At 37.0% G+C, this 57,671-nt stretch carries 46 protein-coding genes and 1 pseudogene (1 of these 47 running past the window's edge); 25 read left to right on the forward strand and 22 right to left on the reverse strand.

Features of this window, described 5'->3' with window-relative positions; all coding sequences use genetic code 11:
• The 9 genes from AAKU52_RS04630 to AAKU52_RS04670 form a co-directional block, all read left to right on the forward strand.
• Positions 1-429: IS66 family transposase (locus AAKU52_RS04630; RefSeq protein WP_354330744.1), on the forward strand; the 429-nt coding region annotated here is incomplete at its 5' end.
• A gap of 144 nt (positions 430-573) precedes the next feature.
• Positions 574-1,134, forward strand: coding sequence for an RNA polymerase sigma-70 factor (locus AAKU52_RS04635; RefSeq protein ID WP_354330746.1), 561 nt, complete (start codon positions 574-576; stop codon positions 1,132-1,134).
• Positions 1,135-1,214: 80 nt separating this feature from the next.
• Positions 1,215-2,369: a FecR family protein gene (locus AAKU52_RS04640; RefSeq protein WP_354330748.1), complete on the forward strand. Its 1,155-nt coding sequence runs from the start codon at positions 1,215-1,217 to the stop codon at positions 2,367-2,369.
• 96 nt (positions 2,370-2,465) lie between these two features.
• Positions 2,466-5,870, forward strand: a complete 3,405-nt coding sequence (locus AAKU52_RS04645; protein ID WP_354330750.1) for a TonB-dependent receptor — start codon at positions 2,466-2,468, stop codon at positions 5,868-5,870.
• An 18-nt stretch (positions 5,871-5,888) separates the two neighbouring features.
• Entirely contained in the window at positions 5,889-7,556 is a 1,668-nt protein-coding gene (locus AAKU52_RS04650) for a RagB/SusD family nutrient uptake outer membrane protein (RefSeq protein WP_354330753.1), read from the forward strand.
• 9 nt (positions 7,557-7,565) lie between these two features.
• Entirely contained in the window at positions 7,566-8,591 is a 1,026-nt protein-coding gene (locus tag AAKU52_RS04655; protein WP_354330755.1) for a Gfo/Idh/MocA family protein, read from the forward strand.
• A 30-nt stretch (positions 8,592-8,621) separates the two neighbouring features.
• The gene (locus tag AAKU52_RS04660; protein ID WP_354330757.1) at positions 8,622-11,705 is read left to right on the forward strand and encodes a PQQ-dependent sugar dehydrogenase; all 3,084 of its coding nucleotides are present in this window, start codon (positions 8,622-8,624) and stop codon (positions 11,703-11,705) included.
• A 40-nt stretch (positions 11,706-11,745) separates the two neighbouring features.
• The gene (locus AAKU52_RS04665; protein ID WP_354330759.1) at positions 11,746-12,960 is read left to right on the forward strand and encodes a nucleoside permease; all 1,215 of its coding nucleotides are present in this window, start codon (positions 11,746-11,748) and stop codon (positions 12,958-12,960) included.
• A 42-nt stretch (positions 12,961-13,002) separates the two neighbouring features.
• Positions 13,003-14,082, forward strand: coding sequence for a Gfo/Idh/MocA family protein (locus AAKU52_RS04670; RefSeq protein ID WP_354330761.1), 1,080 nt, complete (start codon positions 13,003-13,005; stop codon positions 14,080-14,082).
• 125 nt (positions 14,083-14,207) lie between these two features.
• Here the strand turns inward: AAKU52_RS04670 and AAKU52_RS04675 are convergent, their stop codons facing one another.
• The gene (locus AAKU52_RS04675) at positions 14,208-14,915 is read right to left on the reverse strand and encodes an LOG family protein (RefSeq protein WP_354330763.1); all 708 of its coding nucleotides are present in this window, start codon (positions 14,913-14,915) and stop codon (positions 14,208-14,210) included.
• Positions 14,916-14,933: 18 nt separating this feature from the next.
• Positions 14,934-16,412, reverse strand: a complete 1,479-nt coding sequence (locus AAKU52_RS04680; protein WP_354330765.1) for a sodium:solute symporter — start codon at positions 16,410-16,412, stop codon at positions 14,934-14,936.
• Between the two features lie 86 nt (positions 16,413-16,498).
• Between AAKU52_RS04680 and recR the strand changes: the two genes are divergently transcribed.
• From recR to trpA, 6 genes are all read left to right on the forward strand, one after another.
• Positions 16,499-17,116, forward strand: coding sequence for a recombination mediator RecR (recR, locus tag AAKU52_RS04685; RefSeq protein WP_354330767.1), 618 nt, complete (start codon positions 16,499-16,501; stop codon positions 17,114-17,116).
• Positions 17,117-17,122: 6 nt separating this feature from the next.
• Complete coding sequence (locus AAKU52_RS04690) at positions 17,123-17,938, forward strand: SDR family oxidoreductase (RefSeq protein WP_354330769.1); 816 nt, start codon at positions 17,123-17,125, stop codon at positions 17,936-17,938.
• 188 nt (positions 17,939-18,126) lie between these two features.
• Positions 18,127-19,137, forward strand: a complete 1,011-nt coding sequence (gene trpD, locus AAKU52_RS04695; RefSeq protein WP_354330772.1) for an anthranilate phosphoribosyltransferase — start codon at positions 18,127-18,129, stop codon at positions 19,135-19,137.
• A 14-nt stretch (positions 19,138-19,151) separates the two neighbouring features.
• Complete coding sequence (locus AAKU52_RS04700; RefSeq protein WP_354330774.1) at positions 19,152-19,814, forward strand: phosphoribosylanthranilate isomerase; 663 nt, start codon at positions 19,152-19,154, stop codon at positions 19,812-19,814.
• Between the two features lie 7 nt (positions 19,815-19,821).
• On the forward strand, positions 19,822-21,003 hold the full coding sequence (gene trpB / locus AAKU52_RS04705) for a tryptophan synthase subunit beta (RefSeq protein WP_354330776.1): 1,182 nt from the start codon (positions 19,822-19,824) through the stop codon (positions 21,001-21,003).
• 10 nt (positions 21,004-21,013) lie between these two features.
• Entirely contained in the window at positions 21,014-21,784 is a 771-nt protein-coding gene (gene trpA / locus AAKU52_RS04710) for a tryptophan synthase subunit alpha (protein ID WP_354330778.1), read from the forward strand.
• Positions 21,785-21,813: 29 nt separating this feature from the next.
• Here the strand turns inward: trpA and AAKU52_RS04715 are convergent, their stop codons facing one another.
• Complete coding sequence (locus AAKU52_RS04715; RefSeq protein ID WP_354330780.1) at positions 21,814-22,434, reverse strand: L-threonylcarbamoyladenylate synthase; 621 nt, start codon at positions 22,432-22,434, stop codon at positions 21,814-21,816.
• A 76-nt stretch (positions 22,435-22,510) separates the two neighbouring features.
• Here AAKU52_RS04715 and AAKU52_RS04720 point away from each other — a divergent pair, with 76 nt between their 5' ends.
• Positions 22,511-24,178 carry an FMN-binding glutamate synthase family protein gene (locus tag AAKU52_RS04720; RefSeq protein WP_354330783.1) on the forward strand — a complete coding sequence of 556 codons (1,668 nt, stop codon included), beginning with the start codon at positions 22,511-22,513 and terminating at the stop codon, positions 24,176-24,178.
• A gap of 116 nt (positions 24,179-24,294) precedes the next feature.
• Here AAKU52_RS04720 and asnS read toward each other — a convergent pair whose 3' ends face one another.
• The 7 genes and pseudogenes from asnS to sucC form a co-directional block, all read right to left on the reverse strand.
• Complete coding sequence (gene asnS / locus AAKU52_RS04725; RefSeq protein WP_354330785.1) at positions 24,295-25,743, reverse strand: asparagine--tRNA ligase; 1,449 nt, start codon at positions 25,741-25,743, stop codon at positions 24,295-24,297.
• Positions 25,744-26,348: 605 nt separating this feature from the next.
• A complete protein-coding gene (locus AAKU52_RS04730) occupies positions 26,349-26,840 on the reverse strand; it encodes a hypothetical protein (protein ID WP_354330787.1) in 492 nt (163 codons plus the stop codon).
• A gap of 10 nt (positions 26,841-26,850) precedes the next feature.
• Positions 26,851-28,218, reverse strand: coding sequence for a hypothetical protein (locus AAKU52_RS04735; protein WP_354330789.1), 1,368 nt, complete (start codon positions 28,216-28,218; stop codon positions 26,851-26,853).
• A 78-nt stretch (positions 28,219-28,296) separates the two neighbouring features.
• Positions 28,297-28,544, reverse strand: a pseudogene (locus AAKU52_RS04740) (integrase core domain-containing protein); the annotation flags it as partial.
• 120 nt (positions 28,545-28,664) lie between these two features.
• On the reverse strand, positions 28,665-29,114 hold the full coding sequence (locus AAKU52_RS04745; RefSeq protein WP_354330791.1) for an integrase core domain-containing protein: 450 nt from the start codon (positions 29,112-29,114) through the stop codon (positions 28,665-28,667).
• 180 nt (positions 29,115-29,294) lie between these two features.
• On the reverse strand, positions 29,295-29,576 hold the full coding sequence (locus AAKU52_RS04750; protein ID WP_354330793.1) for a transposase: 282 nt from the start codon (positions 29,574-29,576) through the stop codon (positions 29,295-29,297).
• Between the two features lie 250 nt (positions 29,577-29,826).
• A complete protein-coding gene (gene sucC / locus AAKU52_RS04755) occupies positions 29,827-31,017 on the reverse strand; it encodes an ADP-forming succinate--CoA ligase subunit beta (protein WP_354330796.1) in 1,191 nt (396 codons plus the stop codon).
• 81 nt (positions 31,018-31,098) lie between these two features.
• On the opposite strand from sucC, the gene AAKU52_RS04760 reads away from it, so the two are divergent.
• From AAKU52_RS04760 to AAKU52_RS04775, 4 genes are all read left to right on the forward strand, one after another.
• Positions 31,099-31,749, forward strand: a complete 651-nt coding sequence (locus tag AAKU52_RS04760; protein ID WP_354330798.1) for an ABC transporter ATP-binding protein — start codon at positions 31,099-31,101, stop codon at positions 31,747-31,749.
• A gap of 3 nt (positions 31,750-31,752) precedes the next feature.
• Positions 31,753-32,256 carry an ATP-grasp domain-containing protein gene (locus tag AAKU52_RS04765; RefSeq protein ID WP_354330800.1) on the forward strand — a complete coding sequence of 168 codons (504 nt, stop codon included), beginning with the start codon at positions 31,753-31,755 and terminating at the stop codon, positions 32,254-32,256.
• Positions 32,256-32,870 carry an HAD family hydrolase gene (locus AAKU52_RS04770; RefSeq protein ID WP_354330802.1) on the forward strand — a complete coding sequence of 205 codons (615 nt, stop codon included), beginning with the start codon at positions 32,256-32,258 and terminating at the stop codon, positions 32,868-32,870. The genes AAKU52_RS04765 and AAKU52_RS04770 overlap by 1 nt, the downstream gene beginning before the upstream one ends.
• Positions 32,871-32,937: 67 nt before the next feature.
• Positions 32,938-34,596, forward strand: a complete 1,659-nt coding sequence (locus AAKU52_RS04775) for a S41 family peptidase (protein WP_354330804.1) — start codon at positions 32,938-32,940, stop codon at positions 34,594-34,596.
• Between the two features lie 13 nt (positions 34,597-34,609).
• Here the strand turns inward: AAKU52_RS04775 and AAKU52_RS04780 are convergent, their stop codons facing one another.
• The 4 genes from AAKU52_RS04780 to lpdA all read right to left on the reverse strand — a co-directional run bounded on the left by AAKU52_RS04780 (position 34,610) and on the right by lpdA (position 39,489).
• On the reverse strand, positions 34,610-35,554 hold the full coding sequence (locus AAKU52_RS04780) for a M28 family peptidase (RefSeq protein ID WP_354330806.1): 945 nt from the start codon (positions 35,552-35,554) through the stop codon (positions 34,610-34,612).
• 440 nt (positions 35,555-35,994) lie between these two features.
• Complete coding sequence (locus AAKU52_RS04785; RefSeq protein WP_196860249.1) at positions 35,995-36,855, reverse strand: sigma-70 family RNA polymerase sigma factor; 861 nt, start codon at positions 36,853-36,855, stop codon at positions 35,995-35,997.
• 319 nt (positions 36,856-37,174) lie between these two features.
• Complete coding sequence (locus tag AAKU52_RS04790; RefSeq protein WP_354330808.1) at positions 37,175-38,014, reverse strand: MBL fold metallo-hydrolase; 840 nt, start codon at positions 38,012-38,014, stop codon at positions 37,175-37,177.
• An 86-nt stretch (positions 38,015-38,100) separates the two neighbouring features.
• A complete protein-coding gene (gene lpdA, locus AAKU52_RS04795) occupies positions 38,101-39,489 on the reverse strand; it encodes a dihydrolipoyl dehydrogenase (protein WP_354330810.1) in 1,389 nt (462 codons plus the stop codon).
• Positions 39,490-39,722: 233 nt separating this feature from the next.
• Here lpdA and AAKU52_RS04800 point away from each other — a divergent pair, with 233 nt between their 5' ends.
• Positions 39,723-43,040, forward strand: coding sequence for a TonB-dependent receptor (locus tag AAKU52_RS04800; protein WP_354330812.1), 3,318 nt, complete (start codon positions 39,723-39,725; stop codon positions 43,038-43,040).
• 77 nt (positions 43,041-43,117) lie between these two features.
• Here the strand turns inward: AAKU52_RS04800 and AAKU52_RS04805 are convergent, their stop codons facing one another.
• Both AAKU52_RS04805 and AAKU52_RS04810 read right to left on the reverse strand, forming a co-directional pair.
• Positions 43,118-44,299 carry an AIR synthase related protein gene (locus AAKU52_RS04805; RefSeq protein WP_354330814.1) on the reverse strand — a complete coding sequence of 394 codons (1,182 nt, stop codon included), beginning with the start codon at positions 44,297-44,299 and terminating at the stop codon, positions 43,118-43,120.
• Positions 44,300-44,378: 79 nt separating this feature from the next.
• The gene (locus AAKU52_RS04810) at positions 44,379-46,565 is read right to left on the reverse strand and encodes a glutamine synthetase III family protein (RefSeq protein WP_354330816.1); all 2,187 of its coding nucleotides are present in this window, start codon (positions 46,563-46,565) and stop codon (positions 44,379-44,381) included.
• A 282-nt stretch (positions 46,566-46,847) separates the two neighbouring features.
• Between AAKU52_RS04810 and gloA2 the strand changes: the two genes are divergently transcribed.
• From gloA2 to fbp, 4 genes are read left to right on the forward strand one after another with little or no spacing between them, the layout of a single operon-like run.
• Entirely contained in the window at positions 46,848-47,231 is a 384-nt protein-coding gene (gene gloA2, locus AAKU52_RS04815; protein ID WP_354330818.1) for an SMU1112c/YaeR family gloxylase I-like metalloprotein, read from the forward strand.
• A gap of 6 nt (positions 47,232-47,237) precedes the next feature.
• Entirely contained in the window at positions 47,238-47,942 is a 705-nt protein-coding gene (locus AAKU52_RS04820; RefSeq protein WP_354330820.1) for a tRNA1(Val) (adenine(37)-N6)-methyltransferase, read from the forward strand.
• A 10-nt stretch (positions 47,943-47,952) separates the two neighbouring features.
• Complete coding sequence (locus AAKU52_RS04825; protein ID WP_354330822.1) at positions 47,953-48,444, forward strand: metallophosphoesterase family protein; 492 nt, start codon at positions 47,953-47,955, stop codon at positions 48,442-48,444.
• Positions 48,445-48,464: 20 nt separating this feature from the next.
• Positions 48,465-49,556: a class 1 fructose-bisphosphatase gene (gene fbp / locus AAKU52_RS04830; protein WP_354330824.1), complete on the forward strand. Its 1,092-nt coding sequence runs from the start codon at positions 48,465-48,467 to the stop codon at positions 49,554-49,556.
• Here fbp and rnhA read toward each other — a convergent pair.
• The 6 genes from rnhA to AAKU52_RS04860 form a co-directional block, all read right to left on the reverse strand.
• Positions 49,543-50,016 (reverse strand): ribonuclease HI, encoded by a 474-nt coding sequence (gene rnhA, locus AAKU52_RS04835; RefSeq protein ID WP_354330826.1) that lies wholly within the window; start codon positions 50,014-50,016, stop codon positions 49,543-49,545. The genes fbp and rnhA overlap by 14 nt on opposite strands.
• Before the next feature lie 96 nt (positions 50,017-50,112).
• Positions 50,113-51,774 (reverse strand): RagB/SusD family nutrient uptake outer membrane protein, encoded by a 1,662-nt coding sequence (locus tag AAKU52_RS04840; protein WP_354330829.1) that lies wholly within the window; start codon positions 51,772-51,774, stop codon positions 50,113-50,115.
• A gap of 18 nt (positions 51,775-51,792) precedes the next feature.
• Entirely contained in the window at positions 51,793-54,906 is a 3,114-nt protein-coding gene (locus AAKU52_RS04845) for a SusC/RagA family TonB-linked outer membrane protein (RefSeq protein WP_354330831.1), read from the reverse strand.
• A 94-nt stretch (positions 54,907-55,000) separates the two neighbouring features.
• Positions 55,001-55,876 carry a FecR family protein gene (locus tag AAKU52_RS04850; RefSeq protein ID WP_354330833.1) on the reverse strand — a complete coding sequence of 292 codons (876 nt, stop codon included), beginning with the start codon at positions 55,874-55,876 and terminating at the stop codon, positions 55,001-55,003.
• A gap of 209 nt (positions 55,877-56,085) precedes the next feature.
• Positions 56,086-56,631, reverse strand: coding sequence for an RNA polymerase sigma factor (locus AAKU52_RS04855; RefSeq protein ID WP_354330835.1), 546 nt, complete (start codon positions 56,629-56,631; stop codon positions 56,086-56,088).
• A 671-nt stretch (positions 56,632-57,302) separates the two neighbouring features.
• Positions 57,303-57,671, reverse strand: the end of a protein-coding gene (locus tag AAKU52_RS04860) for a Fic family protein (RefSeq protein ID WP_354330837.1). It continues 729 nt past the right edge of the window; the window shows 369 of its 1,098 coding nt (coding positions 730-1,098); the start codon falls outside the window, past its right edge; its stop codon occupies positions 57,303-57,305.

Below are 57,671 nucleotides of genomic sequence, written 5' to 3' on the forward strand. Positions count from 1 at the left end.
GAAAAATACAAATGCCCATGGGCAGCGCAATTTAGCCAAATGATCATGCAGGCAATTGAGCTCAAAAAAATAATCATGCCTGGTGATTATGGAAATCCAATACAAGAAAGAGCCAGGATTGAAGCCTTGCTTGATGAGCTAACCAGACAAAAAGTAAGCCCCGGCCACGTGGAAGTAATCACCTTTCAAAAAAGAATCCTTAAACATAGAGCCTATTTACTGACATTTCTTTACCATCCCGAGGTTCCCTCACACAACAATAATTCTGAACAGGCGATCAGAAATATTAAGGTCAAACTTAAAGTGTCAGGAATGTTCAAATCTTCTAAAGGCGCACAGAACTATGCAATCATGCGTTCTATTACCGACACCTGCAAGAAAAATGAGCAGGCCATCTTAAATGCTTTCTTGACTATTGCTTCATCATAGAGGTACCTGAGTAGTTACATATTTTTAAAATTTAAATTCATTTTTCTTTATATTTTTAATCCGAAGTGTTAAATAAGAACTAACCAGCAATAGTTTTTGATAATTATATTAGTATTATTGTATACCTAATAATTATTTTTCGATGTGAAAAAAGACTTTACCGATCAAAACTCGATACAAGGTATCACAGCCGAAACTCTGTTTAAGAGTTATTTTGGTCGTCTAAGTTACTTTGCGTTTCAATTTGTGAATGATAAAGATATTGCTAATGATCTTGTTCAGGATGCATTTGTTGCCTATTGGGACTGTAAAAACGATATTTCTAATCATCCTAATGCTATCAAAGGTTTCTTATATAAAACAGTTAAAAATTTTGCGCTTAATTACATAAAAAGACAAAAAGTTCAGGAACGCTATTTTTTTTTGAGGGAAGAAGAGAAATTTGAAAAAGAAAAGGCTCTTGATAAAATAATTGAAGCTGAGGTGGTGGCTAATTTACATAAAGCTCTTATGCAACTGCCCAAAAGCTGCAGAAATGTTTTTTTATTGGCTTTTTATGAAGGCCTAACTAATCCTCAGATTTCAGAAAAATTGAATATAAGTGTAAATACGGTAAGAAACCATAAGCAAAATGGTTTAAAACTGTTGCGCTCCAAACTCAATTTAGAATCATTTCTAGTTCTAATTGCGTTACTATCCAAGTAAATTCCACTTTAAAAATTATATTTCAATTTCACCTAGTCTTTTTCTGCTATTAGGTTTTCTTAATAGAGAAATAAGTCGAAATGAATATAAGTCCATACAAATTATCAGCATTAATATCTAAGTATATTCAACAGGACCTATCTGAGAGCGAAAGATTGCTTTTGGATGAATGGGTGAGCTTGAGCAACGATAATAAACAATTGTTTGATCATTTAATTCAAGTTAAACAAGTAAAAAGAGGCTTGGATTACTTAGAATCTTTAGATATTGATTTGGAATGGAAAAAAGCTAAAAGAAAGAGAACAATAAAAAAGTTAAAAGTGGTTACTCCTTATTTAGGATATGCAGCAACTATAATTGGTGTCTTATTTACCCTATTTCTATTTTTAGCTAAAGAAAACGTTGAAAAATTACCTGCGCATCAAGCGCTTGTCTCCAACAAAAAAGATCTTTTGCCTGGAGCAATTAGGGCTACTTTAAAATTATCAAATGGAGAAGTGATTCATCTTGATGAAAAGTTCATCTCTATCCCAGAAAATAAAAGTTTTGTCATTACTTCCAAAAGTGGTGAACTCAATTATCCAAAATCAAAAGTATTAAGTGATCTATTGGGGTTCCACACACTATCTGTTCCAAAAACCGGAACCTATCGGGTTGTTTTATCAGATGGCACAAAAGTGTGGTTAAACTCCATGTCTGAGCTCAAGTTTCCATTAAATTTTTCATTGTCAAACCGGAAAGTTCAATTAACTGGTGAAGCCTATTTTGAGGTAGCTAAGGATACTTCAAGACCTTTTATTCTTGAAGTAAATAATAACACAATTGAGGTATTAGGAACACATTTTAATGTCAACTCTTATAATTCAAATTTTAATACAACTTTATTGGAGGGAAGTGTGAAAGTAGCAAATATGCAAGGTTACAAAATATTAGTTCCAGGCCAGGAAGCTAACATTATTGGCAGTGAAATAAGAGTGAAAAAAGGAAATATTAAGAAGGCTCTCGCCTGGAGAAATAATGAGTTTTATTTTGAAAATGAATCTATGCATCAAATTTTAGTAGAAGTATCCAATTGGTATGGTTTTGAAATAAATGATGACCGAATCTCTGATAGGAGACGGTTCTCGGGGAATTTCAATAGAAATCTAAAATTATCTGAAGTGTTGAAAATTTTAAATTCATTAAGTGGTTATTCGTTCCATTTTGATGAAGGAGAAGTAACTGTAAATAATTAACGTGAATTAAAAACCTAAATCAACTTATGGAGTAAAAAAAATAAAAAATTTAAAAAGAACTATCAACTAACCAATTAACTATTAACCCCAAAATTTATGAATTCTTTATATCGTATTATAAAGTTAAATATACTTTTCATGCTGCTTTTAACACTTACAGCCTATGCAAATAGTGTAGCTCAAGGTATTACTGTTTCAGTAAATAATGAAAGTCTAGAAGTTGTTTTATCTAAAATTTCTAAACAAACTAATTATAAGTTCATTTATGACGATGAACTTATTTCAAGGATGTCTAAGGTTTCAATAAAAATGACAAACAGTTCCATTTCTGAAGTGATGAACCAAGCTTTAGGTAAAACAGATTTGAATTTTGAAATTATTTCCGGAACAGTAGTTATAAACCGTAAGGCTGAACCAATAAAAATGAGCCCGAAAGAAAATAACCAACAAAAAAAATTAAATGGCAGAGTTCAGGATAGAGAAGGACTTCCTTTGCCTGGAGCAACACTTTCTGTTAAAAATAAGCCTGGAACAAAGGCTATTACTGATAAAAATGGAAACTTTTCTATTATAGTTAATGCCAATGATGTTATTCAGATTTCATTTATTGGTTATCAAACGAAAGATTTGGTTGTAACTGATGATTTGTCTGATGTTGTTGTTGTATTGGAAAGTGCTGATGCTCAGCTAGGAGAGGTGGTAGTTGTAGGTTACGGAACTATGAAAAAGCGTGACGTTACTGGGGCAGTAAGCCAGATAAAGGGTGATGATTTAAAAAATATGCCTGTTAGAAGTGCTACAGAAGCCTTACAAGGTAAAACATCTGGTGTTGTGGTAACATCAAACGGTGGAAGTCCAGGTACCCCTCCTTCTGTAAGGATCCGTGGTATTGGCACAGTTAATAACAATAATCCACTGTATGTTGTAGATGGCTTGCCTCAAGCAGATATTGGGTGGTTAAATCCAAATGATATTCAATCAATTGAAGTTTTAAAGGATGCTTCAGCATCAGCAATTTATGGAACTCGTGCTGCTAATGGTGTAGTAATGGTTACAACTAAACGTGGAAAGCAAATTGGAGATGTATTAAAAAGCACGGTTGCATTTGATTCCTATTTTGGTTTCCAAAATCCAATTAAAACTTACGAAATGATGAATGCTTCGCAGTTTATGGATTATAAAAATTTGGCAAATACAAATGCTGGTTTACCCGCTTACTTTTCTCCGACACAAAAAACGGAAGTGTTAGATTTTCTTAAAACTAATTTTGGGAGTGATGAAGGTACGAATTGGTGGAATGAAATCAATCGAAAAGATGCACCAGTTCAAAATTATAATATCACAATTTCTGGTGGTATGAAAGATCTGGCCTATAATACAAGTATAGGTTATATGGATCAAAAAGGGATAATCAATGGATCTGATTATGACCGATTAACCTGGCGAACTAATTTTGATCATAATTTGAAAGACTGGTTTAAACTTTCTGGAAATATTGGACTTATCCATGAAAGTAGAAGGAATGTTTTAGAAAGTAGTCCTGGTTTTAATACTGCTTTTATTGCTTTTGTTGCTGATCCTATATCTCCAGTTTTTCGTACAGGCTTAAATAATATTCCTGAATTTTTAAAAAGTTCTTTCTTTTTAGGGGAAATAGACCAAAATAATCCTTATTCATTCTATAGTCCAATCTTAATGACGAATAAAGAAAACCCTGCTTCTCAGGTAAATATATATAAAGATAATGTGTGGAAGGGAATTCAGTTAAAAGGTGGGCTTGCTGCTGATGTTAAAATTACAGACTTCTTGAAATATAGAGGAAGTTTTGGTTTGGATTTAAGTCGTGGTGGATCTGATGGCTTCAGTCCTAAGTATCGTTTAGATAATGAACAATATGTAACAGATGCAACAGTGAGTAAGCTTATTACTCAAAGTGACTACTGGGTTTTAGAAAACACCCTAACCTTTGAAAAGAAATTTGAGGAGCATAATATAAGTTTTATGGTTGGTACTTCTGCTGAGGAAACCAAATATGAGCAGACTGGTGCTTCAAAACAAGGCTTAGTTACGAATGATAAAAGTCAATGGATTATTGATGCAGGAACAATAAATCCAGGAGCCTCCGGATATAAATCGGAAAGTGCTTTGGGATCTTATTTTAGTAGGGCTTTTTATTCTTTTAAAGACAAGTATTTATTTACAGCTAATTTTAGAAGAGATGGTTCTTCTAACTTTGGTAATGGGCAGAAATGGGGTAATTTCCCTTCCTTTTCTGCAGGATGGATTTTTTCTGAGGAAGATTTCCTGAAAAATCTGTCTTGGCTTTCCAGTGGTAAATTAAGAGGAAGCTGGGGCCAAATTGGTAACCAGGCAATTGGTGGAGGTGCTTATAGGAATACATATTCTGGAAATTTAGGGTATTATTTATTTGGTGATTATACCCCATATTTAAGAGGTGGAAGTAACTATATGGGTAATTCCGATGTACATTGGGAAACAACTGCACAAACAGATATTGGCCTTGAATTGTCTTTATTCGAGGGCAAAATTAACATCGTTGCAGATTGGTTTCAGAAAACTACAGATGGTATGTTATTGAATGTTCCATTACCTAATTATTTAGGATTCCCTAATTATCCCTGGACGAATGCAGGCAAGGTAGAAAATAAAGGTTTTGAGTTAGAGCTTGCCTATAATAACAATAAAGGAGCATTTAAATATTCAATCTCCGGTAACCTATTTACCTTTAAGAATAAGGTAATCAGTTTGGGTGGTGGTGAGCCTATTTTAGGTGGCGGCTGGATTAATTATACAACAACTAAAACAGAAGAAGGAATGCCTATCGGATACTTCTATGGTTTAAAAACTGATGGGATTTTTCAAAATCAGGGAGATGTTGACGGCTATTTTCAAGAGGGAGCTCGTCCCGGAGATTTGAAATTTGTAGATGTAAATGGTGATAAGAAAATTGATAACCAGGATAGGACTAACATAGGTGATCCATTTCCAGATTTGTCTTATGGCTTAAATCTTAATTCATCGTATAAGAACTTCGATTTTCTCATTTCTATGCAGGGAACGGTTGGAAACAAAATCATGAATATCAAAAAGATTGATATGAATTCTGGTGTTGGCTGGTACAATGGGCCAAAAGACTTAATGGAAAAAGCTTGGTCGCCAACTAACCCAAGTAATGAACAATTTGCAATAAATGCAACAAACACTAATAATCTTCAAATTTCAGATTGGCTAATTGAAGATGGCAGTTATTTGAGGGTAAAAAATATTCAGGTAGGCTATTCTTTGCCATCACCAGTTTTGAAGAAGGCTGGACTTAAACGCGTTCGTCTTTGGGTAGGAGCCTATAATATATTCACGATTACTAATTATTCCGGCTTAGATCCAGAAATTGGAAATTCATCTCCTTTGAGTAGTGGTGTAGACCAAGGGTATTACCCTGTGGCTAAATCATATATGTTCGGTGTAAACGCAACTTTTTAAACGATTAAAGAAATTAAGATGAAAAATTATAAATTTTTATTAGGAGTTGGCATCCTCATAGTTGCATTAAGCGCTTGTACTAAATCTTTTCTTGAGAGAGAGCCAAAAGGTGCATTAAGCGAGAAAGATTACTTTCAAACTGACAATGCGGCGATGAAACTTGTTGCAAATTGCTATGGTCCTATGCTTGATGGATGGGGATATACTGTAAATAAAGTTGCTCTGGGTGATGAATCGGTCGATAATGCAGATGGGGGTGGTTCTGATCCTGGAGATAGACCACAAACAATTGAAGTAGGTAGGGGCCGCCCATTAGCTTCAAACTCGTTATTGCAAGAAATGTGGAATAATCGTTATTCAGGAATAGGGAAATGTAATTTGGCAATTGAAAACATTTTAAGTAATTGGGAAAATTTAATTGCAGGTGGCGGCAAAGTCTCTGAAGAAACTAAAGCAAGATATATTGCAGAAGTTAAATTCTTAAGAGCCTGGTATTATTTTGATTTAATTTGGGTGTTTAAGGAAGTTCCTTTAGTCGTAAGTACTTTGAAACCTGATATTCGTTTACCAAAAAGTACAGTTGAAGAGTTAAGGACTCAAATTTACAAGGATTTAGACGAAGCAATAAATACGGCTTCTTTTCCCAGAAGTTCAACGCTGCCTAAAGCTGAAAAAGGTAGAGCCAATAAAGATGCTGCTTATGCATTAAAAGCACGGGCAGCTTTATTCTTCGCCGGACTAATGGAAAGCAGTAAAATGACTGGCAATTCAGGTGAGGAATATGGTATCGCTAAAACTTCAGCAGAGCAAGTGGTTAAAACCGGAAATCTTAGCCTGCTTCCTGATTTCCAAGATTTGTATAGAGGAGATTATAAAGTCGGTCCTTATTCACAGGAGTCTATTTTCTCAGTTTTAAGAGCTTATATTCCCGCTATTGGTTTTGGTGGCGATGCTTTTGCTATAATGAATGTTGGAAGAAATAATGTTGGAGGATACGGTGGAAATACACCCACTAGAGATTTAGCCTTAGCTTTCGAAAATCGAGACCCAAGGAAAATGTTTACCATAATTAGCGATGGTGATGTTTTTTCAACTTCAAGCGGAGGACAAGAAGTACATAATTATCGAGGTTATTATAATGATTTTAACTTACAGCATAGTCGAAAGGCTTTTGTGCCACAACAATATAGAATACAGAATGATCTGTCAAGAAGTAACTGGGGACCTTATTGGATACGATATTCTGAAGTTTTATTGGTCTACGCTGAAGCGCTGTTAAAAACTAACGCTAGTAATGTAGATGTTGTTAAATATATTAATGAAGTGAGAAAAAGAGCTTTTGTAACTACCTCTAAAATAGATCAGCCAGCAATATCTAGAAAATTCGGTCAGGGTTTAGCTGCTGTTAGTGAAGCTGAATTTAACGCTACTTTAGCTGTAAAAATTACTGATAACCTTTTAAAAGCAATTAAGCAGGAGCGAAGAGTAGAATTAGCTTTGGAAGGATTTCGTTTATACGATTTAGTAAGATGGAATGAATATGCGTCAACCATGAGCACTTTCTATACAAAATATGGTTTTGCTGATAAAGGCGTAAATGCAGGTGAAAACAGTTGGCCTTTTCCTATTCCACAAACTGAAATTGATCGGTCAAACGGGGTTTTAGTTCAAAATTCTAATTATTAAATACTTGACATGAATAAAAATAAATCATATAACCGAAGGTCTTTTTTAAGACTTTCGGCTATTGCTGGTGCGGGTGTTAGTATAATTCCATTTACAACTTTTGATTCTTTTTCTGCTGATAAAAGTATATCTACTAAGTCTAATATTTCTGAATTGGCTGTTGGTAAACGAATTGGTATCATTGGTCTTGACACCTCACATAGTGAGGTGTTTACGAAGATGATTAATTCAGGTGAAGTAAAAGGCGGATACAAAGTTGTAGCTGCTTATCCTCATGGAAGCCCAGATATACCTGCTGCATTAAAAATGAAGCCCGGTATTATTGAAGCAGTAAAAGGGATGGATGTAGAAATTGTCGATTCTATTGAAGCGCTTTTAAACAAGGTTGATGTGGTGTTATTAGAGACTATTGATGGAAGACCTCACTATGAACAAGCACTTCCCGTTATCAAAGCTGGAAAACGAATGTTTATCGATAAACCAATTGCAGCAAATTTAGAAGATGTTAAAAGACTTTTCGCTGCCTCAAGAAAATATAAAAGTCCTATTTTTTCTAGCTCAGCGCTCCGATTTGATCCTACAGTTCAAAATGTTGCCAATGGGTCAATTGGAAAAGTAACAGGTGCCGACGTTTATACGCCAGCAGAGATAGATCCTCATCACATCGATTTAGCTTGGTATGGTATTCATGGTGTTGAAATGCTATTTACCGTTATGGGCCCCGGTTGTAAACAAGTAAGCCGGGTTTATCAGGAAGGAACTGATTTGGTTACAGGAGTTTGGAATGATGGTCGTATTGGTACAGTTAGAGGAATAAGAGCTGGTTCGGCTAACATTGCAGGAACAGCTTTCGGAGAAAAGGGCATCGCCCCATTAGGTCCATTCAGTTCTTATGTTCCTTTGGTAGATAAAATAATTGCCTTTTTTGATACAGGTGTTCCACCTGTATCTGAATCTGAAACTTTAGAAATATTTACTTTTATGAATGCCGCAGATTTAAGTAGAAGTGAAAACGGAAAAAGTATCAGTATATAATAAAATAACCCTAATATTTATTATTTATCAATGAAACGAGATTATTATTTTATATTAATGCTATGCAGTTTTTTTGTAATTAGCTGTAAACCATCTAGAAATAAAGTTAGTATTCTTTATTTTTCAACTCAGAATGAGCAATCAGGAAACTTAAAGAAGTTTTCAGCAAGTAAAGGGTGGAAGAATATCAATTCAGAAGATCCTTCCGTATTTGCTGCTGATTCACTAAAGAATATTAGTGCAATTGTACTCAATGTAAGTGACATCAATAAGTTGGACCATCGTGAACTTCCAAAACTGAAAAGGTATCTTGAAGCGGGTGGTGGTGGAATTATTGCCATCCGAGATACTTTATTGGCAGAAAAAGGCTGGCCCTGGCTGCAATCCTGGTTTGAAAGGGAGGATGGTGCCCTGTTCAAACAGGATGAAGGAAGTTTATCTATCATTGGTGCCGATTTTTCACCAGATAAGTTAACTGCTGCATTCGATTTTGTCATCGGTGGCAATAATTTACCGGATTATTCAAAAACTATAACCTTAAATGTTCCAGATAGTAGTCGATATACTCGTGAGGTATTGGTAGAAAGTTTGGATGAACCTTTGCAGATGGCCATCCTTCCCAATAGAGATGTACTGTTCATAGAAAGGAAAGGCGGGGTAAAGCTTTATGAAAATATAACAGGTGAAACTAAAACCGTTGCCAACCTGAATATTTTTAGTGGTATTGAAGATGGGTTATTGGGTGTAGCGGCAGATCCTGGTTTTGCAGAAAACCACTGGGTCTATTTCTATTTTGCTGTTGGAGGCGAAAAAGCAGTAAATCATTTATCAAGGTTTGAATTGTATGGAGACAGTTTAGTGCTGGGATCTGAAAAAGTTATCCTCGAAATACCTACACAACGCATCTATTGCTGTCACTCAGCTGGATATATTGCATTTGATAAGAATGGTTTATTGTATTTGTCAACTGGCGACAATACAAATGCTGAAGAAACAGAGGGGTACACCCCTATTGATGAAAGACCAGGTCGTTCTTTGGCAGATGATCAGGCTACAGCAGCCAATACCAACGACCTTAGGGGAAAAATTCTTCGCATCAAACCTCTACCTGATGGTAGCTATAAAATTCCGAAAGGTAATTTGTTTCCTGCAGATGGAAAGGTTGGCCGACCTGAGATTTATGTGATGGGATCGCGCAATCCTTTTCGTTTTAGTGTGGACCCAAAAAATAATTATTTGTATTGGGGGGATGTTGGGCCAGATACAAAAGTCAAAGCCTCTACCGGAGAATTTATGAGTTTTGATGAAGTCAATCAGGCGAGGGAGCCGGGGTTTTTTGGATGGCCATATTTTTTGGGAAACAATGAGATATTCCCCAAATATAATTATGCAACAAAAAAAGAAGATCAGGGTAAAGACCCATTAAAACCAATCAATAATTCTCCAAATAATACTGGTTTACAGGAATTGCCACCGGCAAAACCTGCGATGATTTGGTATGGCAAAAGTAATTCAAAAAAGTTTCCTTTGGTAGGGAATGGGGGAGCAAGCATCATGGCTGGGCCAGTTTTTTATAGTTCCGAATATGCAGATAAACCTTATAAATTAGCTGAGTATTATGATGGCAAACTATTTATTTTTGAATGGATACGTGGCTGGATTATGGCGGTAACATTAGATGAAAAAGGTAATTACCTTAGAATGGAGCCTTTCCTTGAGCACATTAAATTTGAAGCGCCAGTAGATATACAGTTTGCTAAAGATGGGTCTATCTATGTTCTGGAATACGGAACCAACTGGTTCTCAAAAAATACAAATGCCAAGCTCGTACGCATACAATATGTTGAGGGTAATAGAAATCCTAAGGCGAACATTAAAACCGATAAACAATATGGTGCTGCACCAATGGAAGTCAAGTTGTCTGGAAAAGGATCAAATGATGTTGATGGAGATCAGCTTTCTTATGATTGGGAAATTGAAAGCAATAAACTTAAAGGTGAAAATATCACGTATACTTTTAATAAACCAGGCACCTATAATGTCGTTTTATCTGTGAAAGATAATAATGGCGGAGTTGGTGAGACTACAAGTAAAATGTATGTTGGCAACACTCCACCTGAAGTTTTTATACAAACCAAAGCAAACAGGAGTTTTTATTGGGATAATTCAGTTTTGGATTATACTATTGATGTGCAGGATAAAGAAGAGAAAATCAATCCTAAACGTTTGAATATCTCTTTTGGTTATATTCCACATGGGAAAGATGCAGCAATTATTCTTACAGGAAATCAGGAGTTAAGTAATTTTAAATATTTAAAAGGAAAACAAATGGTGGCCAGCTTTGATTGTAAGTCTTGCCATTCTATGGATCAAGCATCCGCTGGCCCTTCTTATTTTGCAATTGCAGAACGCTATGCAGCTAAAAATGGGGTGCTAAAACAACTGTCTGCAAAAGTTATAAATGGCGGTAGCGGAAACTGGGGAGAGCGCTCTATGTCGCCCCATCCTGCAATTTCAAATAAGGAAGCCGAAGAAATGGTAGCCTATATTCTTTCTTTAGCAAATAAAAAGAATAGCCTTCCATTAAAAGATGTTATTAAACTTAGCGATCACCTGGACAAAGGAAATGAGGGTGTCTATTTGTTGAATGCTACCTATAAAGATCAAGGGGCTAATGGTATCGGCGAATTGCAGAGCCGTAATTATATTCTTTTAAAAAGTCCGGTTGTTCAGGCCGAAGATTTTGATGAAGGAAATGTAAGAATCTCTACCATAACAACTGCTTTTTTATCTTATTTAAGCAGTATTCAGAATGGTAAGTATATCAAATTTAATGCTATCGATTTAACTCATGTAAAAGGTTTGACTTATAATGTCCAGGCTAATGGTGCTGGTGGTATTATTGAATTGCATATAGATAGGATAGACGGTCCATTATTGAGCTCCATTACAGTTCCTGCAGGAAAAAACGACGTGAAAGGTAATGCTTGGAAACAAATTAGCACCCAAATAAAGTTTACTGAAGGTAAGCGTGATTTGTTTTTTGTTTTTAAAGGTCAGCAACAGAATCTAAATTATTTCAATATGGATTGGATACGATTTTCTGATAAATAATAGTAGTTATTATGAATAATTTAACGAGTAAGAAATTTATATGCAAAATTTAGTTCGGGTTAAGTTATCTTTTCTCATGTTTCTGGAATATTTCATTTGGGGTGCATGGTATGTAACCATGGGAACTTATCTGTTTGCTAATTTTGATGCAAGCGCGTTACAGGTTGGGTCAACTTATGCTAATTTATCGATCGCGGCAATCATTTCTCCATTTTTTGTTGGATTGATTGCCGATCGTTATTTCGCTGCACAAAAAGTAATGGGAGTGTTGCACTTGACTGGGGCTATTGTACTTTATTATTTAAGTACAGTTAAGGAGTTCAATGATTTTTGGTGGTTAGTCTTAGTTTATACATTACTTTATATGCCTACAATGGCTTTGGCCAATTCCATATCATTTCACCAAATTAAGGATGGGGGAAAAGACTTCCCCTTGATCCGGGTGTTTGGTACTGTCGGTTGGATTGCCGCAGGCTTGTTGATCGGTTTTTTGAGTTTAGAAAGTTCTTTTTTAACTTTTAGGATTGCTGCAATCGCATCATTATTTTTGGGTTTATTTAGCTTTTTCCTCCCTAATACTCCTGTAAAGGAAAATGGCGATAACAAATTGTCTTCGATTTTGGGTCTTAATGCTATGGTTCTTTTTAAAAGCCGGTCTTTTATCATCTTTTTCTTCGCTTCAATTGCAATCTGTATCCCATTGTCTTTTTATTACAGTTTTACCAATTCCTTTCTTAACGATATCGGAATGGAAAATGCTGCTAGTAAAATGACGCTTGGCCAGGTTTCTGAATTTGTGTTTATGCTGTTGATTCCACTAATGTTCCGTAGGCTTGGCGTCAAAAAAATGATCATGATAGGAATTGCGGCCTGGGTTATCAGGTATTTATTATTTGCCTATGGAAACGTTGGGTCTGATTTGTGGATGCTCTATATTGGGATTATACTCCATGGCATTTGCTATGATTTCTTTTTTGTAACGGGGCAGATTTTCACAGACAATAAAGCAGGAGAATCAATTAAGAGTGCAGCACAAGGTATTGTCACATTTGCCACTTATGGTATTGGTATGCTAATTGGATCTTATTTATCTGGTATGTTGACCGAATCTTTTGTCTCTCCTGCGGGTAGTGATTTCAGGTTTGACTGGAAAATGGTCTGGCTTGTTCCCTGCTTTATTTCCGTCGTTATTTTAATTGTTTTTGGTTTGTCCTTTAAAGATAGACCGGTAAAGGAACAAAAGTCCAATAATTAGCGTATTAGTTTACGATATCCAAATCCTTATATTTTTAAAATTATGTCAAAAAGTAATACTGTTCGAGTTTTAGTGGTAGGATGTGGTAATATGGGCAGTTCCCATGCTATGTCTTATCATACACTAGATGGTTATGAAATCTGTGGCCTTGTTTCACAGGGGAAAAGTAAAGAGGTTTTAAATGAGAAACTTGGAGGGGGTTATTCGCTGTTCGATGACTTTGAAGAAGCATTATCTTCTACAAAACCTGATGCGGTATGCATTTCTACTTACCCAGATACGCACGAGAGTTATGCTATTAAAGCATTAGAAAACGGGTGCCATGTTTTTGTAGAAAAACCTTTGGCAGATACAATTCAAGGTGCAATTAGGGTAGTGGAAGCCGCAAAAGTATTCAACAAAAAACTTGTTATCGGATATATTTTAAGGTATCATCCTTCATGGAAACGATTCATAGAGTTGAGCCATGGATTGGGCAAACCCCTGGTAATGCGGATGAATTTAAATCAGCAAAGCCACGGAAATATGTGGAATGTTCATCGTAACTTAATGGAAAGCCTCAGTCCAATTGTGGATTGTGGTGTGCATTATATAGATGTGATGTGCCAGATGACACAATCAAGGCCAGTACAGGTAGCAGCAATTGGTGCTCGTTTAACAGATGATATCCCAAAAGACAATTACAACTATGGGCAGCTTCAGATTCGTTTTGAGGATGGATCTGTTGGTTGGTATGAAGCGGGTTGGGGACCGATGATCAGTGAAACTGCATTTTTTGTGAAAGATGTATTGGGTCCAAAGGGTTCTGTATCTATTGTTGCAAAAGAAGCAAGTAAGGCCGGTAAATCAGATGCCGTAGCGTCACATACAAAAACAGAATCAATACGTTGCCATTATGCCGATTTAGATGAAAACAATGAATTTGTAAGAAAAGATCAATGGATTGATTTGGAAGACGAACCCGATCATCAGGAATTATGCAATCGGGAACAGCGTTTCTTTTATAATGCAATACAGAAAGATCTTGACCTCACAAACTCAATTGAAGACGCTATAAATAGCCTTAAAATAGCGTTTGCCTGCGACTTATCTGTGAAAACCGGAGAAGTTGTTAAATTGTAATATATTTTTTTAAGGAATTCCATAATTGAAAAAATTGAATACTATTTGTCTTTTCAAGCTTATAGTATTCAATTTTTTATGTAAAGCCTTTACTAAGGCCGTCTTTTTAAAATGGCCTAAAATCTCTAAAAGTTAGGTTTTAAAACATATTTATCATAGAACCTGAAAATATGCTCAGCAGCATCTTCGGCCGTATCTACCAGACGAAATAAATTCATGTCATCCGCATGGATGTTCATTTCTTTTTTCAACATTGTGTTGGTAATCCAGTCAACCAGACCACCCCAATATTCTTTTCCAACCAATACAATAGGGAATCTTGCTACTTTACCCGTTTGAATTAAAGTAATCGCTTCAAATAACTCATCCATGGTACCCATTCCACCGGGTAATACAATAAAACCCTGGGAATATTTCATAAACATCACTTTTCTGATAAAAAAGTAATCAAATTCTAGTAATTTGTTATGATCTATATATCTGTTGTGGAATTGTTCAAAAGGTAAGTCAATATTTAAACCTACAGATTTTCCGCCATTCATGTGTGCCCCTTTATTTCCGGCTTCCATAATACCCGGACCACCGCCTGTAATTACGCCGTAGCCACGCTCGGTTAATAACCTGCCACATTCTACAGCAATTTCGTAATAAGGATTGGTCTCTGCAGTCCTTGCAGAACCGAAAATAGAGACACAAGGACCAATCTTGGCCAGTTTCTCAAAACCATCTACAAACTCTGCCATGATTTTAAATATCTGCCAGGAATCTGTTACTTTTATTTCCTGCCAGTTCTTGTTCTCAAAAGCACTTCTTATTTTTTCTTCGCTTGTCATTCTACAAAAATATTTTACTTAAAATTTTGTTTGGGTGGTTGATTGTTTTCCTGTTACCCATAAAAGCAAAAATGTTATTAACCCATTTAATATAATCAACTCAAACCCCAATGCATAATTAAACCACGACATCGAATTACTATCAATTATAAAACATAAAACAGGCGATAACAAACAGATGTATGGCACAAGTTTGTCAATTACCGCTTTTTTTGTTAACAAACCAAAAGTAAATAGGCCAAGTAATGGGCCATAAGTATAACCAGCTGCTTTAAAGATGGCATTCACCACTGATTCATCATTAATGATTTTAAAAATCATAATTACAATTACCATAACTAAAGAGAAACCTGCATGGACTAAATGTCTTTTAGTAACTAATTTAGGGTCATTTTGATCCGCTTTCTTGTCAAAGTGCAAAAAGTCTATGCAAAAAGAAGTTGTTAACGCCGTTAAAGCCGAATCCGTTGTGGCAAAAGTTGCTGCCGTTAATCCAAGCATAAATATAATTCCAGGAATAATGTTTAAATGGTTTAAGGCAATTTCAGGATATAAATAATCAGGTGTTTTTAATGCAGCTACATCAATGCCATTTCTTTCCGCATAAAGGTATAATAGTGCGCCAACACTTAAAAAGAAAATGTTTAATACCACAAAAACAGCTGTAAATGTGAACATGTTTTTTTGCGCTTCACCAATAGTTTTCATGCTCAGGTTTTTCTGCATTAAATCCTGATCCAAACCAGTCATAGCAATGGTCACGAATATACCACCTAGAAAATGTTTCAGGAAATGGGTTTTGCTTCCCAAGAAGTCTTCCCAGAAGAAGATTTTGGAATAACTGCTATTTTTAACCGCTTCAAAAGTTCCTGCTACGTCTAAGTTTAACGACTTGGCTATGAAAAAGATAGACAACATTACAGATAGCAACAAGAAAACCGTTTGCAAAGTATCAGTGACGATGATGGTTTTTAAACCTCCCTTGTGTGTATAGGCCCAAATTAGCACCAAACAGATGACTATAGTTACCCAAAACGGCACATTCCAGGCATCAAATATAAACCTTTGCAATACAATGGCAACAAGGTATAACCTGAATGCCGAGCCAATAGTACGGGATACAAGGAAAATTACTGCGCCTGTTTTATAACTCCAAAAGCCAAAACGCCTTTCCAGATAGGTATAAATAGAAATAATGTTTAACCTATAATACAAGGGGAGCAAAACGGTAGCAATGATGATAAAGCCAACCGCATTACCGAGTATAAATTGGAAATATCCAAAATCACTATTGCCTACCGCACCCGGAACAGAAATGAAAGTTACTCCAGACAATGCGGTGCCAATCATACCAAAGGCTACCAAATACCATTTTGAATTTCTATTGGCAATAAAAAAAGCGGCGTTGTCAGAGTTTTTTCTCGAAGTAAAATAGGCAACAACAATGAGTACCAGGAAATAACCTAATAAAAAAGACAGAAGTATAGCTGGGGACATAGGGTGGATTTGTAAATAAGGGTTTAAATGTAAATAAAATGCTATTATTAAAAATAATTAACCGAAGATAAATATAAATTTGTAAAATGAATTTTTCTTCGAAATTACTGGAGGATGCTGTTAATGAATTTGCCAAATTACCTGGTATTGGAAAAAAAACTGCCCTCCGATTGGTGCTGCACTTATTAAATCAGGAAAAGGAAGAAGTAACCCAGTTTGGGAATGCTATCATCACACTGCGTCAGGAGATTAAACATTGTACAATTTGCCATAATATCGCCGATCAGGATATTTGTACCATCTGTGCTTCCAACAAGAGAGAAAAGGAAATTATTTGTGTGGTTGAAGATACCCGGGATGTGATGGCAATAGAAAATACAGCTCAATATTTTGGCGTTTACCATGTGCTGGGTGGCTTAATTTCTCCAATGGATGGCGTAGGCCCTTCTGATCTTTTTATTGATTCGCTCGTGCAGCGCGTAGCTACCACCACTGTAAAGGAAGTTATCCTCGCTTTGAGTGCAACTATGGAAGGCGATACCACACTTTTCTACTTATATAAAAGATTAAAAGACTTTCAAATCCCTATCACAACAATTGCGCGTGGCATTGCCTTCGGCGGAGAGCTGGAATATGCTGATGAGATTACTTTAGGTCGTTCTATTGTAACCAGGGTGCCTTATGAAAGTTCTATCATTAAATAATTCCCTATGGATTTTAAGAATAAAGTTATCGTAATTACCGGTGCTTCCTCGGGTATAGGTAAGGCTTGTGCAGAAGAATTTGCAAAAAGAGGTGCTAACTTAGTATTGGCGGCCAGGCAATATGTTAGTCTTTGCGAAATTACTGCTCAGCTCCAAGCCAAATATGGTATTAAAGCTATTGCCGTTCAGGTAGATGTAAGCAAAGAAGAAGATTGTCACCTGCTTATCAAGCAGGCTGTAAATACTTTCGGCAAAATTGATGTTCTCCTTAATAATGCAGGTATCTCTATGCGGGCTTTATTCTCTGAATTAGACCTTTCTGTCCTTAAAAACCTGATGGACGTTAATTTCTGGGGAACTGTATATTGCAGTAAATATGCTTTAGACGAGATCCTGAAAACTAAAGGTAGTATCATTGGGGTATCTTCTATTGCAGGTTACCGTGGTTTGCCCGGTAGAACAGGCTATTCTGCTTCAAAGTTTGCCATGAATGGTTTTATGGAATCCCTGCGAACAGAGCTTTTACATAGCGGTGTACATGTGATGGTAGCTTGCCCGGGTTTTACCGCATCTAATATTCGTGTAGCTGCATTAGCAAAAGATGGCCAGGCACATGGCGAAACCAGTATGGAAGAGGGGAAAATGATGACTGCAGAACAAGTGGCCATCACTATTGTAAATGGTATTGCTGCACGCAAAAGAACTTTGATAATGACTGGCCAGGGAAAGCTCACTGTGCTGTTGAATAAATTGTTTCCCGCACTTACCGATAAATTGGTGTTTAATCATTTTACAAAAGAAAAGAACGCTTTAATCAAATAATATTTTCAGAAAGATTTGTTGCTTTGCCAAAACAATTCGATCTTTGCTGTACGATGATTTTAACAAACGGACTTAATAACTGGTGGTGGCATAACGCGGATGCGTAAGGTAACCCTGTATTGAACGTTTTATTTTATATAAATAATTTGAGGGTTGCTATAAAAGGCAACCTTTTTTGTTTTGTAGCTATGAAGAAAATATTAAACTTTTTATTCGAGAATAAGAGCCTCAGCAGAGCTGAAGCTCAAAAGATTTTAACCTCCATCGCCATGGGAGATTACAAGCCTATACAAATTGCTGCCTTCATTACTGCCTATGGCATGCGCAATATCACGGTGCAAGAGTTACAAGGCTTTAGGGATGCGATGCTGGAATTATGTGTTAAGCTTGATTTTTCAGACTATTCACTCGTAGACCTTTGTGGTACTGGGGGTGATGGTAAAGACACCTTTAATATTTCAACTCTGGCTTCTTTTGTTGTTGCCGGCACCGGACAAACCGTCGCCAAACATGGTAACTATGGTGTTTCTTCCGGCTGCGGTTCTTCCAATGTGATGGAATACCTGGGCTATCAATTTACCAGCGATAAAGACGTGTTGAAACACAGTCTTGATACCGCAGGTATCTGCTTTATTCATGCCCCGTTATTTAACCCCGCCATGAAAATTGTTGCCCCCATTCGTAAAGAACTTGGCGTAAAGACCTTCTTTAACATGCTTGGTCCTTTATGTAATCCTTCAGAACCCCAAAATCAGTTAGTAGGGGTCTTTAGTTTGGAATTAGCAAGGTTATATGCTTATTTATACCAGGAAACAGATAAAAACTATACCATATTACATGCCCTGGATGGCTTTGATGAGATCTCTTTAACCTCTAAGGTAAAAACTTTCAGTAAAAAGGGTGAGGCCTTATGGAGTGTTGCCGATTTTGGTTTTGAGCCTATAAAAGAAGTGGAAATCATTGGTGGTGATACTGTTGCCTCTTCTGCTAAGATATTTGTAGCTGTTTTAGATGGTAGGGGTACTGATGCCCAAAATAATGTCGTTTTATGTAATGCTGCAATGGCCTTGCAAACTATTGATAACACCAAAAGCTTTGCCGATTGTTTCTATGAAGCGGAAGAGTCATTACTGGCTAAGAAAGCATTGAAGAGCTTCAGGAAATTGTTGAGTTTTAATGAAATTCGAGTTAACCCCTAAATATTTTTCATCAAATGATGTCCTTAAAATTAAAAATATGCGGAATGCGCGATCCTGAAAATATAGCTCAGGTAGTCGCTTTGCAGCCAGATTATTTAGGCTTAATTTTTTACCCTAAATCGAAAAGATTTGTGGGTAATATATCTGCTACCATGATTAATGCAATTCCAGAGCGCATACAGAAAACAGGGGTGTTTGTTAACGAGCAACTTCACCAGGTGCATGAATTTATTCTGAAATACAAGTTGTCGGCGGTACAGCTACATGGCGATGAATGCCCCAATTATTGCAAGGCTTTAAAAAACCTCCTTCCGGCGGTATCGTTGATCAAAGCTTTTGGAGTGGATGAAAGTTTTGACTTTAAAATATTAAACCCTTATCAAAAAGTAGTAGATTACTTTCTTTTTGATACACAAACCCTCGAACATGGCGGTTCAGGAAAAACCTTCAATTGGTCCTTGTTAAAAGGCTATACATTAAAGATACCCTACTTTTTAAGTGGCGGCATTGGTCCGGAAAGCCTGGAGCAACTCCAGCAGCTTAACGACAAATACTTATATGCCATAGACATCAACAGTAAATTTGAAATAGAGCCTGGTTTAAAAGACATCGCTAAATTAACCGCATTTAAAAATACACTGTTTCCGCTGCGTGTAGCGATAAACGGAATAAAATAAAGAGAACATGAATTATATAGTCAATGAAAAAGGATATTTCGGAGATTTTGGTGGAGCTTATATTCCCGAGATGCTCTATCCTAATGTAGAAGAACTGAGACAGAACTACCTAAAAATTATCAATGAAGAATCCTTTCAAAAGGAATTTCACCAATTATTGAAAGATTATGTAGGCCGGCCTTCACCCTTGTATTTAGCAAAACGTTTGTCTGCAAAATACAATGCCAATATATTCTTAAAGCGCGAAGACTTAAACCATACCGGGGCACATAAAATCAACAATACCATTGGTCAGATTTTATTGGCAGAGCGCCTTGGTAAAAAACGCATTATCGCCGAAACCGGCGCAGGGCAGCATGGCGTGGCTACGGCTACGGTTTGTGCTTTGCGTGGTTTGGAATGTGTGATTTACATGGGCGAAATTGATATCGAACGCCAGTCACCCAATGTGGCGCGAATGAAAATGCTGGGTGCAAAAGTTGTACCTGCTACTTCGGGGTCAAAAACCCTTAAAGATGCCACTAATGAGGCCATGCGCGATTGGGTGAATAATCCTGTAGATACGCATTACATCATCGGCTCTGTGGTGGGGCCGCATCCTTATCCCAACATGGTCGCCTTGTTTCAGTCCATCATTTCCGAAGAAACTAAAAAACAACTACTGGAGCAAACTGGAAATGACCAGCCTGATTATGTGATGGCCTGTGTAGGTGGTGGCAGTAACGCCATGGGGATGTTCTACCATTTTTTAGCAGATGAAAATGTTAAACTGATTGCCGTAGAGGCTGCCGGTAAAGGGGTAAATAGTGGTTTTTCTGCTGCAACAACTGCTTTAGGTAAAGAAGGGGTGTTACATGGCAGCAGAAGTATATTGATGCAAACCGATGATGGACAAGTTGTTGAACCTTTTTCCGTGTCTGCAGGTTTAGATTATCCCGGTATTGGCCCTCAGCATGCGCATTTATTTAAAACTGGCCGCGGACAATATGTTTCTGTTACTGATGATGAATCTTTACATGCCGGACTGATATGTACGCAATTGGAAGGTATCATTCCTGCTATTGAAAGTGCACATGCTTTGGCTTACCTGGAGAAAATGAACTTTAAAGGCAATGAAAATGTAGTGGTGTGTTTGTCGGGAAGAGGAGATAAAGACATGGATACTTACATGAAATATTTTGGACTATAAAAACGCTTAAATGAATAGAATTAATCAATTATTCCAGGATAAAAAAACTGATATCCTATCTATATATTATACCGCAGGCTTTCCTGGTCTTGGAGATACCCTGCTGATTGCCGAAGAGCTGGAACGTGCTGGTGCTGATATGTTGGAAATAGGTTTCCCTTATTCGGATCCTGTTGCCGACGGACCCGTAATACAAGCCAGCAGCAAGCAAGCTTTAGACAGTGGAATGGACCTGAAACTGCTCTTTCAACAATTGAAAGATTTACGCAGCAAAGTAAATATCCCTATTTTATTGATGGGCTACGTTAACCCTATGTTGCAGTTTGGTGTAGAAAATTTCTGTAAAGCTTGTGCAGCAGTAGGGGTAGATGGTTGTATAGTGCCAGATTTACCCATGGTAGAATATGAGGAATACTACCAGGAAACATTTAAAAAATATAACCTGAGTAATATCTTTTTGGTAACCCCACAAACTTCTGAAGATAGGATACGTAAAATTGATTCGCTAACTACAGGGTTTATTTACCTCGTGTCATCTGCGGCTACTACAGGTAAAAACTTGCAGCTGTCACAAAATACTGATGATTACTTTGCCAGGGTTGCCGCAATGAATTTAAAGAACCCAACAATGATTGGCTTTGGAATCAATAACAAAGAGACTTTTCAAAAGGCTTGTCAATATGCCAATGGCGCTATTATTGGAACAGCATTTGTAAAAGTACTAGCTGCAGATAAATCAAAGGAAAGCATAGAAAAATTTATGGCTGAATTTATTAGCTAAAGCAATTTAGGAAGTTTGGGTGGAGCGCATTAAAAAAGATCCTCTAAACTTCCTTTACCTTGTCTAATTACTTCAAACTCCCCTGAAGTACAATCAATAACTGTAGAAGGCTCGTTACCGCCATAACCTCCGTCAATAACTAAATCTACCCTGTCTTCATATTTTTCATGGATCAATTCTGGATCCGTAGAGTATTCTATCAGCTCATCATCGTCTTTTATAGAGGCCGAAAGAATGGGATGGCCCAATTGCCTTACAATTTCCTGAGCAATGCTATTGTCTGGAACCCTGATGCCGACCGTTTTCTTTTTAGAACTGAGCAATTTGGGTACATTATTATTCGCGTTTAAAATAAAAGTATAAGCCCCGGGAAGGGCCTTCTTCAAAATTCTGAAAGTGATGTTATCTATCGGTTTAATGTAATCTGAAATATTACTTAGATCAGCACATATAAAAGAGAAATTGGCTTTTTCTGGTTTAATGCCTCTTATCTGGCAAATTTTTTCTATAGCCTTTTGGTTAGTGATATCGCAACCCAAGCCATACACCGTATCAGTAGGATAAATGATCAGTCCGCCTTTTTTTAATACCTCTACCGCCTGTTCAATGGCTTTAGGGTTAGGGTTCTCAGGGTAAATTTTGATTAACATATGTAAAAATATGAATAATTTTCTTCTCTATTTGGATATTAGCCGTAGTATTGTCCGTTATTTAGTATATTAAAATATGAGAAAAGCTTTTATTGCAATAGCAGCCTTTTTGGTTACAGCTACGGTTATGATCGGTTTAGCATGGCATCCATTTTTTTGGGCCTTTATTTTTGTCGGTCCAATCGTTATACTCGGTGTTTACGATTTATATCAACCTAAACAAAGCATCGTTAGAAACTATCCTGTTGTTGGTCGGCTAAGGTATTTAATGGAAGATTTGAGACCAAAAGTATATCAATATTTTGTTGAAAGTGATACCAATGGAAAACCTTTTAGCCGGTTAAACCGGTCTTTGGTATACCAGCGGGCAAAGAAACAAAATGACACCATTCCATTCGGTACACAATTAGATGTGTATGAGAACGGTTATGAATGGTTAAGTCATAGTATCGCTGCCATTAGTCACCATGAGTTGAATGAAGACCCAAGGGTGCTTATTGGTGGGCCAGAATGCACTTTACCTTATTCTGCCAGTATTTTTAATATTTCTGCCATGAGTTTTGGTTCCTTGAGCCAGAACGCCATACTTGCTTTAAATGGCGGTGCAAAGATGGGCAACTTTATGCACAACACTGGCGAAGGTGGTATTAGTGATTATCACTTGCGAATGGGAGGTGATTTAGTATGGCAAATTGGAACAGGTTATTTCGGCTGTCGTAACCACGACGGTACTTTTAATTACGAAGCTTTTGCGGAAAGGGCTAAAACCGAGCAGGTGCGGATGATTGAGATTAAGCTTTCACAAGGAGCAAAACCTGGTCATGGGGGTATTCTGCCAGCTAAAAAAGTAACGCCAGAAATTTCAAAAATCCGCCTCGTTAAAGAAGGGTTTGATGTTATTTCCCCTCCAGGGCATTCTGCCTTCTCTACGCCTTTAGAAATGGTTGCTTTTGTAAAGAAACTGAGAACGCTTACTGGTGGTAAACCTGTGGGCATAAAACTCTGTATTGGTCGTAAGAGTGAGTTTTTTGCCATTTGTAAGGCTATGGTTCAAACTAAAACCTATATAGATTTCATTACTGTTGATGGGGGTGAAGGGGGTACAGGAGCTTCACCACAAGAATTTTCTAATGCCGTGGGTACGCCATTAAGAGAAAGTTTAGCTTTCGTAAACGATGTGTTAACGGGCTTTGATATCAAAAAACACATTAAAATAATTGCTTCCGGTAAAATCACTTCCGGCTTTGACCTGGTCAAGAACATTGCTTTAGGCGCTGATATTTGTAATTCGGCACGCGGAATGATGTTTGCCATTGGTTGCATCCAGGCGCTGGAATGTAACAGCAATACTTGCCCAACGGGTGTAGCTACCCAAGACCCAAGTTTAATGAAAGGTCTGGTGGTTGAAGATAAAAAAGCGCGGGTATTTAACTTTCACCGGTTAACAGTGGGTAGTGCAGTAGAATTGCTTGGCGCGGCAGGTTTACGCCATCCATATCAGTTAACCCGTGCCTATATCAACAGAAGGATTTCACCAAACATGATACAGTCTTATATTGAGTCTTTTCCTTACGTTCCTGAAGGTTGTTTATTGCAAACGCCTTACCCAATGCGGTTTGAATTGGGTATGACTTTAAGTGCGGCCGAAACTTTTGCGCCTACAGATTATAAAGTATCTTCTATTGATTATGCACAGGCTAACCCATATTTAAATAACATGACGGCAAATAATCAATTGAATTAATGAAATAAAAGTTGTATTCAGTTCATTATTGAATTGTTTATGCGACAATGAATAAAAATAAAAAGCCTGTCTCCTAAATTTAGAAGACAGGCTTTTCTGTATAGCAGCAGTTGAATTTAAAATTCAGCGTTTTTAGGGTAACGTGGAAAAGCGATCACATCTCTGATGTTGGTCATGCCACTTACAAATAAAACCAAACGTTCGAAGCCTAAGCCGAAGCCCGCGTGAGGTGCAGATCCAAAACGACGGGTATCTAAATACCACGACAACTCATCCTGAGGGATATTCATCTGTTCCATGCGTGCTGTAAGCTTGTCTAAGCGCTCTTCTCTTTGAGAACCGCCAACAATCTCCCCAATACCCGGAAAGAGGATGTCCATTGCTGCTACTGTATTTCTACCTTCTGCATCAGGTTCGTTTTGACGCATGTAGAAAGATTTAATAGCTGCAGGGTAATCGGTTAAGATTACCGGTTTTTTAAAGTGTTTTTCAACCAGGAAGCGCTCATGTTCAGATTGTAAATCTGCGCCCCATTGATCTATTGGGTATTTAAATTGTTTTTTCTGATTAGGTTTAGAGGCTCGCAATATGCTGATGGCTTCTGTATAAGTTAATCTCTCAAAATCATTCTCCAGACAGAAGTTCAGTTTGTCTAATAATGACAAGTCGCTGCGCTCATTTTGTGGTTTAGATTTTTCTTCTTCCAGTAACCTGGTGTTTAAAAATTCAAGTTCTTCCTTACAATGGTTTAGTGCATAGGCAATCACATATTTCAGCATGTCTTCTGCCAGTTGCATGTTATCTTCCAGGTCGGCGAAAGCAACCTCAGGCTCAATCATCCAAAACTCGGCCAGGTGCCTGGTGGTATTGGAATTTTCAGCCCTGAATGTTGGTCCGAAAGTGTAAATTTGTCCAAATGCCATGGCAGCCAGTTCACCTTCCAACTGACCGGAAACGGTTAAATTAGTTGCACGGCCAAAGAAATCTTCAGAAAAATCTACTTTATGGTCGGCGGTACGTGGCGTGTTGTCAAAATCTAAAGTAGTTACTTTAAACATTTCACCAGCGCCCTCTGCATCAGAGGCCGTAATGATTGGGGTATGCATGTACACAAAGCCTCTTTCATTATAAAATTGATGGATGGCGAAGGCTAATGCATGGCGAACTTTAAATACGGCGTTGAAAGTATTTGTCCTGAAACGCAGGTGTGCAATTTCACGAAGAAATTCAAGGCTATGTTTTTTAGGTTGCAAAGGAAATTTCTCCGGATCGCTGTCGCCCAATATTTCGATAGCAGTGGCTTTGATATCTAATTTCTGCCCTTTACCAAGAGATTCAACAATTGTGCCCTGCACGGCAATAGCAGCACCGGTATTGATGCGTTTTAACAATTCTTCAGGTGTATTGTTAAAATCTACTACAATTTGGATGTTACCCATACACGAGCCATCGTTTAATGCAATAAATTGGTTGTTCCGGAAAGTCCGAACCCAACCCATTACCGTTACCTCCCGATTAAAATCGGTACTTTCCAGCAGGTCTTTTATTTTTTCTCTTTTAATCATAATCTATTTTTGCAATGATGTCAAAAATAAGGATTTACTTCTATAAAAAATAAAAGGTTTATTTTTTTTGAAAACCTTTAAAATGAAGTAATTTTGTTTTATTTATATATTTTTTATTGCTTTTTGAATCTTAAAATTGAATTTTTGCCTGTTAATTTTTAATAATTACTTATTTTAGATATTTATAATGGTTTTTTATACTTTTTTTTTGTTTGTAAAATTGTGTTTTTGTCATATTGTATTGCTTTTAGTATGATTATAAGTAATTATGTAAGTTATTTTTGATTATTTGTAATAAAAAATGGGTTATTTTAAAATAAAACATATTATTTTTAATAAATCATTTGTTTTGTCGATTTTATTTGTATGTTTGTATTGCTCGTTTAATTTTATATTTGGTTCAAAAAGCTGCAGGTTTACATGCCTGCGGCTTTTTTGTTTTAGTGCGAGTGTACGCTATTTTCTTTTTGTGTACTGTTAAACAAAATCTGCTGCTGAATTTAAGTAGGTCATGTCATACCTGGTATTTATATGTCCCTTCCTGAAAAAAGTTTACAGTAGGTCTAATACGGGGAATGCTTTATAGGCTAAACACATAAGAGAATTTAATATTCTTGTAAATCCACCAAAATTTTTAAAAGATTCATATACACTAAGTCTTGCTGATTATTAAATGGAAAAAAAAGATTTGAAAAATTCTTAGGCAAGTTATCTACACGAAGTTCATTTTTATTTGGATTTCTTCGACTTCTCATAATAAATATTGAAACTGGAATTACCACGTCAATGCTTTTCTTTTTACCTATTATTGAGGAGAAATTGATGGATTTTAGATTGTTGATTTCTTTAAATAATTTATAAGCTATTGAATCTGTTACTGTTATTTTGTCAACAGTCACCTCTTTGTTATTTACACGAATTTCCAACTTAATCGCAAAACTGTAAATTGCTACGGAATCAGGAAGAGTCGTTGCGTCAAGTTGTGGAAAAAGCATGTTAGAAATTTTACCGTCAAGCTCATGCCAGTTCGGTTCTTGAGCACCAACGATATTCATCGATATAAGTATGCTCAATAATATTACAACTAATTTTTTCATATTTCTGTGTTTAAGGACATAAAGGTGTTCCAGGAGCTCCAACATATTGAGTATTATAGGCTGCAACTTTTTGGTTTATATCATCTCGAGTAAAAGTGACTCCGTCATCTGTTTTAAATGTAGTTTCTAAAGTGGAGTTCATCATTATTGCAGAGTCTGGTATTCCTGACCATGCTAATGAATATGCATCCACCTTGTCAATATTAAACTTAGAATGCAGATAGTTACCCATTGGCACTACATATTTTGTAAATAGTTCATGGCTTTGAGCTAAAAGTTCAGGATTTTTATATTTTATGTAGGCATGTACAAATTCGTGAATTAATGCCGCGCTCACTGATTCCACAGAAGTGCCCGAAAAATGTGCGGAGTTGATTCTTATAGTAGCAGAGAAGTTATTGTTATTTGGATCTCTAGTCATAGGTGTGGTCGCCGCTGGTTTTGAACGGCCATCTGAATATGTTAATGTATTATCTTGGATTACAGTTACTTTAATTCCATTGTTGAGATCGCCAAACTTTGTTAAAATATTTGACATTTCACCTTGTACATGAATGTTTGGAGCTAATGCCGCATTAATCGCGGTTTTAATACAAGGATCAGTAACATTATTTATTATTTCCATTACTGTAGCTCCTGATCCACCACCGCCACCTGGGTAGTTTGGATCAGGCCTGTCCGGTGGCATTGGATGGGTGTCCCAATCACCTCCAGAATCACAACTACCTGCGACCCACATTGGCGTGCATTGGGTTACGCCATCAACTGTGCTAATACAGGCGTCGATAAGCACCGAGGCGCAAGGGAATACTCCCATTATTGATACATTTGGTCGGATTTTAACTTTATCAGGTGTTATAGGATCCTTATCCGCAATTTTAACATAGCGCATGTCCGCAGTGAACCAGTTTTCTTCTATTAATAAGCCTGAAAATTCCTTTTGGCTTTTAGCCCCATTGCCGAAAACTATAGTAATCATTTCTATAGATGAAGTTTTAAAATCTCCATTTTTCGTCGTTATTCTCAGGTATATGTTGTCATTTAATTTAATAGCATCCCCTTGTCCAACTTGAAGTGTTATTTCTTTAGGTATAGCTACAGGTGCAAAAACGACGTCTTTATCTTTAATTTTATATGTGACAGCCCGATTCCAATCCACATGTCTTTGTTTTAATAAATCGTAGGGGATGATTGATTTCCCATTAATATCGATTTCTAATAGTCTTGATTGTTTAGTGAAATTTTGTTTTGCTAATGAAATAGGGTCAGTTACGTCAGACGTTTGATATTTCTTACAAGATTGGATAAATAGAATTTGTAATCCTAGAAGTACCAAGATTAATAATTTCTTTGGTTTAACAGGGTTATATTTGATCATTTTAGAGTTTAATTTTATAATTTTAAGCAAAAACTTTCTATTAAACAATGGAATTGCAACAATAAAGTAGACATTCAGTTAAGCTGCAATATTTTGTTTGTTTAAATTTCCCCCAAATTCTTCTGGGGACAAGTACCCCAATGCAAAATGTAGTCTTTTACGGTTATACCAAGTTTCAATATATTCAAAAACGATACGTGCTGCCTGCTCTTTGTCGGTCAACCCTGGTATACACATTCGGCTTTAAGGGTCTTAAAGAAGCTCTCTACCACTGCGTTGTCCCAGCAATTACCTTTTCTGCTCATGCTCCTGATGATCAATCGATTTTTTTCCAGTTAACATCGTGACCCTTCCTGAAAAAAGTTTACATAAGGTCTAATACGGGGAATGCTTTACAGTTTTCTGGAGGGTTATATTTATAAAATTAATAGTTTTCTTGCATCTTTTTATATTTTTTTGCATTTTTTCCAGCGTTTAATTAAGGGCTTTTCTGAAGTATGTGCTACTGCAGGAGTAAGGTAATCACAACTCATATGCGGTCTAAGATAATTATAGGATTCTATGCTCTTGTTGACCTCCAGCAATGCTTCACTTCTTGAAGAAAAAACACGTTTTAGCTTGAACTCGGTTTTAAGAATACCATTGACTCTTTCTGCAATTGGGTTCTCATAGGCCTTTCCATTCTCGGTCATACTAATTTTAATACCTGCTTTCTTTAATCTCAAAATATACTCAAAACAGCAATATTGTACACCTCGGTCTGAGTGATGAATTAAAGGATCTGCTACCGATCTTTCTTTCATGGCCATTTTCAATGCATTTACCATACCCTGTGCAGTTAAATATGGATGAAGGCAATAGCCCATAATCTTCCTGGAATAGGCATCAGTAATCAACGAGAGGTAATTAAAGTCTTAACCCACTGATATATAAGTAACAATTTACAAAGTGGGCCGACGCCCATCGCTGTAATGCGTTTCTCTTTGATCAGCTTTATTGTTTGGTACCACCCTTTTTTCGAATTGGAACTTTACTTTCCTTTTCCGCTTGGTCTATCATCGCATTAAGCCCGTAAATCAGCACGTTTGCCTTTTCCAGTGCTTTTTCAGATCCTTGATCCGACCTTTCAATACAACAGCGTCTTTAGTCTTTGGCCTTTCCATAGGAGCTAAAGTTACGGCTCCATTTTCTAATTTCTTCTTGTAGTTGTTGATCCAATTGATCAGAATGTGCGTATTGGGTAAGTCGTATTTCCTGGCGACTTGTGTAGCTGATACGTTCTTGTAAGCGACCAACTCTACCAATTTTTCTTTAAATTCTTCTGGGAATTCAAATCTTAACAATGCATGTTCTTCCATGTTTGCTTTAGGTTTTTCCAGAAAACTGTAAAGCTATAGGCGTATAAGACCATTTGCCTTCCGTATAGGGTTAACGCAATGTTAACGCAATGGTAACGCAATGGTAGCCCATTGTTAGCGCAATTGATAATTGTGTAAAATACGCGTTAACAATGTTTAAATTTTCTGCCATCATTGTTGAAGGTGAAAATCAGGGCACAAAAAAAACCGAATGTAAAAACATTCGGTTTTGAATAAATATGAAATTGGACTATGCCAATACTTTGGTCACTAAGTCGGCAGCATCTTTTAAGGCAATTGCCGAAAATACTTTCAACCCAGACTCGTCAATTAATTTTTTAGCTTCTACAGCGTTGGTACCTTGCAGGCGACAAATAATAGGTACTGGAATATCACCAATTTCTTTATAAGCATCAATTACACCTTGTGCAACACGATCACACCTTACAATACCGCCGAAAATATTGATTAAAATAGCTTTAACATTTGGATCTTGTAAGATGATGTTAAAAGCAGCTTTAACCGTTTGTGCATTTGCAGTTCCACCAACATCTAAAAAGTTTGCAGGCTCACCACCGGCAATTTTAATGATATCCATTGTGGCCATTGCTAAACCAGCACCGTTAACCATGCAACCAACGTTACCGTCTAATTTCACATAATTAAGGTTTGACTCGCTTGCCTGAACTTCAGTTGGGTCTTCTTCTAATTTATCACGCATCGCTGCATAAGCTGGATGACGGAATAAAGCATTCTCATCTAAATCAACTTTAGCATCGACAGCGATAATTTTATCATCTGATGTTTTTAAAACCGGGTTGATTTCAAACATTGCAGAATCTGTACTGTCATAAGCTTTATAAAGTGCGGTAATAAATTTCACCATTTCTTTATGTGCTGCGCCAGTTAAACCTAAGTTAAAGGCAATTTTACGTGCCTGGAAACCTTGAAGGCCAACTTTAGGATCAATGTCTTCTTTGAAGATTAAATGCGGCGTTTTTTCAGCAACTTCCTCAATGTCCATTCCACCTTCAGTAGAGTACATAATGATATTGCTGCCTCTTGCCCTATTTAACAAAACACTAACATAGAATTCTTTAGTTTCAGAAGCACCTGGATAATAAACATCCTGAGCGACCAATATTTTGTTTACTTTTTTGCCTTCTGGGCCAGTCTGTGGAGTAATTAGCTGCATACCAAGAATGGCTGTTGCTCTTTCTTTAACTTCATCCAGGTTTTTAGCCAGTTTTACACCACCGCCTTTACCTCTGCCTCCTGCATGGATTTGTGCTTTAATCACAACCCAGTCGGAATTGAAGTCAGTTTGTATTTTTTTTGCAGCCTCTACAGCTTGCTCTACCGTTTCGGCAATAATGCCTTCTTGTACGGCTACTCCAAAACTTTTAAGTATTTCTTTACCTTGATATTCGTGGATATTCATGTGCTGAAAAAATTTGCTCAAATCTACCATTTAGGATTGGTTATAAAAACTTATTCTAATCTTTATTGTAAGTTTGCATCTATGCTGAAAGCCACGGGTGTAAAAAAATCTTATGGAAGCTTGCCCATTTTAAAAGGGGTAGATTTTGAAGTTAATAAAGGAGAAATCGTAAGTATTATTGGTGCTTCCGGGGCCGGGAAGAGTACCCTGCTGCATATTCTTGGAACGCTAGATCAGCCAGATTCTGGAATTGTGGCGCTTAATGGAAAGAACGTAAGTAGTTTATCTGGCGAACAGCTTAGTGTGTTCCGCAACAAAAATATTGGCTTTGTTTTCCAGTTTCATCATTTGTTGCCAGAGTTTACCGCTTTAGAAAATATCTGTATTCCTGCTTTTATTGGTAAAAAGAGTAAAAAAGCGGCAGAAAAAAAGGCTTATGAGCTGTTGGATTTATTGGGCCTCAGAGAGCGCGCACAGCATAAACCGAATGAACTTTCAGGTGGAGAACAGCAACGGATAGCTGTTGCAAGGGCCTTAGTGAACGATCCGGCAATTATTTTAGCTGATGAGCCTTCCGGAAACCTTGATTCTGCAAATGCTTTTGCTTTACACCAATTCTTTATTACACTTCGCGATAATTTTAAACAAACCTTCGTCATTGTTACTCATAATACCGGACTTGCAGAAATCAGCGACCGGGTGGTGACTATGAAAGACGGCTTAATTATATAACAATTGAAAGTATTAATAACGGGCGGCAACTCTGCCTCCTCCTATAAAATTTTAAAGGCTTTTGAAGGATCTCAAATCCTTCTAGCTGATTATGGTGAAATTCCTGTTTTCAATGCCGGTAATTACCAGTTTATTAGTCTTGGCGAAAAAAATGACGATACCATCGCTCATCATTTGTTAAATGTTTGTTTGGATCACGGTGTTGACCTTTTTTTGCCCCTGCATGAATTCGAAATTACTGCCGTTTCAAAGGCCATCATCCTATTCGAAGAATTCAATATCCAGGTGTTACTGCCAGAACAAGCAGCATTGCCTTTGTATTTCCATAGCCAGGAGGATGTTCGCAAAGGGCACAATTGGGGCGTTTTTGTAAAAGGGGTATTAACCTTTTCTCCTGCCCCCAATGACGCATTGGTAGAAATTGGTATCGAAAAAGGCTTAAATGGGGTGTTTTTTGTATCTCCAAAACCTGAAGAATTAACGGTGATACTCTTTACCATACCTTAATGGAAATCGAAAAAATAATAAGGGACAATGATGTCTTTGTCTTCGAGCTTGATAATGTCCTGTATCCGGAGAAGGATTTCTTTTTGCAGGTTTATTATTTGTTTGGGCAGTTTGTTGAGTATGGCGAGCAAATGGATGCCACGGCAATTCTTAAATATATGCAGCATATTTACATGGAACAAGGGCATGAGGGGATTTTTGAGAAGACGGCAAGCCATTTTGGCATCCCCGAAAAATATAAACTTAATTTTGACCTCCTGCAACGAAATGTCAGGCTGCCTTTAAAATTATTGCTATTCGACCCCTGTCTGGCATTATTAAATGCCCTAGTTAAAGCTCAAAAACCTATTTTCTTACTCGTTTCAGGTAATCCGGAAGCGCAATTGAATAAAATACGGCAGGTAGACTGGCAAGGTCTGGAAAAACATTTAACAGTTTACTTTGTGGAAGAAATTGCGGCCTCAGTAAGCGATAAAGGTTTAACCTATTTGATGGAACAACACAGTTTAACAGGTAAAAAGTTGCTTCTCCTAACAGAGAAGGATACTGCAGTGCCCAATGTTGAAGGTGTAACTTTAAATATATTAACAGTCGACAAACTATTTTTACCGTAATTGCGTAAATACTAACAATATATACCTGCTAATGATTTACTTTTGTAGCTATTCAAAATAATATTTAATGATTTCAGCTGTTTATAAATTAAATAAGTCTGCGCTCTTTGTCTTTGGCATTGCGCTCGTTTTTTCCATTGCTGCTTGTAAAAAGGATGATCCTGTAGCACCTGTTGTTACTACACCATCCGTAACAGTCAACAGAGCCGAACTTACCAAAGATTCTATATTTTTATATGCCAAGCAAGTTTATTTTTGGAATGATGCTTTACCAACTTATGAAGTATTTAAACCCAGAAATTATACTACTTTAGGAACAGATTTAGATAATTATGATGCTGAACTGTTTGCCATTACGCAATTTAAAATTAATTCGGCAACTGGAAAACCTTTTGAATACAATTCCTCCGATCCAAATAGTCCGAAATATTCTTATATCACAGACATTACTACGGCAAATTCAGCACAGTCATTTGTAATAAAGAAAACAGCTGATCTGGAATTGGATGGCACTGGTTACGATCTTGGTTTTTACTCGTTTCAAGCTTATGGAAGTGAAAGTAATTTTTCTATTTATGTGAGTGGTATTTATAATAACTCGCCAGCAGCAAAAGCGGGGATTACGCGTGGGGCCATCATTAATAAAGTGAATGGTAAATTAATTGGAACCAATTTTACTAACGAACGTCCATTGGTCATTAATATCTTATTGGATGATCCTAGCTCAGTAACTATTTCTGGTTTAAAAAGTGATGGTACACCTTTTAACGACGTTGTTTTAACTAAAGTTAAATATACGGCGAGTCCGATTTTTGCTGCTAAAACCTTTACTGCCGGCAATAAGAAAATTGGTTATCTGGCCTTGGCACAGTTTTCTCATTTAGAAAATAATGCTAAAACATATCTTGATGCGGCTTTTTCTAAGTTCGTTAGCGATGGTGTAACTGATTTGATTGTCGACCTGCGTTATAATGGCGGGGGCTATGTTAATACAGCAGAATACCTGATTAATTTGATTGCGCCAGCTAGTGTTACGGGCAGTATGTTTAAAGAGTATTACAACGCAACCATGCAGGCAAACAAAGCCACTATTTTGAGCAACCAGCTTTTACTGGACGATAATGATAAAGTCCAGGATCAGAATAGGGATGGCAAAAGCGATACTTATGCGGATATTGATTTTTCTGTAGCTGAAAATACAATTGCTTTTAGTAAGAAAGGCAATTTAGCTAATGTTGCCAATGTGGTGTTCCTGGTTTCAGGTGGTACAGCATCTGCTAGTGAATTGGTGATTAACAGTCTTAAACCTCATGTAAATGTTAAAATAGTAGGTAAACAAACTTATGGTAAGCCTGTAGGTTTTTTTCCAATCAGGCTTGAAAATAAATATGATCTTTACTTATCGATGTTTGAAACGAAAAATTCAAGAGATGAGGGCGGTTATTTTGCAGGATTTACCCCTGATGTAATTGACGTAAGCACTTCTACGGTAAGAAATAGCTCCTTGTTTGATGATGCTACCCATGATTTTGGCGATCCTGCTGAAAGTTATACCAAAAGTGCACTAGGGCTATTAGCCCCAGCCACTGCGGCAACTTCTTCCAATGCGGTCATGACCATACGTGGTAAAAAGGTTGCTGTTGCCGCTTCTTTAGGTATGCTAAAAGCAACTATAGAAAAGACTCGTTTTATTGGTATGGTAGAAAACAGGTATAAAATTAAGTAGTTAGCCTTCTTTGTTACTGGGTTTTCATTTGTAACTTTTCTCTGAAAGTGTTTTTTAAAGCACTTTTCTTGTCAATGTTATCCACTATTTCAAGGATAGCATTGGCAGCATTTATAAAAAATGGCTGGTTTATGTTCTCAAATTTATCTGTTGGCTTGTGGTAATCTTTATGATCTTCTACACCAAAGTAAATAAAAGGGATATTTAAGGCAGCAAAAGCACCCTGATCGCTTTGATAAGTCCAGTCATCTACTTTCTGTTTAGGGTTGTCATGGCCGAACAAGATTCTTAAATCAGGGTTTGATTGCACAATATAATTCCTTAACTCTGGGTGTTTAAACGTGCCACTGGCAAATAACTGGCCTTTGTCATTATGACTAATCATATCCAGGTTAATGTTCAGCTTGATATGAGATAAACTTACTGGTGGTTTTTCTACAAAGGCTGCAGATCCCTTCCATCCTTGTTCCCCTGCATCAAAGGCAACAAATACGAGTGTGTGATTGGGTTTTACTTTTTCGTAAAAGGAGGCAATTTTAAACAAACAGGCTATGCCTGATGCATTGTCATCTGCACCGTTATAAATTTGATTATTGATAACTCCAAGGTGATCGTAATGACCTGAAATAACGATAACATCAGTTGTTTTTCCTGGAATATAACCGATAACGTTTTTGCCGATGACGCTTTTTCCGGTTTTGTCTATAAGGCTAAATTCCTGCTCGTAGTTTGTAAAGTTCGGGAAAGCTTTTAAACCCACTGATTTAAAGCGTTTTTTGATGTAATTTTTCGCCAATTCTACTCCCTTAGTGCCTGTTTTGCGACCCTGGTAAGTGTCAGATGATAATTCTTTCACATCTTTTAATAATTGTGGGGCATTTTGAGCATTTGCATTGAAATTCTTAACGGATCTACAACTGAAAAGTAATACCAAAGGCAGTAATATGTAAATTCTCATATTAGTAATAAAGTTAGTTTTTTTAGGTTTATCAAATGTTTATGACATTTTGATGATCTAATATATCATTTATTTATGACTCTTATACATGCGCTTGTGAAACTTAATTAATTAGAAAATGTTCCTTTAAAAGTTATTCACCTTGTAATGCTAAATAAAATAATTTATGATTTGCTACCTGCGTTTTTTATGGACGAATAATAGGCCATATTACTTATCATAACAGGCATACAGCACAACAAATTTATTGTCTTTAGCAATATTGGTAGTGCGCTAAGGTTTCGCGGCTATAGAATTCAAATAAAGGTTTGCGGAATAATACCAGTTCATTTCTATAATTTTGGGCTAGAATACCTCAAAAATAAAAAAGATTGAGTGAGTACCCAATCTTTTTTATTTTATAATTAGCGCCTTTATGTAGGCGTTGCAGTGTAAAATTTTTATCCTAAGTAAGATTTAAGGATTTTGCTTCTTGAAGTATGACGCAAACGTTGAAGTGCTTTGTCTTTAATCTGACGAACGCGTTCGCGGGTTAGGTTAAATTTCTCACCAATTTCTTCCAATGATAAAGGGTGGTTAGTACTTAAGCCAAAGAAAAGTACAATAATTTCACGCTCACGTTCGGTAAGTGTAGATAAAGAACGTTTGATCTCTTCTGAAAGTGATTCGTTAATTAAGCTACTGTCTGTATTTGGCTCATGATTTTCCAACACATCCAATAACGTGTTTTCTTCACCTTGCACAAATGGGGCATCCATAGATACGTGACGGCCAGAATTACTTAAGGTATCAGAGATTTTATCTACAGTAGTCTCCAGCATATCAGCCAACTCTTCCGGGGAAGGTTCACGCTCATATTCCTGCTCTAATTTAGAGAAGGCTTTACTGATTTTACTTAAAGAGCCAACCTGGTTTAATGGTAAACGAACAATACGACTTTGCTCAGCAATAGCCTGCAAGATTGATTGACGAATCCACCAAACTGCATAAGAGATAAATTTGAAGCCTTTAGTTTCATCAAAACGCTTTGCAGCCTTAATTAAACCAAGGTTTCCTTCGTTAATTAAGTCACCTAGGGTTAAGCCCTGGTTTTGATATTGCTTAGCTACAGAAACTACGAATCGTAAGTTGGTCTTGGTAAGGCGTTCTAATGCTGCTTGATCTCCTTCGCGTATTTTTCTTGCTAATATTACCTCTTCTTCGGCGGTTATTAAATCTACTTTACCAATCTCGTGAAGATACTTATCTAATGATTGACTTTCGCGATTGGTAATGGATTGCGTGATTTTGAGTTGTCTCATTTATGTGCTTTGGTACTCGTTATGTGTTTTGACGTGCAAAAGTAAGAATTTTAAAGGTAATTACGGACATAAAATCCTGAAAACGTTACACTTTACACCATTTATTTGTATAATACTCTAGCAACAAATATTATTCCAAAATTGTTTTGTCAGTATGTTCAATTCCATAGAATAATTTGTTTTTATTACCTAGTAATCAAGGTTATAAATTCAAATAAAGCCATTTTTGTCCTGTTTTTCACTCAAATAAATTATTGTCTTAACTTTGTCAGAAAATAAATGTGTATAAAGATTGACACTTAAATGTGCTGATCTAGAATTAAATATCTGTAAGTTTAAAAGTTTGATCTAGTCTGATTCCTTTTTCTGTCTGTTGTAAGGTACAGCATTCATTTATAGGGTCATGCTCCAGGTAAAGGATGTAATTATTGTCGGTAGCCTCTTGTAAAAAAGCTTTCTTCTCTACCAGTGTTTTTAATGGAAACACGTCGTAAGCCATTACGTAGGGTAGGGGGATATGGCCAACAGAAGGCAAGAGGTCTGCCATGTACAGAATAGTTTTGTCTTTGTATTGAATTTGAGGCAGCATCATGGCGTCGGTATGGCCAAAGGTAAATCGAATATTGATGCCTTCATGAAATTGTATGCCATCAGTATCTTCAATAAATTTCAGCTGACCGCTTTCCTGTATGGGTAAAATATTTTCCTTGAGAAAAGAAGCCTTCTCTCTGTCGTTAGGGTATACCGCCCAGTCCCAATGTTTTGCATTGCTCCAGTAAGTAGCATTTTTAAAGGCAGGCACTAATTGATCACCTTCTCTAATAATAGAACCGCCGCAATGGTCGAAATGGAGGTGTGTTAAAAATACATCGGTTATATCGGCTCTATTAAAGCCTTTGTTGGCAAGTGAGCTGTCGAGGGTCTCCTCACCATGGAGGAAATAATGGCTTAGGAATTTCTCATCCTGTTTATTGCCGATGCCATTATCTATTAAAATTAACCTGTCTCCATCTTCAATCAAAAGACAGCGCATAGCCCAAGTACACAAATTGCGTTCATCGGCTGGGTTACTTTTTTGCCAGATAGTTTTAGGAACAACGCCAAACATAGCGCCACCGTCTAATTTAAATAAGCCTGTATCAATGGTATGTAGTTTCATACTGTTTAAATTAAATTACTAAATGTAAATGTAAAAAAAAACCTGCTGATACGTCAGCAGGTCTGGTTTATGTTTTTTATTAAAGCTTATAAGTGGATTACTTCACCATAAGCATCAGCAGTAGCTTCCATAATCGCCTCACTCATGGTAGGGTGAGGGTGTACAGCTTTCAGCATTTCATGACCTGTAGTTTCCAGTTTACGTGCCACAACAATTTCAGCGATTAATTCGGTTACATTAGCACCAATCATGTGCGCACCTAATAATTCGCCGTATTTAGCATCATAAATCATTTTAACAAAGCCGTCTTTAGCTCCGGCAGCACTTGCTTTTCCTGAAGCAGAGAAAGGGAATTTACCGATTTTTAATTCATAACCTGCTGCTTTTGCTGCTTTTTCGGTATAACCTACAGAAGCAATTTCTGGCGTGCAGTAAGTACATCCTGGAATGTTATTATAATCTAAAGGTTCTGGGTGCTGACCAGCAATTTTTTCCACACAAATAATACCTTCAGCAGAAGCAACATGTGCCAGTGCCTGACCAGAAACGATGTCGCCGATAGCATAATAACCTTTTACATTCGTATTGTAAAACTCATCAACTACAACTTTACCTTTTTCGGTTTTAATACCTGTTTCTTCAAGACCTAAGTTTTCAATGTTGGCTACAATACCTGCAGCAGAAAGAACGATGTCGCATGCTATAGTTTGCATACCTGCAGCTGTTTTAACCTGAACCTTACAGCCCGTACCGCTAGTATCTACAGCTTCTACACTTGAAGAAGTCATTACCTCAATACCTGCCTTTTTGAAGCTGCGCAACAATTGTTTCGAGATGTCTTCATCTTCTACAGGAACAATGTTCTCCATAAATTCAACCAGCGTAACTTTAGTGCCCATAGTGGCATAGAAATAAGCAAATTCAGAACCTATAGCACCAGAACCAATAATGACCATTGATTTAGGTTGTTCAGGTAATACCATGGCTTGTCTGTAGCCAATTATTTTTTTGCCATCTTGCTTGAGGTTTGGAAGTTCTCTTGACCTGCCACCTGTAGCGACAATTATATTTTTTGCGGTGATCTCTTTTTGGGAACCATCTGCAGCTTTTATATCAACTTTATTTCCGGGCTTTACTTTCGCAGTGCCCATGATTACGTCAATTTTGTTCTTTTTTAATAAAAACTGAACGCCTTTACTCATGCCTTCGGCAACGCCACGACTGCGTTTAACGACAGCAGCGAAATCAGCTTCCGCACCTGCGGTTTTGATACCGTATTCTGCAGCATGGTTGATGTATTCAAAAACCTGAGCGCTTTTCAATAAAGCTTTAGTTGGTATACAACCCCAGTTAAGGCAGATTCCGCCTAAAGATTCGCGTTCCACAATTGCGGTTTTTAAGCCTAGTTGAGATGCTCTTATTGCAGCAACATATCCACCTGGACCGCTGCCTATTACTATTAAATCGTAGTTCATATCTTAAAAGGAATAACTTAATATGTGCCAAATTTAAAAAAAATGTTGATTATATAAGACTCAATCAATTTATTACTCAACATCTGTAAGTTATCTTTTTGCTATTACGTATTAGAAAATGCGATTCTTAATGATTATTTAACATTGAAATTTAAGCCAATGATTAATAAATAATTATCTTTGCGCCAATAATATTCATAAAAAACAAAAATTATAAAATTCATCTAAAAAGTATGAAAAAATCTTTACTATTTAAAGTTATAGTAATCATGATTGCCTTTGTTGGGTCTTTTTCTGTTGCGCAAGCACAGGTGACCACATCGTCGATGACTGGTACTATCAAAGACGCGCAAGCGGCTCTTCCTGGTGCTAGTGTAAAAGCTGTGCACACCCCAACAGGAACAGTTTATGGCATTACCACCAACGGCGATGGTCGCTTTACTATCGGTAACATGCGTGTAGGTGGTCCTTATACGGTTGAAATTAGTTTTGTTGGATTTAAATCACAAAAAATTGATAATGTTTATCTTAAATTAGGTGAGCCTTATGCTTTAAATGTTGTTCTTGCTGATAATGCAGCTAACCTAAGTGAGGTTACTATTGTCGGTGCTCAACCAAACACTATTTTGAATTCAAACAAAAGTGGTTCCTCTACAGTGGTTACCAGAAATCAAATTCAAAATTTACCAACTATTAGCCGCAGTGTAAACGATATTACACGTTTAACGCCTCAATCTAACGGAAATTCTTCAGGTATTGGTGGTGGTAACTACCGATCCAACAACTTTAGCGTGGATGGTGCCAACTTTAATAACCAATTTGGTATAGGTGGTAATATTCCTGCAAATGGTTCGCCAATATCAATTGACGCCCTTGAGCAGATCTCGATCAACATAACTCCTTATGATGTTCGTCAAACTGGTTTTACAGGTGGTTCTGTCAATGCAGTTACCCGTTCGGGTACAAACAATTTCTTTGGTAGTGCTTTTTATACCATGCGTGGTGATGATCAGCAGGGTAAAAGAATTGGTGATTACACTATTCCATTGTTACAAAAACTTGACGAGAAAAATTATGGCTTTAGCTTTGGCGGTCCTATTATAAAGGATAAATTATTCTTCTTCGTAAACGCTGAGTTTAAAAAGAATACCTCTCCAGGAACAACCAAAATTGCTGCAACACCTGAATTGCCATTCGGTAAAATCAGTACCGTTGCACGTCCTACTGCAGAATTCTTAAATGGTGTTTCTTCTTACCTGAAGAATACTTATGGTTACGATCCTGGTGTTTACCAGAATTACGATTTGCAAAGCAATAACGATAAGTTCTTCGCTCGTTTAGATTGGAACATTTCAAAAAATCACCGTTTTAGCATTCGTTATAACCAGGTAGAGAGTAAAAATCCTAGTTCTGTAAGTACTTCTGCTTCTGGATCTGGCTTAAGTCCTTCCTCTGCTAATAACAGAACCTCTATAAATGCTTTGCATTTCTCTAATTCAAATTACTATCAGGCAGCCAATCTTTATTCAGGTGTTGCTGAGTTGAATTCGAACTTCGGGAGTAAAATTACCAACACATTACGTGCTACCTATTCTCACCAAAATGACCCAAGAACATCTGATAGTGGCATTTTTCCTTTAGTAGATATTATGGATGGCGCTTCTGTATTAACCACTTTCGGTTATGAGCCTTTTACTTATGGTAACTTAAGAGATGTTGAAACTTATACTTATAGTGATGATTTAGGTCTTGCTTTAGGTAAACACAATATTACTTTAGGTGTGCAAGCAGAATTTAGTAAGACTAAAAATGGTTTCCAACGTTTTGGTACAGGCTATTATGTATTTAATTCATGGGATGATTTTGTAAATAAAGCTAAACCAGCTAACTATGCAATTACTTACCCTTTAAATGCAGATGGATCCCAAGCTTTTCCAAGCTTTAAATTCGCGCAATATTCAGCCTATATTCAAGATGAGTTTTCTGTGTCTGACCGCTTAAAATTGACTGCAGGATTAAGAGTGGAGCAACCACAATATCCTGATGTATCGGAAATAAGAACTCATCCACTTGTATTAGCTCAAACTTTTGCTAACGGCGAAAAGATCAATACTGGTGAGTTGCCTGAAACAAGGTTGTCTTTCTCTCCACGTTTTGGTTTTAACTGGGATGTTAAAGGTGATCGTTCTTTACAAGTACGTGGTGGTACAGGAATCTTTACTGGCCGTATTCCTTTTGTATGGTTGGTTTCTCAATCCGGAGATGCTGGTTTATTGCAATATACACAAGCTTTCAACGGACAGGCAAATACTCCAGGAATATTTAATCCTAATATTAACGCTTATATTCCTAACCCAAAAGCTGCTGCTGGAACTACAATTCCTGGAACAATCAGTTCTTTATCTAAAGATTTGAAATTCCCTCAAACCTGGAAATCTAATATTGGCATCGATTTTAAATTACCTTGGGGTATGGTTGGTACATTAGAAGGTATTTATGGTAAAGATCTATATGCTGCAGTTGCAAAAAATGTAAACTTAAAAAACCCAATTGCATTAAATATTGCTGGTTATCCTGATAACAGACCTTTCTTTGCAAATTCTGTAAATGCAAGACAAGAAGTAAATACTTCTCCAGCTGGTTTACCAGATGCTGCAGGAAAACAACAAGTAAATGTTGCTAAAATGTTTAATGCTAAAGGTGGTTACAACTGGAGTGCTACTGCTCAATTAAGTAAACAATTTGAAAGAGGTGTTTCCGTAATGGTAGCTTATACCAAATCTGACCAACGTAATTTTGGTGATGGTTCAGGCGATCAATTGTTAAACTTATGGTCTATTCCACAAACTTCCAGCAACCCGAATGTGCCTACTTTAAGTTATTCAAGTAACTTAAATCCAGACCGCGTTATTGCTAATGTTTCTTACCGTAAAGAATACATGAAAAACCTGGCTACTTCCTTCTCTCTATTCTATGAAGGTTCTCAACAAGGCAGGTTCTCTTATACTTACAGCGCTGACTTTAATAGAGATGGTTTTTCAAATGATTTGATCTATATTCCTAAAGATGCATCTGAAATTAATTTCAACGGTAATTTAGTTACAGGTACTAAGGAAAAGCCAATTACTTACACACCAGAACAACAAAGCGCTATCTTCTTTGAATATATTAATCAGGATAAATATTTAAGTTCACGTAAAGGCCAATATGCAGAACGTAATGGTGCAACTTCTCCTTGGAGAAATCAAGTTGATTTTAGATTAACTCAAGAGGTTTTCAGAAACTACGGAAAAACTAAAAACTCTATGCAGTTTACTGTTGATATCTTTAACCTCGGTAACTTGTTAAACAAAGAGTGGGGTAACTTAAACTTCGTTAACAATTCAGCTATCTTGGTTCCTCAAAATGTTACTGCTATTAACGCAACAACAAAACCAACCTTTAAAATGAATACTTTCCAAAATGATATCGTTAGAAAAACATTTGGTGTTAGTCAAACTATTTCTTCTACCTACTACATGCAATTTGGAATTCGTTACAACTTCCAATAGTTAAATTCATGATCATAAAAAAGCCGCATCAATTAAAATTGATGCGGCTTTTTTTGTTATTTGTAAGTTTATATTGATCAGTTGTAAATGAAGGTGCCCTTCTCGCTTGTTATCGTTACTTGTTTTTGAGCCGCTGTTTCTACTCTTCCAATAATTTGAGCATCGATATGGAAGCTTTTTGATAGCGCTATGATAGCTGCAGCAATTTCCTGTGGAACATATAGTTCCATCCGGTGACCCATGTTAAATACTTTATACATTTCTTTCCAGTCAGTGCCAGATTCTTCCTGTATAAGTTCAAATAATGGTGGGATAGGGAAAAGGTTATCTTTAATAACATGCACATCATCATTAATGAAGTGTAAAACCTTTGTTTGTGCGCCACCGCTGCAGTGAACAATGCCATGGATCTGTTTGCGGTAAGCAGCTAATATTTTCTTAATCACAGGGGCATAAGTACGGGTTGGTGATAAAACCAATTTACCAGCAGTGATGGCCGTATGTTCGTCAACTTTTATAGGGTCAGTTAATCCTTTGCTTCCAGAAAAAACCAGGTCAAAAGGTACTGCTGGATCAAAGCTTTCCGGATATTTATTCGCAATTTCTTTGTTAAATACATCATGGCGGGCTGAAGTCAGTCCGTTAGAACCCATACCACCATTGTACTCTTTTTCATAAGTCGCTTGCCCAGAAGAGGAGAGTCCAACAATCACATCACCATTTTGTATATGGTGGTTGCTAATCACATCTTCCCTTTTTAATCGGCAGGTTACTGTAGAATCAACAATGATTGTCCTAACAAGATCTCCCACATCAGCGGTTTCACCACCTGTGGAATAGATAGAAATACCCTGTTCACGTAAATCAGCTAAAATCTCTTCTGTTCCGTTAATGATGGCCGCAATCACTTCACCAGTAATCAGGTTTTTATTCCTGCCTATTGTAGAAGACAAGAGAATATTTTCTGTGGCACCTACACATATTAAATCGTCAATATTCATGATGATGGCATCCTGAGCTATCCCTTTCCAAACTGAAATATCTCCGGTTTCTTTCCAATAGATGTAAGCTAAGGATGATTTGGTGCCTGCGCCATCGGCATGCATGATGTTGCAATATTCCTCGTCATTACCTAAAATATCGGGAATGATTTTACAAAAAGCCTGTGGAAATATGCCCTTATCAATATTTTTGATGGCTTGGTGCACATCTTCTTTAGAGGCAGAAACGCCACGTTGGTTGTACCTGTTATCACTCATGTTAGGGCAAAGATATAGAAACAAAAAAAAAACTCCTGCTTTTTACGGCAGAAGTTATGAAACTATTGAATTATTTATATTATTTTAAGAATAACAGCTCTCTGAATTTCGGTAAAGGCCACACACTATCATCAACAATCTGTTCCAACTTATCCGTATGGTAACGGATAGTATCAAAATAACTCTTCACATTCTCATCATAAGCAATTGCTTTTTCACGAGAATCTTCGATAGCATTGGTAACTTTACGTTCTTCAAGCATAGCATCAATACTTGTTTTTACAATTCTCAAGTGCTCTGATACTTTGTTGATGATCGCGATCGGTGTTTCTAAAGCTTCCTTGCTCAAACCCAATTCTTTTAATCCCCTTGCATTTTCCAATAAACTGTTTTGATAAGAGATTGTTGCCGGTATAACCATACTATTGGCCATTTCGCCCATTACCCTGGCTTCAATTTGTAGTTTTTTGAAATAGCTTTCTAAAAGAATCTCATGACGGGCATGTAATTCACGTTCACTGAAGATATTTGTTTTACCAAATAATTCTATAGATTTTTCAGTTAAATAGGCATCTAAAGCTTTTGGGGTTGTTTTAATGTTAGATAAGCCACGTCTTTTAGCTTCATCTTCCCATTCCTGGCTATAGCCATTTCCTTCAAAACGAATGTCTTTTGACTCTTTAATGTACTTTTTAATAATGGTTAATAAGGCAACATCTTTTTTCTCGCCTTTTTTAATCAATTTATCTACTTCAATTTTAAATTTAATAAGTTGATCAGCAACAATAGTATTTAATACAGTCATTGGTGCAGCAGAGTTTTCTGAAGATCCAACAGCTCTTAGTTCAAATTTATTACCTGTGAAAGCAAATGGTGAAGTACGGTTACGGTCAGTGGTGTCAAAATTGATTTGAGGGATCTTTGGAATACCTAACCATAAGGAATCTTCATTCTTTACTTTCTTGATCATACTGCGTGATGATTCGATCTCATCCAAAACATCATTAAGCTGAGAACCAAGGAAGATGGAAATGATAGCTGGTGGAGCCTCATTGGCACCTAGGCGGTGGTCATTGCTTACTGAAGCAATACTTGCTCTTAATAAATCTGAATGTTCATGAACGGCTTTAATGGTGTTAACAAAGAAAGCAAGGAACATCAGGTTGTTTTTTGGTGTTTTACCTGGCGATAATAAATTTTTGCCAGTATCAGTAATTAACGACCAGTTATTATGTTTACCTGAACCATTGATTCCAGCATAAGGCTTCTCATGTAATAAAACTTTGAAATTATGTCGGCGGGCAACTTTTTCCATCAAATCCATTAATAATTGGTTATGATCGATAGCCAAGTTAATTTCTTCATAAAGTGGCGCACACTCAAATTGTAGTGGCGCAACTTCATTATGACGGGTCTTTAAAGGAATACCTAATTTTAAGGCTTCGTTTTCAAAGTCAACCATATAAGTGTAAACACGTTCAGGAATTGATCCGAAATAATGATCTTCTAATTGTTGTCCTTTAGCAGACATGTGTCCGAATAAGGTACGGCCCGTTAACACTAAATCTGGGCGGGCATTATATAAAGCAAGGTCAACTAAAAAGTATTCTTGTTCTATTCCTAATGAAACATTTACTTTAGTGATGCTTTTATCAAAAAACTGGCAAACATCTACTGCTGCTTTATCCAAAACACTTATTGCTTTTAACAAAGGCGCTTTATAATCTAAGGCTTCGCCAGTGTAAGAAACAAATACAGTAGGTATACATAAGGTTTTTCCTGCTTTGCTTTCCATAATGAAAGCTGGAGATGAAGGATCCCATGCGGTATAACCACGGGCTTCAAAAGTGTTACGGATACCACCATTAGGGAAACTTGAAGCATCAGGCTCTTGTTGTACTAAGGCACTGCCGGCAAATACTTCTATAGGGCCATCTGAACTTGGTTCAAAGAATGAATCATGTTTTTCTGCAGTGGTTCCTGTTAAAGGTTGAAACCAATGTGTATAATGGGTAACGCCTTTAGACATTGCCCATGACTTCATCGCTGTCGCAATATGATTAGCATCATCCTGATTAATTAATTCACCCTGGTTAATGGATGCTCTTAATTTTTCATAAACTTCTTTCGATAAAAAATCTTTCATTTTTTTCTTATCGAATACATTACAGCCGAAAAACTCCGATATTTTTGTTGACGGTGCGGTAACTTCCGGTGAAACTCTGTTTTGTGCCTCTTTTAGTGCTATTGTTCTTAAGGTTTTCATTGATTTTTCTAAAGTTTGATTCAAAAATAGATTTTATTATTAATAAATCGTAAATTTTTATTAAAAAAACTGAATGGATTGACTTTTTTCTTTGTAATTTTTGGTTGAATTATGTTTTTTGAAGGTTACTGGTGCAGAAATAATATTCATCCTTATTTTTTCGTCCCATTGGTAAATAATTGTTCTTTACTACGGAATCTTTACTACGGAATTTACTTAATAGTCAAATATAAAAATAGGCATTACCTAGATTTTTTTATCTTTGGTATAACCTTATTAATTATGTTAAATAAAATTCATCACGTTGCGATTATTTGTTCAGATTACAATATAAGCAAGGATTTCTATGTAGATGTGCTAGGCCTGAGCATTGTTCAGGAGGTTTATCGGGAAGCACGTAAATCTTATAAGCTTGATCTTGCCATCAATGAGCATTACCAGATTGAATTATTTTCTTTTGAGGATGTACCCGCCAGGCCGTCGCGGCCAGAGGCTGCCGGTTTACGGCACCTTGCTTTTGGAGTGGATGACGTGGAAATGGTTGCCAATCAACTTCAAGTTAAAGGTGTTTTCACAGAAGCCATCAGAATAGATGAATATACAGGTAAAAAGTTCACTTTTTTCGCTGATCCAGATGGTTTGCCTTTAGAAATATATCAACGGTAAACTGGTATGGGTAGCATTTTTAAATTTAAACAGTTTGAAGTGGACCAGTCTGATTGTGCCATGAAAATTAATACAGATGGTGTTTTGCTTGGTTCCATTGCAATGCACGTTACTCCAAACAGAGTTTTGGACATTGGGACGGGCACTGGTGTAATTGCATTGATGATTGCACAGCGTTTTGAACATGCCCGTGTTGATGCCGTAGAGATTGATAGACCTGCTGCTATCAGGGCAGCTAAAAACTTCAACCAGTCTTTGTTTGCAGATCGGTTAATGGTTAATTGGGCTGATATTGCTTTTTTTAAATCCGATAATCGATTTGAACTCATTGTTTCCAATCCACCTTATTTTGTTAATGACCTCAAAAATCCAGAAGCAAGAAAAGGTATTGCCCGGCATGCACATGAAGATTTCTTTGCCTCCTTGCTGGTTAAAGTTGCTCAGCTTTTAGCTGAAAATGGTGTTTTTTGGGTAATCCTACCTGTAAAACAAGCCGAACAATTGGTTGTTAATGCCGTGCTTAAACGATTGTTTCCAGCAAAAATTATCCATATTTATTCTGATGCCAATAAAGTAGAATTCAGGCAGATTGTTTGCTTTAGTTTTAGCAATGAAACCGTTATTCATGAAAATTTCTACATCTATGAAGCGGAAGGTGTTTATACTGCTGCTTATATCAATTTGTTGAAAAACTACTTCCTGGCTTTTTAAATTCAATAACTTGAAAACAATAGGACTATTATCAGATACGCACAGTTTTTTAGACGATGCGGTGTTTAAACATTTCGATCAATGTGACGAGGTGTGGCATGCCGGAGATTTTGGTGTGGGTGTTGCTGATCGGCTTGCAGCCTTTAAACCCCTTAAAGGGGTATACGGAAATATTGACGATAAAGAAATTCGTACGGCATTTCCAGAGCACCTCCGTTTTCAATGTGAACAGGTTGATGTTTGGATGACACATATTGGCGGTTATCCGGGGAGGTATGCTCCTGAAGTAAAGCCTAAAATTTACACTAAGCCTCCTATGCTTTTTATTTCCGGACATTCACATATTTTAAAAGTGATGTATGATGAAAAGCTAAAAAGCCTGCATATAAATCCCGGTGCGGCAGGTAAATCAGGTTGGCATAAAGTGAGAACTTTAATTCGCTTTTGTATTTCTGATGATAAAATACATACCTTAGATGTTGTAGAATTAGGTGATAGATAACGTAAAAAATACACTAAGGTATGGCTGGAATTAAAACATTGGGGCAATTTATAATTGAAAAACAAGCGGACTTTCCCTACGCTAAAGGCGAACTTTCAAGGCTCTTGAGGGATATAGCCATCGCAGCTAAAATTGTAAACAGAGAGGTTAATAAAGCTGGACTAGTAGATATATTAGGAGAAGCAGGCACGGTTAATATTCAGGGTGAAGACCAGAAATTACTTGATGTTTTTGCAAATAACCAATTTATTGCTGCTTTAACTTGTGGTGGCGAATGTTGTATTGTGGCAACAGAAGAGGAAGAGGATTTTGTGCCTATTGATTCTCCGGTATCTAAAAATGCCAAATATATTGTTTGTATCGATCCCCTTGATGGTTCTTCAAATATAGATTGTAACGTTGCTGTCGGTACTATTTTCTCTATTTACAGGCGTAAATCTGTAGATGGAATGGCCACCATCGCCGATGTTTTACAAAAGGGAACTGAACAGGTGGCAGCGGGTTATGTTATTTATGGGTCATCAACAATGTTGGTTTATACTACAGGAAAAGGTGTAAATGGTTTTACCCTTGATCCTTCTATAGGGGAGTTTTGTTTGTCGCACCCCAATATGCGTGTTCCTTCCGAAGGTTATATTTATTCTATCAATGAAGGGAACTATGTTCATTTTCCAGAGGGAGTGAAAAAATATTTAAAGTATGCACAAGTAGAAGATGCTACTACAAACAGGCCTTATACGTCCAGATACATCGGCTCAATGATTGCCGATATTCACCGTAACCTCATTAAAGGCGGTATTTATTTATATCCTACTACTTCCAGCTCTCCAAATGGAAAACTTAGGTTAATCTACGAATGTAATCCCATGGCTTTTATTATGGAACAAGCAGGGGGGGTAGCATCTGACGGTTTTAACAGGATTCTTGATATACAGCCGGAAACTTTGCACCAGCGAACTCCTGTTTTTATAGGATCAGAAAAGATGGTGAAAATGGCAGAAAAGTTAATGAGGGAGTATTCTCCACAAAAACCGCTTCTTAATAAAGAATCAACTGTGGCCATAAAACTTAACGGGACTGATCAAATACCTCATAAAATTATAACAGGGTAGGTTTATTTCGCTCGGCCTCAAAAGGGGCATCAATAGCTAATGTACTTGTTTGTTTTGATGCTGCAACTGCCAGCTGGTCACAACGCTCATTTTCAGGGTGACTATTATGTCCCTTTATCCAGGTAAACTTTACTTGATGCTTTTTATAGGCTTCGAGAAAACGGAGCCATAAGTCTGCATTTTTCTTTCCTTTAAAGCTTGTTTTTACCCAACCAAAAACCCATTTCTTTTCCACAGAATCAACCACGTATTTCGAATCGGAATAAATAGTGACCTCTTTTCCAGGGGTTTTTATAGCTTGCAAGCCAACAATAACCGCCAGGAGTTCCATCCGGTTGTTAGTGGTCATGCGAAATCCGCCACTGATTTCTTTATAGTGACTGCCAGAACGTAAAATAACGCCATAACCTCCCGGGCCTGGATTTCCACTTGCTGCACCGTCCGTGTAAATGTTTATCATCGTGACAAAAATAGAAAAATTAGCTTTGGTTTTAAAGATTGTTATCATAAGAAAGGGCCGCTTGCGGCGGCCCTTTCTTCATTGTTCTTTAATGCTTTAGTAGTTAGGGTTTTGTTTCAAAGCACCTTTACTTAAATCTATTTCATTTTGTGGAATAGGCTGGTATTCATTTTTACCTGCTACAAAAGTCGCTACCGTTAAATAGCTTCTTTTTGTTTTTTCAACAGCCAGGTAATTATTAATCACGGTTGCCGCCTCACCCCATCTTACTAAATCAAAAAAGCGGTGTCCTTCTAAAGCAAACTCCAATCTTCTTTCCAGTTTTAAAGCGCTCATAGCTGTGGCTTGGCTAGCAAAAGGTGTTGTGTATTCCGCAATAATATAATTGGCAGCATCGCCGCCAGTTAATTTCTGAACTTTTTTCCCATCTCTTGCCCTGCGGCGAACCTGGTTAATATACTGGCGACCAGTTTCCGTATCTCCTGTTTCAATAGCAGCCTCTGCTCTCCAAAGCAAAACATCTGCATAACGGATAACGTAGTAATTTAAATCGTTAGTATATGGATTTACGCGTAACCAGTGTGATGATAAAGGAGAAACCAAGCGTTTTTTCAGACTAAATGGTCCATAAGTCGCTAAATCTCTTATCCATGCCGTAGTGTAAGTTTCAGGTAAATCTAAAAATGGAACTCCCTGACGGGCAAGGGTATGGTCAATTCTTGGGTCTACATTGTCGGTAGCCATTAAATCAACGTTATTTCCTACAGGTAAACCTGCGGCAGTTGTTTTATAACTGTTAACCAGGTTTTGCGAAGGACGCAGGAAACCATATTGTGCTCCTGGCCAGTATGGACCACCAATTGGGAACAGTCGGTCTCCAATAGAACCATTATAGCTATTTGGAGAGCCATCATTAATTGAATGCTGAACGGCAAAGATTATTTCTCTTCCATTATCATTTTCAGGAGTGAAGGTATCAGCGAAATTCGGCATTAAAATATAATTTCCTTTAGTAATGACCTCATTTGTAGCGGTTATAGCATCAGTCCATTTCTTTTGGAAAATATATGCTTTGGCCAAATAGGCCCATGCCGAAAATCGAGTAGGCCTGGCTGGCTGTGCTTGAGTTAATGGAAGTACCGTAGTACCAGCTTTAAAATCATCTTCAATTTTAGCCCAAAGTTGTACAGAACTTAACGTTTCATTAGAAACATAATAATCATCTTTTTTGGCCGTATTTTCATCGATATAAGGGATTTTGTTGTAGATCTTTTTTAAATCAAAATAAAAATGCCCCCTTAAGAAACGCATTTCGGCAATACGCTGTGCACGTAATGTTTCATCGTAACCTGTTGCCGCTTTAATTAATTTTATAGCTTCGTTCGCTCTGTTAATTCCTTCAAAACAGGCCATCCATTTTCGCTGCGCATCAAGCGATGTTGCATCAACGGTAAAGGTTTCCATTTTATGGATATTATTCTGATCTCCAGTACCGCCACCGCCTTTATAGGCATCATCAGAAGTTACATCACCAAAAGACCAATTGGAAGCTGGCGAATTGAAAGCATTAGACGCTTGATCAATCTGTCCGTTTAGAACACTGTATGCACCAACGATAACGGTTTCTACACCACTTTTCTCTGCAAGCTGATCTTTAGAAAGTTCGCCAAGTGGTGGTGCGTTTAAAAAACTTTTTTTGCAAGCCATGTTCGATAGAACCAGGGTCATTGCTATGCAGGTAATTATCTTTAATTTCATAGTATAATTCTTTATCAATTAAAATGTCAGACCTAAACCAAATGTGTAGGTACGTGAATTAGGATAGAGGCCACGATCAACACCCATATCTAAATTCCGGTTATCAGAACTGTAGTTTTGCATACCCACTTCAGGATCTAAACCTGTGTAGTTTGTAAAAGTCAGTAAGTTCTGTCCTTGTATAAATACTCTCAATTTGGCTACGTGAATTTTCTCCGCTATTGCTGCAGGTAGTGTATAACCTAGCTGTACATTTTTCAATCTTAAATAAGCACCACTTTCTATAAAATAAGTACTTGGTCTCAGCTCATTATTTGCATCTACTGTGCTTAAAGCAGGTACCATTGAATTGGAATTCTGTGGAGTCCATGCATTTAAGATATTGGTGCTTTTGTTAAACTGATCGAAGAAGAAATCATTATGGTACTTCATAAAGTTGTAAATCTTATTTCCGGTAACACCCTGGAAGAAGACACTGATATCAAAAGCCTTATAATCTGCTTTCAAATTAATTCCATAAGTCATTGTTGGAATAGGGCTGCCCAGAAAAGTACGGTCATTGGCATTGATGATATTATCGCCATTCAAATCAGCATACCTGATACGTCCAATACCTTTTCCTGTTTGTGCAGGTGCAGCAGCAACTTCTTCAGCCGTTTTAAAGATGCCAACAACTTGATGCCCATAGAAAGATGAAATTGGCTGTCCGACAGAGGTACGCTGTAATTCTAAACCACGACTTAAATTGTTACTCGCCGGACTAGAAATATAAGAGATGTCGCCTGTTAAAGAAGTCAGTTTATTTTTGATAAAAGCAATGTTACCACCTATTTCATATCTAAAAGCATGATCTCTGGCGCTCATGTAATTTACAGCAATTTCAATACCTTTGTTATTCATAGAACCCCCATTGATGTAAGGAGCAGAAGCCTGTCCGAATACCGCAGGTTGCTTAGGTTGTACCAATAAATCTTTGGTGTCCTTATTAAAGTAATCAGCGGTTAAGGTAACACGTTCGTTCCACAAGCCTAAATCTAAACCGAAATTGGTTTGCGTAGTCGTTTCCCATTTCAACTGGTCGTTTCCATAACGTTTTTGAGCAATACCGGGAACCAAACTGGTGTTGCTTCCGTTCATGTCGTAAGTGGTGTTATATAAGTCTAACCCGAACGACGAATAAGCTGCATAAGGCGCTATTTCCTGGTTTCCTGTTTGTCCCCATCCAAAACGAAGTTTCATATTACTCACAAAAGGCAAGCTATTTTTGATGAAATCTTCTTCAGATAACCTCCATCCAGCAGAAAAAGCAGGGAATACCTGTGTGTTATAGCCATCTGCAAGTTTAGAAGAAGCATCTCTACGCACTGTAGCCGATAATAGATAACGATCGTTAAAGGTGTAATTAGCTTTAGCAAACAAAGAGAAAAGGGTAGATTTTATACCTGAACCAGAGTTTTTAGGTAAACCCTGACCAGCATCTAGGTAGCGACCGTCTAAAATATCTACAGGAAAAATATCCCGGTAGGCAGTAAAAAATTCTGAATAATAACGGATAGCTTCAGAACCAGCTAAGATATCAAACACATGCTTGTCGATGGTTGCATTATAATTTAAGGTATTTGACCAGGTCCAGGTTTTCGAAACGATGTTCTGCTGGTTTAAATTGCTTATTACCTGACTGGTAATAGGGCCTTCATTATATTTGGAACTATAAGACCTTTGGTTAAAGGTGTTGTAGTCCATCGCAAAATCGGTTTTTGCAGTTAAGCCTTTCAATAAATTAACTTCTGCAAAAACATTACCCAGGATTCTTAATGTTTTACCTGTATTATCTTTATTATAAAAAAGTGCTGCTAATGGGTTTCTGATGTCATTCAAGCCACTTACAGGGCCAGAGAAATTACCCGTAATGTCATATACATTTGTCATAGGATGCGCTTTATAAGCATCACCGGTTACCCCACCAATGGCCAGATTTGAATTGGCACCGGTACGTTCAGCATAAGAAACGCCAATATTTTCTCCAATTTTAATGCGGTTAAGGATGGTATAGTCCGAATTTAAACGAACAGAATACCTGGTAAAATCTGTATATTTCAATATACCGTCTTGCTTGTAATAACCTGCAGAAAAGGCCTGTCTTGCTGTTTCCGATCCGCTGGTTAACATCACATTATGCGATTGCACTGCTGCAGGACGGTAAATCTGGTCGAACCATTTGGTGTCGCCAGAACGAATCGTTTTTGCCGTATTTAAGAATTCGGGAATAACAGCATTAGCGCCATTGCCGTATAATACATGATTTGGCGTAATGCCACCGTTTTTTAAAGCCTGGAAATAAGCATCGCCAAATTGCTGACTATTCAGCAGGTCGGGGGTGTTGCTTACATTTTGTACTCCTACCATTCCATCATAAGCAAGCTGGGTTTTACCACGAGTACCTTTTTTTGTGGTTACAATGACCACACCATTTGCTGCCCGCGATCCGTAAATTGAAGCAGAAGATGCATCTTTCAATACCTGAATAGATTCAATATCAGCAGAATTGATCATGCTGATGCCAGAAGTAGTAGGCACCCCATCAATTACATACAAAGGATCGTTGTTGCCAATGGTGCTAAAACCACGAATCCGGACAGAAACACCACCACCTGGTTGGCCATCGCCAACAACATTAACTCCTGCAGCTTTACCCTGCAATGCCTGGTCTAATCCTGCAACTGGAACCGTTTTGGCTTCATTTACATTGATTATCGAAACTGCACCCGTTAAATCTTTTTTGCGCTGTGAAGAATAACCGGTAACTACAATCTGCTCCAGGGTATTGGATTGTTCCTTTAGTTTAACCAGTAGGGAAGCTTGTTCGCCAGATTTAAACTTGTAATTCTTTACGATATGTGATTCAAACCCAATATAAGAAAAAGTAATGGTGTAGGTTTGCAGACTATTTAAATTTTGAATTTTAAATAGTCCATTTTCATTCGTTAGGGCGATTTTTCTTTCGCCTGTAACATCATTTTTTGCGTCAATAGATACGCCAGGTAAGGTGCCGCCTTTGTCGCTTTCCACTATTCCGGAAAGTGATGCATTAGTGTCCTGGGCAATTGCCAGAAAATTGATCCCTAATAACATAAAAAGGAGACATGTAAAATGCCTCAATCTTCTATTGGGAATTAAAAGTTTGATTTTTTTCATAAGTTGGATTTACTAATTGATTAGTTATTAATCAGTGCTTCTTCGTGATTTTATAGCCTGATTTTGTTTTTGTTATATTTAATTTATTTGTTTCTGAAAGTATGAGGAGAACGCGGCCAAGGCTATCATCCTTTATATTGAAGGAGCCACTAAAATAATGGTCTTTTAATTCTGATTTAGGGTAGCTGAGTCGAACTTGGTAAGCTTGTTCAACAGCTGAAAAAACTTTTTCAATGGGTTCACGGACAAAATATATATTGAAATTTTTGTGCTTTACAAGGCTTTCTTTGATCAAGCTTTGATCTTTCAAGTGTTCAGTTGTTTTCTTAAAGTTTTGTTGTGCTATTAGGCCAGTTCGTTTTTCATAAATAAACTCCTGATTAGGGTCTAAATAAACAGGCTCATTTACTTTTTTAAGCAGGGTGTTCCTAGATTTTACCACAACCCGCCCTTCAAATAGCGCAACCCTGATCGTAGCATTTTCCTTTAATGCATCGACCATAAACTGCGTGCCCAGAGCGGTGGTTGATACTTGGTTAGAAATAACTGTATAGGGCCGTTTTTTATCTTTAGCTACCGTAAAAAAAGCTTTACCGGTTAATTGAACTTCTCTTTTGTTAATAGAAACTATTTTTGAATAGCTAATTTGAGAATGTGGATACAATTCAACTTTGGTTCCGTCTTTAAATGTTAAAAACATACTGCTGTTACTTGTGTTTTTTACTTCCTGTCGGTGGTTGCTATTTTGATTTAAATGCGAAAGTTGTGGTTGTTTTTCTCCATAATTAAAATAAAGCCCTAAACCGGAGCATATAAATAGAAGTATAGTTGCTGCGATAGCCCACTGATAAGGCTGTTTTTTTAATGCTGCTTTTTTAGCAATGCCTTGATTAATGCTGACAAACATTTTTTTACGCTGCACTGCAGGGAGCGGTTCAGTAGATTTTGCCGTTATTTCATCCCATTCAGATTTGCCTATATACTTTTCTAAAGTAGCAGGATTTTGCTCTAAATACTTTAAAACGGCAGTAGTTTCTGCCTCATTGCACTTTCCTTGAAAGAATTGCCGGATTAAATATTCAGTTACGTTCATAGACTTTCTAACCTACAATACGATTAGAAAGTGAAATACACGTAATGAAGGAAAGAAATAATGATAAATAATAATTTAGATTTCAATTGTTTAATGGCAAGAGAAATATGCTTCTCTACGGTTCTTACAGAAATAGCTAATTTTTGAGCAATTTCATGGTTGGAATAACCTTCGTACCTGTTCAGTAAAAACACTTGTTTTCTTATGGGTGGTAGTGTGTCAATGAGGTAATGAACCTGGTTTCTGACGTCAAACTCCCAAACTGGCTCTATATAATTAATTAATTCGGGTCTAACTTTTTCAATTAACCGCTGCTGGTTCGCTTGCTTTTTAAGAAAGTCGAGCATAGTAGTGCGGGCAATGGTAAAAAGCTGTGCTTCAATTGGAAGTGTGGTATTTAAAGTGTGTCTGAAATTCCAGAGTTTTATAAAAGTGAGCTGCACTAATTCTTCTGCCATGTATGTGGAATTAGTTTTCAGCTTAAAATAGGCATAAATTTTGGCGTGCCAGCTTAAATAGGTTTTTTCAAATGCTATTTTATCGCTTTTTTTTATGGCAAGAACGTGCATAGCTATAGTTGTATGTAAATCACAGAATAAATGACGTGCTCAAAAATACTTTTATAATGTTAATTTTTTTTTAAACTAATGTAATTTCTTTACAAACTAAAAGAATTCAATGTTTTTTTTAGTTAAAGAAGACTCTGGTGATTTGAGGAGTAAGATAAGTTGTGGTCGGTGAATAATTGAGAGGTCCTCGCTAGGTCATTGGTAGGTGGTTGGTAGGTCCTTTCTAGGTCTAAATGACCTACCAAGGACCTGGCAAAGATGGCTTGTGTATAGCGTAACACTTATTTATTTGCATGGTCTGTTTGTGCGTGTTGCCGTTATCCTTGAGACCTTAAGTCTATGTATTCATTCCTCCCAGTTGTCCTTTGTCTTCACTTCTCCAAGTAAAGTTTTTTTACAGGAAACACTTATCATCTAAAGATAATTCAATTTTTTATGCATGATAACTTAATCATGCAAAGATTTTATACACGATGTTTTTAGGAAATAGATGCTGGAATTTGTCAGGAACAAAAAAACTGATTTGAAGCGACTGGCAGATTTGAAAAGGAAAGTTGTTGAAATGGACGAGCTAGGAAAGCCTCTAAAAGCTTGACTATTTTAGTCTACGAAAATGATTTTGAATCGACGGAAATTCATCACTACTAGAGAAGTTCAAAATCTCTAGTAGTTTATTTTTTCAGAAGTTCAAATAGCTCAATATTTATATAAATAGTCTCCTTCCAGATTTTTTTAGACTGTAATATTCCAATCTTTTCTAGACCGTTAAGGTATTTTGAAGCCGTTATCCTTGAAACCTTAAGCCTATCAATAACAAATTCTATTTTACAGTATGGTTGCTCAAATAGCAACTCTAATAATTCCTTGTTATAAAGCTTAGATGCATCCTCTTTTATTTTACTCTGTAATTTCAAAAAAAGCTTATTGATCGACTTAATTTGGTCAGTAGTTTGTTTGGAAGTTTCCTCGACAGCTTTTAGTATAAATAATATCCATTCCTCCCAATTGTCCTTTGTCTTCACTTCTCCAAGTAACCTATA

This window comes from Pedobacter sp. CG_S7 (assembly GCF_040544395.1).
Lineage (GTDB): Bacteria > Bacteroidota > Bacteroidia > Sphingobacteriales > Sphingobacteriaceae > Pedobacter.

What these genes read in the sequence shown, in the direction of transcription:
- AAKU52_RS04820 (WP_354330820.1), top strand. Translation starts at nt 47,238, where the DNA reads ATGGGTAGCATTTTTAAATTTAAACAGTTTGAAGTGGACCAGTCTGAT.
- AAKU52_RS04805 (WP_354330814.1), bottom strand. Translation starts at nt 44,299, where the DNA reads ATGAGTGATAACAGGTACAACCAACGTGGCGTTTCTGCCTCTAAAGAA.
- trpB (WP_354330776.1), top strand. Translation starts at nt 19,822, where the DNA reads ATGAATTATATAGTCAATGAAAAAGGATATTTCGGAGATTTTGGTGGA.
- AAKU52_RS04750 (WP_354330793.1), bottom strand. Translation starts at nt 29,576, where the DNA reads ATGGAAGAACATGCATTGTTAAGATTTGAATTCCCAGAAGAATTTAAA.
- AAKU52_RS04690 (WP_354330769.1), top strand. Translation starts at nt 17,123, where the DNA reads ATGGATTTTAAGAATAAAGTTATCGTAATTACCGGTGCTTCCTCGGGT.
- AAKU52_RS04715 (WP_354330780.1), bottom strand. Translation starts at nt 22,434, where the DNA reads ATGTTAATCAAAATTTACCCTGAGAACCCTAACCCTAAAGCCATTGAA.
- AAKU52_RS04785 (WP_196860249.1), bottom strand. Translation starts at nt 36,855, where the DNA reads ATGAGACAACTCAAAATCACGCAATCCATTACCAATCGCGAAAGTCAA.
- AAKU52_RS04735 (WP_354330789.1), bottom strand. Translation starts at nt 28,218, where the DNA reads ATGATCAAATATAACCCTGTTAAACCAAAGAAATTATTAATCTTGGTA.
- AAKU52_RS04850 (WP_354330833.1), bottom strand. Translation starts at nt 55,876, where the DNA reads ATGTTTGTCAGCATTAATCAAGGCATTGCTAAAAAAGCAGCATTAAAA.
- AAKU52_RS04790 (WP_354330808.1), bottom strand. Translation starts at nt 38,014, where the DNA reads ATGAAACTACATACCATTGATACAGGCTTATTTAAATTAGACGGTGGC.
- asnS (WP_354330785.1), bottom strand. Translation starts at nt 25,743, where the DNA reads ATGATTAAAAGAGAAAAAATAAAAGACCTGCTGGAAAGTACCGATTTT.
- AAKU52_RS04840 (WP_354330829.1), bottom strand. Translation starts at nt 51,774, where the DNA reads ATGAAATTAAAGATAATTACCTGCATAGCAATGACCCTGGTTCTATCG.
- lpdA (WP_354330810.1), bottom strand. Translation starts at nt 39,489, where the DNA reads ATGAACTACGATTTAATAGTAATAGGCAGCGGTCCAGGTGGATATGTT.
- recR (WP_354330767.1), top strand. Translation starts at nt 16,499, where the DNA reads ATGAATTTTTCTTCGAAATTACTGGAGGATGCTGTTAATGAATTTGCC.
- AAKU52_RS04665 (WP_354330759.1), top strand. Translation starts at nt 11,746, where the DNA reads ATGCAAAATTTAGTTCGGGTTAAGTTATCTTTTCTCATGTTTCTGGAA.
- AAKU52_RS04845 (WP_354330831.1), bottom strand. Translation starts at nt 54,906, where the DNA reads ATGTTATTAGGGATCAATTTTCTGGCAATTGCCCAGGACACTAATGCA.
- AAKU52_RS04810 (WP_354330816.1), bottom strand. Translation starts at nt 46,565, where the DNA reads ATGAAAACCTTAAGAACAATAGCACTAAAAGAGGCACAAAACAGAGTT.
- AAKU52_RS04770 (WP_354330802.1), top strand. Translation starts at nt 32,256, where the DNA reads ATGGAAATCGAAAAAATAATAAGGGACAATGATGTCTTTGTCTTCGAG.
- AAKU52_RS04730 (WP_354330787.1), bottom strand. Translation starts at nt 26,840, where the DNA reads ATGAAAAAATTAGTTGTAATATTATTGAGCATACTTATATCGATGAAT.
- sucC (WP_354330796.1), bottom strand. Translation starts at nt 31,017, where the DNA reads ATGAATATCCACGAATATCAAGGTAAAGAAATACTTAAAAGTTTTGGA.
- AAKU52_RS04800 (WP_354330812.1), top strand. Translation starts at nt 39,723, where the DNA reads ATGAAAAAATCTTTACTATTTAAAGTTATAGTAATCATGATTGCCTTT.
- AAKU52_RS04650 (WP_354330753.1), top strand. Translation starts at nt 5,889, where the DNA reads ATGAAAAATTATAAATTTTTATTAGGAGTTGGCATCCTCATAGTTGCA.
- AAKU52_RS04700 (WP_354330774.1), top strand. Translation starts at nt 19,152, where the DNA reads ATGATGTCCTTAAAATTAAAAATATGCGGAATGCGCGATCCTGAAAAT.
- AAKU52_RS04640 (WP_354330748.1), top strand. Translation starts at nt 1,215, where the DNA reads ATGAATATAAGTCCATACAAATTATCAGCATTAATATCTAAGTATATT.
- AAKU52_RS04660 (WP_354330757.1), top strand. Translation starts at nt 8,622, where the DNA reads ATGAAACGAGATTATTATTTTATATTAATGCTATGCAGTTTTTTTGTA.
- AAKU52_RS04775 (WP_354330804.1), top strand. Translation starts at nt 32,938, where the DNA reads ATGATTTCAGCTGTTTATAAATTAAATAAGTCTGCGCTCTTTGTCTTT.
- AAKU52_RS04855 (WP_354330835.1), bottom strand. Translation starts at nt 56,631, where the DNA reads ATGCACGTTCTTGCCATAAAAAAAAGCGATAAAATAGCATTTGAAAAA.
- AAKU52_RS04760 (WP_354330798.1), top strand. Translation starts at nt 31,099, where the DNA reads ATGCTGAAAGCCACGGGTGTAAAAAAATCTTATGGAAGCTTGCCCATT.
- AAKU52_RS04680 (WP_354330765.1), bottom strand. Translation starts at nt 16,412, where the DNA reads ATGTCCCCAGCTATACTTCTGTCTTTTTTATTAGGTTATTTCCTGGTA.
- gloA2 (WP_354330818.1), top strand. Translation starts at nt 46,848, where the DNA reads ATGTTAAATAAAATTCATCACGTTGCGATTATTTGTTCAGATTACAAT.
- fbp (WP_354330824.1), top strand. Translation starts at nt 48,465, where the DNA reads ATGGCTGGAATTAAAACATTGGGGCAATTTATAATTGAAAAACAAGCG.
- trpD (WP_354330772.1), top strand. Translation starts at nt 18,127, where the DNA reads ATGAAGAAAATATTAAACTTTTTATTCGAGAATAAGAGCCTCAGCAGA.
- AAKU52_RS04645 (WP_354330750.1), top strand. Translation starts at nt 2,466, where the DNA reads ATGAATTCTTTATATCGTATTATAAAGTTAAATATACTTTTCATGCTG.
- AAKU52_RS04675 (WP_354330763.1), bottom strand. Translation starts at nt 14,915, where the DNA reads ATGACAAGCGAAGAAAAAATAAGAAGTGCTTTTGAGAACAAGAACTGG.
- AAKU52_RS04655 (WP_354330755.1), top strand. Translation starts at nt 7,566, where the DNA reads ATGAATAAAAATAAATCATATAACCGAAGGTCTTTTTTAAGACTTTCG.
- trpA (WP_354330778.1), top strand. Translation starts at nt 21,014, where the DNA reads ATGAATAGAATTAATCAATTATTCCAGGATAAAAAAACTGATATCCTA.
- AAKU52_RS04780 (WP_354330806.1), bottom strand. Translation starts at nt 35,554, where the DNA reads ATGAGAATTTACATATTACTGCCTTTGGTATTACTTTTCAGTTGTAGA.
- AAKU52_RS04670 (WP_354330761.1), top strand. Translation starts at nt 13,003, where the DNA reads ATGTCAAAAAGTAATACTGTTCGAGTTTTAGTGGTAGGATGTGGTAAT.
- rnhA (WP_354330826.1), bottom strand. Translation starts at nt 50,016, where the DNA reads ATGATAAACATTTACACGGACGGTGCAGCAAGTGGAAATCCAGGCCCG.
- AAKU52_RS04720 (WP_354330783.1), top strand. Translation starts at nt 22,511, where the DNA reads ATGAGAAAAGCTTTTATTGCAATAGCAGCCTTTTTGGTTACAGCTACG.